This is a genomic window from Hymenobacter terrestris (assembly GCF_013377905.1).
GTDB lineage: Bacteria > Bacteroidota > Bacteroidia > Cytophagales > Hymenobacteraceae > Hymenobacter > Hymenobacter terrestris.
The window spans coordinates 1-50208 of the sequence record NZ_JABKAV010000024.1 but is presented as its reverse complement, the minus strand read 5'-3'; the positions used below and the strand labels follow the sequence as shown (position 1 = coordinate 50208).

General features: G+C 59.8%; 42 protein-coding genes and 1 tRNA gene. 31 read left to right on the top strand and 12 right to left on the bottom strand.

All coding sequences use genetic code 11. The features are described from left to right. Positions 1-178: 178 nt before the first annotated feature. Positions 179-550 (bottom strand): tellurite resistance TerB family protein, encoded by a 372-nt coding sequence (locus HW556_RS10125; RefSeq protein ID WP_246289602.1) that lies wholly within the window; start codon positions 548-550, stop codon positions 179-181. 331 nt (positions 551-881) lie between these two features. Between HW556_RS10125 and pfkA the strand changes: the two genes are divergently transcribed. Both pfkA and HW556_RS10115 read left to right on the top strand, forming a co-directional pair. Next, a complete protein-coding gene (gene pfkA / locus HW556_RS10120) occupies positions 882-1853 on the top strand; it encodes a 6-phosphofructokinase (protein WP_176899908.1) in 972 nt (323 codons plus the stop codon). Positions 1854-2150: 297 nt separating this feature from the next. Then, the gene (locus HW556_RS10115; RefSeq protein ID WP_176899900.1) at positions 2151-3509 is read left to right on the top strand and encodes a vanadium-dependent haloperoxidase; all 1359 of its coding nucleotides are present in this window, start codon (positions 2151-2153) and stop codon (positions 3507-3509) included. 30 nt (positions 3510-3539) lie between these two features. On the opposite strand, the gene miaA is transcribed toward HW556_RS10115, so the two are convergent. Further along, positions 3540-4463 carry a tRNA (adenosine(37)-N6)-dimethylallyltransferase MiaA gene (miaA, locus tag HW556_RS10110; protein WP_176899899.1) on the bottom strand — a complete coding sequence of 308 codons (924 nt, stop codon included), beginning with the start codon at positions 4461-4463 and terminating at the stop codon, positions 3540-3542. A 41-nt stretch (positions 4464-4504) separates the two neighbouring features. Beyond that, entirely contained in the window at positions 4505-5653 is a 1149-nt protein-coding gene (locus tag HW556_RS10105; RefSeq protein WP_176899898.1) for a glycosyltransferase, read from the bottom strand. 120 nt (positions 5654-5773) lie between these two features. Here HW556_RS10105 and HW556_RS10100 point away from each other — a divergent pair, with 120 nt between their 5' ends. From HW556_RS10100 to HW556_RS10085, 4 genes are all read left to right on the top strand, one after another. Beyond that, complete coding sequence (locus tag HW556_RS10100; protein WP_176899897.1) at positions 5774-9949, top strand: PAS domain S-box protein; 4176 nt, start codon at positions 5774-5776, stop codon at positions 9947-9949. A gap of 66 nt (positions 9950-10015) precedes the next feature. Then, positions 10016-10399: a response regulator gene (locus HW556_RS10095; protein WP_176899896.1), complete on the top strand. Its 384-nt coding sequence runs from the start codon at positions 10016-10018 to the stop codon at positions 10397-10399. Between the two features lie 107 nt (positions 10400-10506). Continuing rightward, complete coding sequence (locus HW556_RS10090; RefSeq protein WP_176899895.1) at positions 10507-11277, top strand: MBL fold metallo-hydrolase; 771 nt, start codon at positions 10507-10509, stop codon at positions 11275-11277. An 80-nt stretch (positions 11278-11357) separates the two neighbouring features. Beyond that, positions 11358-11723: a cupin domain-containing protein gene (locus HW556_RS10085; RefSeq protein WP_176899894.1), complete on the top strand. Its 366-nt coding sequence runs from the start codon at positions 11358-11360 to the stop codon at positions 11721-11723. A gap of 26 nt (positions 11724-11749) precedes the next feature. Here HW556_RS10085 and HW556_RS10080 read toward each other — a convergent pair whose 3' ends face one another. Continuing rightward, positions 11750-12220 (bottom strand): hypothetical protein, encoded by a 471-nt coding sequence (locus HW556_RS10080; protein ID WP_176899893.1) that lies wholly within the window; start codon positions 12218-12220, stop codon positions 11750-11752. A gap of 181 nt (positions 12221-12401) precedes the next feature. Between HW556_RS10080 and HW556_RS10075 the strand changes: the two genes are divergently transcribed. Then, positions 12402-13979 (top strand): NFACT RNA binding domain-containing protein, encoded by a 1578-nt coding sequence (locus HW556_RS10075; RefSeq protein ID WP_176899892.1) that lies wholly within the window; start codon positions 12402-12404, stop codon positions 13977-13979. A gap of 79 nt (positions 13980-14058) precedes the next feature. Here HW556_RS10075 and ffh read toward each other — a convergent pair whose 3' ends face one another. Together ffh and HW556_RS10065 are read right to left on the bottom strand one after the other, a co-directional pair. Beyond that, a complete protein-coding gene (gene ffh, locus HW556_RS10070; RefSeq protein WP_176899891.1) occupies positions 14059-15408 on the bottom strand; it encodes a signal recognition particle protein in 1350 nt (449 codons plus the stop codon). 52 nt (positions 15409-15460) lie between these two features. After that, on the bottom strand, positions 15461-15925 hold the full coding sequence (locus tag HW556_RS10065) for a hypothetical protein (RefSeq protein ID WP_176899890.1): 465 nt from the start codon (positions 15923-15925) through the stop codon (positions 15461-15463). A 344-nt stretch (positions 15926-16269) separates the two neighbouring features. On the opposite strand from HW556_RS10065, the gene HW556_RS10060 reads away from it, so the two are divergent. Beyond that, positions 16270-17586 (top strand): glycosyltransferase family 4 protein, encoded by a 1317-nt coding sequence (locus tag HW556_RS10060; RefSeq protein WP_317170509.1) that lies wholly within the window; start codon positions 16270-16272, stop codon positions 17584-17586. A 158-nt stretch (positions 17587-17744) separates the two neighbouring features. Here HW556_RS10060 and HW556_RS10055 read toward each other — a convergent pair whose 3' ends face one another. After that, complete coding sequence (locus HW556_RS10055; RefSeq protein ID WP_176899889.1) at positions 17745-19577, bottom strand: hypothetical protein; 1833 nt, start codon at positions 19575-19577, stop codon at positions 17745-17747. A 247-nt stretch (positions 19578-19824) separates the two neighbouring features. Here HW556_RS10055 and pseB point away from each other — a divergent pair, with 247 nt between their 5' ends. The 8 genes from pseB (at position 19825) to HW556_RS10015 (ending at position 30553) form a co-directional block, all read left to right on the top strand. After that, positions 19825-20844 carry a UDP-N-acetylglucosamine 4,6-dehydratase (inverting) gene (gene pseB / locus HW556_RS10050; RefSeq protein WP_176899906.1) on the top strand — a complete coding sequence of 340 codons (1020 nt, stop codon included), beginning with the start codon at positions 19825-19827 and terminating at the stop codon, positions 20842-20844. Positions 20845-21055: 211 nt separating this feature from the next. After that, positions 21056-22246 (top strand): UDP-4-amino-4,6-dideoxy-N-acetyl-beta-L-altrosamine transaminase, encoded by a 1191-nt coding sequence (pseC, locus tag HW556_RS10045; protein ID WP_176899888.1) that lies wholly within the window; start codon positions 21056-21058, stop codon positions 22244-22246. After that, positions 22243-22968: a glycosyltransferase family protein gene (locus tag HW556_RS10040; protein ID WP_317170508.1), complete on the top strand. Its 726-nt coding sequence runs from the start codon at positions 22243-22245 to the stop codon at positions 22966-22968. The genes pseC and HW556_RS10040 overlap by 4 nt, the downstream gene beginning before the upstream one ends. Positions 22969-23527: 559 nt before the next feature. Continuing rightward, a complete protein-coding gene (gene pseG / locus HW556_RS10035) occupies positions 23528-25006 on the top strand; it encodes a UDP-2,4-diacetamido-2,4,6-trideoxy-beta-L-altropyranose hydrolase (protein WP_176899886.1) in 1479 nt (492 codons plus the stop codon). A gap of 44 nt (positions 25007-25050) precedes the next feature. After that, positions 25051-26091, top strand: coding sequence for a pseudaminic acid synthase (gene pseI / locus HW556_RS10030; protein ID WP_176899885.1), 1041 nt, complete (start codon positions 25051-25053; stop codon positions 26089-26091). Between the two features lie 20 nt (positions 26092-26111). Further along, positions 26112-27476, top strand: a complete 1365-nt coding sequence (locus tag HW556_RS10025; protein ID WP_246289601.1) for a glycosyltransferase family protein — start codon at positions 26112-26114, stop codon at positions 27474-27476. Between the two features lie 66 nt (positions 27477-27542). Continuing rightward, positions 27543-28925: a DUF7033 domain-containing protein gene (locus HW556_RS10020; protein WP_176899884.1), complete on the top strand. Its 1383-nt coding sequence runs from the start codon at positions 27543-27545 to the stop codon at positions 28923-28925. 107 nt (positions 28926-29032) lie between these two features. Then, positions 29033-30553: a lipopolysaccharide biosynthesis protein gene (locus HW556_RS10015; RefSeq protein WP_176899883.1), complete on the top strand. Its 1521-nt coding sequence runs from the start codon at positions 29033-29035 to the stop codon at positions 30551-30553. A 26-nt stretch (positions 30554-30579) separates the two neighbouring features. Here the strand turns inward: HW556_RS10015 and HW556_RS10010 are convergent, their stop codons facing one another. Continuing rightward, entirely contained in the window at positions 30580-31386 is an 807-nt protein-coding gene (locus HW556_RS10010) for an SDR family oxidoreductase (RefSeq protein WP_176899882.1), read from the bottom strand. A 146-nt stretch (positions 31387-31532) separates the two neighbouring features. On the opposite strand from HW556_RS10010, the gene HW556_RS10005 reads away from it, so the two are divergent. The 5 genes from HW556_RS10005 to HW556_RS09985 all read left to right on the top strand — a co-directional run bounded on the left by HW556_RS10005 (position 31533) and on the right by HW556_RS09985 (position 35993). Beyond that, positions 31533-32405, top strand: a complete 873-nt coding sequence (locus tag HW556_RS10005) for an FkbM family methyltransferase (RefSeq protein WP_176899881.1) — start codon at positions 31533-31535, stop codon at positions 32403-32405. Positions 32406-32514: 109 nt separating this feature from the next. After that, a complete protein-coding gene (rlmD, locus tag HW556_RS10000) occupies positions 32515-33924 on the top strand; it encodes a 23S rRNA (uracil(1939)-C(5))-methyltransferase RlmD (protein ID WP_176899880.1) in 1410 nt (469 codons plus the stop codon). A 17-nt stretch (positions 33925-33941) separates the two neighbouring features. Beyond that, on the top strand, positions 33942-34268 hold the full coding sequence (locus HW556_RS09995; RefSeq protein WP_176899879.1) for a DUF2185 domain-containing protein: 327 nt from the start codon (positions 33942-33944) through the stop codon (positions 34266-34268). A gap of 198 nt (positions 34269-34466) precedes the next feature. Next, positions 34467-35588 carry an acyltransferase family protein gene (locus tag HW556_RS09990; RefSeq protein WP_176899878.1) on the top strand — a complete coding sequence of 374 codons (1122 nt, stop codon included), beginning with the start codon at positions 34467-34469 and terminating at the stop codon, positions 35586-35588. Positions 35589-35618: 30 nt separating this feature from the next. Beyond that, entirely contained in the window at positions 35619-35993 is a 375-nt protein-coding gene (locus tag HW556_RS09985) for a hypothetical protein (RefSeq protein WP_176899877.1), read from the top strand. Positions 35994-36151: 158 nt separating this feature from the next. Here the strand turns inward: HW556_RS09985 and thiL are convergent, their stop codons facing one another. After that, on the bottom strand, positions 36152-37174 hold the full coding sequence (gene thiL, locus HW556_RS09980; protein WP_176899876.1) for a thiamine-phosphate kinase: 1023 nt from the start codon (positions 37172-37174) through the stop codon (positions 36152-36154). A gap of 246 nt (positions 37175-37420) precedes the next feature. On the opposite strand from thiL, the gene HW556_RS09975 reads away from it, so the two are divergent. The 6 genes from HW556_RS09975 (at position 37421) to HW556_RS09950 (ending at position 42096) form a co-directional block, all read left to right on the top strand. After that, complete coding sequence (locus HW556_RS09975; RefSeq protein ID WP_176899875.1) at positions 37421-38011, top strand: TetR/AcrR family transcriptional regulator; 591 nt, start codon at positions 37421-37423, stop codon at positions 38009-38011. Positions 38012-38166: 155 nt separating this feature from the next. Continuing rightward, positions 38167-39156, top strand: coding sequence for a 1,2-phenylacetyl-CoA epoxidase subunit PaaA (gene paaA / locus HW556_RS09970; protein ID WP_176899874.1), 990 nt, complete (start codon positions 38167-38169; stop codon positions 39154-39156). A gap of 143 nt (positions 39157-39299) precedes the next feature. Next, positions 39300-39926, top strand: a complete 627-nt coding sequence (locus HW556_RS09965) for a phenylacetic acid degradation b (RefSeq protein WP_176899873.1) — start codon at positions 39300-39302, stop codon at positions 39924-39926. 16 nt (positions 39927-39942) lie between these two features. Then, a complete protein-coding gene (gene paaC / locus HW556_RS09960; RefSeq protein ID WP_218136897.1) occupies positions 39943-40692 on the top strand; it encodes a 1,2-phenylacetyl-CoA epoxidase subunit PaaC in 750 nt (249 codons plus the stop codon). A 144-nt stretch (positions 40693-40836) separates the two neighbouring features. Next, on the top strand, positions 40837-41337 hold the full coding sequence (paaD, locus tag HW556_RS09955) for a 1,2-phenylacetyl-CoA epoxidase subunit PaaD (RefSeq protein ID WP_317170507.1): 501 nt from the start codon (positions 40837-40839) through the stop codon (positions 41335-41337). Between the two features lie 168 nt (positions 41338-41505). Next, positions 41506-42096: a hypothetical protein gene (locus tag HW556_RS09950; RefSeq protein ID WP_176899872.1), complete on the top strand. Its 591-nt coding sequence runs from the start codon at positions 41506-41508 to the stop codon at positions 42094-42096. Positions 42097-42223: 127 nt separating this feature from the next. Here HW556_RS09950 and HW556_RS09945 read toward each other — a convergent pair whose 3' ends face one another. Then, positions 42224-42649 carry a hypothetical protein gene (locus HW556_RS09945; protein ID WP_176899871.1) on the bottom strand — a complete coding sequence of 142 codons (426 nt, stop codon included), beginning with the start codon at positions 42647-42649 and terminating at the stop codon, positions 42224-42226. A 261-nt stretch (positions 42650-42910) separates the two neighbouring features. Continuing rightward, positions 42911-42984: transfer RNA gene (locus HW556_RS09940), tRNA-Ile, on the bottom strand. Positions 42985-43152: 168 nt separating this feature from the next. Between HW556_RS09940 and HW556_RS09935 the strand changes: the two genes are divergently transcribed. The 3 genes from HW556_RS09935 to HW556_RS09925 all read left to right on the top strand — a co-directional run bounded on the left by HW556_RS09935 (position 43153) and on the right by HW556_RS09925 (position 45797). Further along, the gene (locus HW556_RS09935; protein WP_176899870.1) at positions 43153-43791 is read left to right on the top strand and encodes an HAD family hydrolase; all 639 of its coding nucleotides are present in this window, start codon (positions 43153-43155) and stop codon (positions 43789-43791) included. A 25-nt stretch (positions 43792-43816) separates the two neighbouring features. Beyond that, complete coding sequence (locus HW556_RS09930; protein WP_246289600.1) at positions 43817-45055, top strand: site-2 protease family protein; 1239 nt, start codon at positions 43817-43819, stop codon at positions 45053-45055. An 85-nt stretch (positions 45056-45140) separates the two neighbouring features. Beyond that, positions 45141-45797: a hypothetical protein gene (locus tag HW556_RS09925; RefSeq protein WP_176899869.1), complete on the top strand. Its 657-nt coding sequence runs from the start codon at positions 45141-45143 to the stop codon at positions 45795-45797. 165 nt (positions 45798-45962) lie between these two features. On the opposite strand, the gene HW556_RS09920 is transcribed toward HW556_RS09925, so the two are convergent. Further along, the gene (locus HW556_RS09920) at positions 45963-47156 is read right to left on the bottom strand and encodes a phosphoglycerate kinase (RefSeq protein ID WP_176899868.1); all 1194 of its coding nucleotides are present in this window, start codon (positions 47154-47156) and stop codon (positions 45963-45965) included. 257 nt (positions 47157-47413) lie between these two features. Here HW556_RS09920 and HW556_RS09915 point away from each other — a divergent pair, with 257 nt between their 5' ends. Further along, positions 47414-50179 carry a D-alanine--D-alanine ligase family protein gene (locus tag HW556_RS09915; protein WP_176899867.1) on the top strand — a complete coding sequence of 922 codons (2766 nt, stop codon included), beginning with the start codon at positions 47414-47416 and terminating at the stop codon, positions 50177-50179. Positions 50180-50208 lie beyond the last annotated feature (29 nt).

The window sequence follows — 50208 nt, the reverse complement described above, 5'->3', positions numbered from 1 at the left end:
TAACTACGCTAAGCGCCTGAAGAGTATGCGCGGGCTCGCCCCGCACGGATATGCGTGTACTCAGTGACAAACCCACCCAACTAATTTTACCCGGAACCTGACCCTCTCCTCGCCGGGACTACACACCTGGCCCGTAACGAGACGTTCGACAGCACGTTTAATTCTTGGCTCTCGATTTTTAATTGCTCAACAGCGCCATAGCTTCAGATTTGACCCGTTCGCGGGGTAATCCGTCGCGCACGCCCTGTGAGATGCTACGCACGAGGCTGGCGACAACGTTGGGGGCAAAGCCCAGGCGCTGGGCCATATCGATGCAGAAGCGCATTTCGGTGTCGTCTACCACACCGTCGGCCAGCATCATGTCCACGAGGTCAAAAATCTGGTCGAAGCGCTCCGAGTCGTTGTCGGGCAGCAGCATATCATGGGCACTGGTGTTGCCCACCAACGCACGCACTTCGCCGGCGCGCATACCACTTTTGCGGCCCACGGCCACAATGAAGTTCATTTCCCGCTCGTCGATGTGCCCGTCGGCCTTAGCCAGCGCGGCCAAGTTTACTAGATGGCTTTTAACCTTTCTGGTCTGCTCATTTTCAAAAAAACCAAACATGGGGCGGGTAGTTGGCAGGGGAGGACGGAGATGGGCGAAGGTACCCGGGTGCCCCCGGAGCGGGGCCACCCGGCCGCAACGAAAGTTAAGTTAGGGCTTTAACAACCAATAGCAATAAGGTCGATACGCAGGCGCCGGGCAAACGGTTAACTCTACTGGTGGCCGCTTTGCATTTAACTGGGCTAGGAACATACTTTCGGCGCAAATTCCGCATCTTTACCGGTTCCGGTCCGGTGGGCCGGTTTTGCCCATAAGTAAGAGCCAGATGAGTATGATAAAGCGCATTGCAGTTTTCACCAGTGGAGGCGACGCGCCCGGTATGAACGCCTGCATCCGGGCCGTGGTTCGCACGGCCGTTTACCACGGCATCGAGGTGTACGGCATCATGCGCGGTTACAGCGGCATGGTGAAAGGCGAGTTCGTAAAGCTCGATTCTGCCTCGGTTTCCAATACGATTCAAAAAGGCGGTACCATTCTTAAATCAGCCCGCAGCCAGACGTTCCAGACCCGCGAAGGCCGGCAGCTAGCCTTCGATCAGCTTGTAAACCACGGTATCGACGGGCTGGTGGCCATTGGCGGCAACGGCACGTTTACCGGGGCCACGCTTTTCGAGCAGGAATTCGGCATTCCGATAGTGGGCGCGCCCGGTACCATCGACAACGACCTGTATGGCACCGATTATACTATTGGCTACGACACTGCCGTAAACACGGCCCTGGAGGCTATTGACAAAATCAGGGATACGGCCGACTCGCACGACCGGTGCTTTTTTGTGGAGGTAATGGGCCGCGACTCGGGCTATATTGCCATTCCCTGCGCCATTGGGGGTGGGGCCGAAATCGTGATGATTCCTGAAACCCAGCTCTCGACCGAAGCGGTAATTGCAACGCTCAGAAATGGCCGCAACCGCTCCAAAACCTCGTTTCTGGTAGTTATTGCCGAGGGCGACGAGGAAGGCAACGCCCATGAAGTAGCGCGGCAGGTGAAGGCCGCCATACCGCAGCTCGATACCCGCGTTACTATTATCGGCCACATTCAGCGCGGCGGTGCCCCTTCAGCCGCCGACCGAATGCTGGCCTCGCAAATCGGCATTGCAGCCGTGGAAGGCCTGATGAATGGCATGCACAATGTGATGGCCGGCATCGTGGACCGCAAGCTCGTGTACACGCCCTTCGCCGACACCATTCACAAACGCAAGCTTATCAATCAGAGCTTCATGCGGATGGTGGAAATCCTGAACGCCTAGCGTCTGCCTCAGGCATCTTTTTTACCAACAGCACTTTCTGCCAGCGCCTCCGGATGCTGGCAGTTTTTTTTGCCGTTTCTGCTGTTGCCGTGACTACTGTTCCGCGAGCTGCCATTGGAAAACTGCCATTGATTCTGTCAGAAAAGCCAGGACATATTATTTAGCCAGCTGACGGCTAAATGCGCAAGTAAGGAGTGTTTACGATAAATAATTTAATATTTTTTATGAATATATCGCTCTTAAAGCTATATTTATCTAGATGATTTCTCCTGATAATTGTTTTATTGGCCCCTCTATATGCTGAAAATCTACTCTCTGCTGCGGCAGCGGCTACTTACCAGCTTGGCGCTGCTGATACTGGGACTGCTGAGTAGCTGCCAGCCGGAACCGGAGGTTACGCCAGTCGTAGCGCCAACCAGCAGCTATGATGCGGCGGTGGCTACCAAGTGGAGCACCCTCACGCTGCAGCTCGTGCGCCAGAGCCCCGGCTTTACGCCGCCCGTTGCGGCGCGGGCGCTGGGCTACGCCGGTCTCACGCTGTACGAGTCGGTGGTGGCAGGTATACCGGGGCGCCGCTCGCTGGCCGGCCAGCTCCAGCAGCTTGGCAGTCTGCCCCAACCCGAAACCGGACGGGATTACCGCTGGCCGCTATGCGCAAACGCAGCCCAGGCCCACATCCTGAAAAACCTGTTTGCCAACGCCCCTGCTGCCAGCCACGCCCGCATCGACTCGCTGAAGGATGCTCTGGCCCGCGCGTATGCCGGCCCCGACGCGGCCACGGCCGAGCGTTCGGCTGCCTATGGCCGGGCCGTGGCGGAGGCCATATTCGCGTGGTCGAAAACTGATGGCGGCCACGAGGGCTACCTGCGCAACTTCCCGGCCGGCTACGTACCTACCACCAACCCCGGCGACTGGCAGCCCACCGAGAACGGCCTGCGGCCAATGCAACCCTATTGGGGCAATAACCGCACTTTCCTAGCTCTTGATGCGGCCATGCCAATGCCTGCGCCACTCCCCTACTCCCCCTCGCCCACCTCGCAGTACTACGCGCAATACCTCGAGGTGTACGCCAAAAACATTGGCCTGACGCAGCAGGAAAAGGAAATAGCCGTGTGGTGGGCCGACGACCCAAGCGACACCTTTACGCCCCCCGGCCACTCCTACAATCTGGCCCGCATCGTGGTAACTACCACGCAAGCCGACCTGGGGAAGGCGGCCGAAACCTTTGCCCGCACGGGCATTGCCGTGGCCGATGCTTTCATCATCTGCTGGAAGTGCAAATACACCTTCAACAACGAGCGGCCCTACACCTTCGTGCGCCGCTTTATCGACCCCGACTGGGTACCGTTCTGGCCCGCGCCGCCGTTTCCGGGCTACTCTTCGGGGCACGCCACGCAGTCGGCGGCCACGGCCGTGGTGCTGGAGGGTCTCTACGGCAACCTCACCTTCACCGACGATTCGCACGTGGGCCGTGGGCGCGACATAGCCCGGGCCACCGACTTCAAGGCCCGCACCTATCACTCGTTCTGGGAAACGGCCGAAGAATCGGCCCTCTCGCGCTTTCTGGGCGGCATCCACTCCCGCCAAGACAATGAAGTGGGCTTACGCGAGGGCCGCAAAATCGGCCAGCACATCAATAGTCTGCAATGGAAATAAGGCAGAGCCCAGAAGCCGGATAGACTGTTATTACCCCAACTGCTCAGCCAGCCAGCCCGGCACCTCATTTGGGTGTAGCCACTGGTACTGCGGGTCGCGGCGCAGCCAGGCCAGCTGGCGCTTGGCGTAGCGGCGCGAGTTTCGCTTGAGTAGGCGCACGGCCTCAGCGTAATCGTAGTGGCCTTCAAAATAGCTGAATAGCTCCTGGTAGCCCACCGTTTGCAGGGCGTTGTGGTGGCGGTACGGATACAGCGCGCGGGCTTCGGCCTCCAGTCCGGCGGCCAGCATCAGGTCCATCCGTTCATCAATGCGCCGGTATAGTTCTTCCCGCTCACGAGTGAGGGCGATTTTGATGATGCGGAAGGGTCGCTCGGTTGTTTTGCGGCCATGGAACGAGCTGAAAGGCTGCCCGGTAGCTCGACATATTTCCAGCGCCCGCAACACGCGCTGGTGGTTCTGCAGATCGATACGGCCGTGGGCTACCGGGTCGAGGCGGGCCAGCTCCGCTACCAACGGCTCCAGCCCGTGGGCCGCCAGCTCGACGTGCAGACCAGCCCGGATTTCGGGCGGCGCAGCTGGCAAATCGTCGAGCCCCTCGGTAACGGCCTGCAGGTACAAACCCGAGCCCCCAGTCAGGATAACGGTTTTGTGGCGCTCAAACATGTCGGCCAGCCGCGCCAGCGCCTCCTGCTCGAAGCGGCCGGCATTGTACTCGTCGGCAATGCTATGCGAGTCGATGAAATGGTGCCGCACGCCGCCCATTTCGGCCGCGGTGGGCTTAGCCGTACCGATGCTCAGCTCCCGGAAAAACTGCCGCGAATCGGCCGACACAATTTCGGTGCTCAGGCGTTGGGCCAACTCTACGCACAGTGCCGTTTTGCCCACAGCCGTTGGGCCCGTAAGTACGAGCAGCGTTGGTTCGGCGGAAGCAGTCAGGTTGGCGGGCGGGTTCATAGGAGCACGTAAGAAGCCACAAAGCTACGGCCGATTCGGGCTTACGCGCCGGCCGCGCCAGCTATTTGGGCGTTGGGCAGCAGCGCGGCGTAAAGTCGCAGCAGCTCCTGCTCCTCGTGCTGCCAGCTAAGCAGCGGGCGGGCGCGGCGGGCATTTTCAGCCAGTTGCTGGTAGCGGGCCGCGTTGCCGCCGGGCAGCAGGCGGTTGAGGGCGGCGGCCAGCGTGGCCGGTTCCAGGTCGGGCACCAGATCGGCCACGTCGTACTGCTCGTTGAGGGTACGGTACTCCGGAAAATCGATGACTACCTGCGGCACGCCGGCGTGCAGGTAGTCGAAGAACTTGTTGGCCAGCGAGTAGTAGTAGCTCAGGCCTACATTGCGCAGCAGGTTCACGCCCACCGTGGCGTGGCGGGTCAGCTCGCGCAGCTCGTCGGGCCGCACGAAGCCCCGAAACTCCACTTGCCCCGACTCCAGCAACCCCAGCTCCTTGGCCTGCCGGCGCAGACTGTGCGACAGGTCACCCTCGCCACAGAGCACCAGCCGGCCATGTATATGCGGCATAGCAGCCAGCAACTCCTCCAGGCCCCGGCCGGCGTTTAGCGCGCCCTGGTACAGAATAAAGCCGCCGGCCGGCGCAGCGCTGGGGGCCGGCGGCAGCTCCTCATCGGCGAGGCGGCTGATGTTGCGCACCACCGCGAAAGGTCGGCCGTGGCGCTGCTCGAACAGCCGGCCCAGGGCCGGCCCAACGGTATAAGCCAGCGCCGCGCGGGGCACAATAAAGTTTTCAACCCAGCGCCACAGCCGCTGCACCCGGGGCCGGGCCACCACTTCGGGCACCTCGGTAAACAGCTCGTGGGCATCGTATACCAAGGGTTGCCCGCCCAGCCGGGCCCGCAGCCACACGGGCAGGGCCGTATCGAGGTCGATGGCGCACCAGGCCGCCGCCCGCTGGCCCGCCAGAAACAGCAGCAGGCGCAGGTTGTATTCTATATAGAATATTTTTCCGCGCTGAAAAAAGCAGCGCAGCCGGTGCTGGACGTACGGCTGCGGACACAATGGTTGCGAAGCTGGCCCCTGACGGCCTACCAGCAGCACGGTATAACCGGCGCGAGCCAGCGAGGCACAGATGCGCTGCATTCGCTGGTCGTAATTTAGGTCGGTGGTAACAGTGAAAACCAGACGGGGCGGCAAAGCAGGTAGCAGGGTTAGCAGCGCAAAAAGATGGATTATTCGGGAATTGTCCCCAATTTAAGAACTTCGTTCGGGGACCCGCTTGTTGGGGAAGCCATTTTGCCATTCTCTGCCTCCCACATGCCTTCTTCTCCGAGCAACTCGGCCGCCAAAAAATTCGCCGCACTTTCGCCCGATATCTATCGGGCACTGTTCGAGCAATCGGCTGATGGACTGCTGCTTTACGACACGCGTGGTGCCCTGCTCGACTGCAACCAGCGCGCTGTAGACTACCTGAACACCACCCGCGCCGTGCTGCTGGGCACCGGCCTGATGGCTTTCGCGGCATCTGATACGCCCGCAGCAGATGCCGAGCCTGCTACCGAAGCCGAAATGCACGAGTTGCTGGTAGCCTGTGCTCAGTCGGGCGAGGCGCACTCGTGGCGCTGGCACGGGCAGCAGGCCGGCGGGGGCGACCGGCTTGCGGCCCGGGCCCTCGTTAGCCGTCTGGCCGGGCCAACGTCCGAGGACGAACCACTGCTGCTGCTGGCCCTACGCGACTTGCAGCACTACGCTTCTACGACACCAGCTACAGAAACCACCGACGCACCTTCCGAAAGTTTTTCGCGCGGCCAGCTGCGCGACGTGCTCAGTCGGGCCGGCATGTGTTACCTGCTACTTGACCGCAAAGGCTTCATCCAGGATGTAAACACCTACTTCTGTGAAGTAACCGGGCATTTGGTTGACACACTGATTGGGCAGGAGTATTTCGGCCTGTTTGCCCCTCCCAGCGAGCAGGAGCCCCGCCGCTACGCCTTTCAGCGGGCACTTGAAACGCAGGAAGTACAGGATTTCTTTGAGCACTCGCTGCTGACGATTTATGGCCGGGGGCGCACCTTCTTCTGGCACTCCGAGTTTGAGCGCGACATTGATGGGGCCATTACCGGCGTGCTGTTCGTGGGCCGCGACATCACCGACAAGCAGGTAGCCGTGCGGGCGCTGACCGATAACCGCAACCGCCTGCAGGACTTTCTCGACAATGCCCACGACCTGATTCAGAACCTGAGCATCGACAACCGCTTTCTGTTCGTGAACAAGGCCTGGAAGGAAAAGCTCGGCTACGATGACGAGGAGCTACCGTCGCTGACCCTGGCCAGCGTAGTGCATCCGTACTACAAGGCCAAGCTGCTTTACCAACTACGCAACCTCTATAAGGGCGAGAAGGTCAACAAGCTCGAAACCGTTTTCCTGACCAAATCGGGCAAGCCCATCCATTTGATTGGCTCCATTTCCTGCTCCTGGCAGGACAACGAGCCGGTGAGCACCCGCGCCATTCTGCACGATATCACCGACCGGATAAAGGCCGAGCGGCTGCAGAAGGTGTATTACAGCATCGCTAACCTTGCTATCAGCTCCAAAGATCTGCTCTCCCTGTACGGGGCTATCCATCGGGAGCTGAGCAAGATTATTGAAACCAACAACTTCTACATCGCCCTCTGCGACGAGGCCCGCACCCAACTGCAGTTTGCCTATTTCGTCGATCAGAATGCCCCCGGCGAGCAGGCCATGATGACGCGGCCCTTCTCAACGGGGGTTTCGGAGCATATTATCCGCACGGGCCGGCCGCTGTACCTGCTGCGCGAAGACCTGCAGCAGCTGGTGTCCGATGGGTCTGTAACGGCCTACGGCCTGATGCCGGAGGTGATGCTGTGCTCGCCGCTGAGTATTGGCGAGCGAATTATCGGGGTAATTGCGGTGCAGGACTACCAGAAGGCCGATGCCTACGCGCCCTCCGACATCGAGATTCTGCACTTCATCTCCAACCAGGTGGCGCTGGCCATTGAGCGCAAGCGCAACGAGGTCCAGATTCAGAAGCAGAACGCCCGACTGAACGCTATTTTCGAGAGCGGCTCGCACCTGATGTGGTCGTTGGATACCCGCGCCCGGCTGGCTTCCTTCAACCGCAACTACGCCGCTTATTTCCTGCGCCGCAACGGGGTGTACCCCACTCTGGGCATGAATATGTGGCAGGCCGATGTGGCCCTGATGGACCCCCAGGCCCGCGAAGCATTCATCAGCAATTATCGTCGCGCGTTTCAGGGGCACCCGCAACGTTTCGAGGTGCGCCTGCGCGATGCGAAAGGCCAGGACTCGTGGCGCGAAATCTACCTCAACCCTATCTACCTCGAAGACGGTTCGTTTGAGGAAATTTCGGGCATTGCCCACGACATCACCGACAAAAAACGCTCGCAGCTGGAGCTGGTGGCTCAGGAAGAGAAATTCCGCGCCATTTTCGAGTCGTTTCAGGATGTGTACTACCGAACCGATACGCAGGGCCTCATTACGCTGCTCAGCCCCTCGGTGTACGACATGCTGGGCTACCACCCCGAGGAGGCTGTGGGGCGGTTTATTGGCGATTTTTACATCAATCCGCAGGAGCGCGACAACTTGTTGCAGCAGGTGCGAGAGCTAGGCGAAGCGCGCAACTTTGAGGTGGCCATGCGCCATAAGGATGGCCACGCTGTGAGTGTGTTGGTGAACGCGCGCCGGCTGCTGGGCGACGCGGCCGGCAGCCAGCTGAACGGAACGGAAGGCATCGGGCGCGACATTACCGGCCTCAAGCAGATGCAGGACGACCTGCGCCTGGCCAAAGAAGCCGCCGAGCAGGCTTTGGAGGCCAAAACGCTGTTTCTGGCCAACATGAGCCACGAACTGCGCACGCCCATGAACGGCATCATTGGCATGATTGACCTGCTGCACCAAACGGTGGCCAGCGAGGAGCAGGAGGAGTATGTGGACACGCTGCGCAAGTCGTCGGATGCGCTGCTGGCCATTCTGAACGATATTCTGGACCTGTCGAAAATCCAGGCCGGCAAGCTCCAGCTCAACGAGTCGGGCATCGATCTGCACTACACCCTCGAGAAAATATACTCGCTGTTCTCGAACCGCGCCAGCCAGAAACGGCTCAAGTTCACCTATCATCTCACGCCCAACACGCCGCGTTTCATCATCACCGACGAAACGCGCCTGCTCCAGATTCTGAGCAACCTCACCTCCAACGCTATTAAGTTTACTTCGCAGGGCACGGTCAGCATCGTGGTATCGGTGGTGGCCGCCGAAGCGAAGGAAACAGCTGACGCTGATGCCGAAGGAGCATTTGAGGATATGTACGAACTGCGCTTTGCGGTGCAGGACTCGGGCATCGGCATTTCGCCCGACGATGAGAAGCTGCTCTTTACCAACTTCACCCAGCTCGATACCACGCCCACTAAAGCGTTTGGCGGAACTGGCCTGGGGCTGGCCATCAGCAAGCAGCTGGCCGATATGCTGGGTGGCGAAATTGGGGTATACTCCAACGTGGGCGAGGGCTCGACCTTCTGGTTTACCATCCGCTGCCAGATGGCTTACAATGAGGAGGAGATTATGCAGGAGCGCCGGCTGGCGCGCGAGCGGCCGCAGGAAGTGGTGCGCTTCGAAACCAACCCGCGCATTCTGCTCGTCGACGACAACCCCATCAATCAGAAAGTGGCCTCGCGCCTGCTCGATAAGCTGGGCTGCACGGTAACGGTGGCCGCCGACGGCTTCGAGGCCATTAGCCGGGCTATTGCGCCCGACACCCGCTACGACCTGATATTTATGGACATTCAGATGCCCGAAATGGACGGTATCACGGCCATGCGCGAAATCCGCCGCCGCCTCGGTCTCAGTTGCCCGCCGATAGTAGCCATGACGGCCTACTCGATGCGCGAAGACGCCAAGCGCTTTGTGGAGGAAGGCATGGACGACTACATTGCCAAACCCGTAAAAAGCCAGGATTTATATGCCATGCTGCGCCGCTGGAGCAGCCCTGCCGCCCAAGCCGTACTCAGCCAGGTGCCCAGTGCCGCCACTGCCGCGCCGGCGGCCCCAGCCACCAGTGCCCAGACCGCCGAGCCTGCTGCCGCTACACTGCCAGCCGAAGCCACCCCAGGAATTGTGGTGATTGATATGGCCATTGTGGAGCAGCTGCGCCAACTGGGAGGCGGTGAGTTCGCGGCCCAGCTCTACACCGATTTCGAGCAGGAAGCCGACCAAGTACTGAGCGAAGCGGCGGCGCTGGTGGCCGCTGGCGAGTACGCCGCTATACTGCCTCACCTGCACCAACTCAAGGGCACGGGCTTTACGTTAGGGGTTTTGGCGCTAGCCGAAAGTGTTAAGAGTCTGGAACACAAGCTGCGCGCCCAGCATACAGAAAATACCCCGGCTGATTTTCAACTTTTACTTGTTTTATTTGCAGAATTCAGAGTCATTTACCCTACCCTGACGCAAGCGCCCTAACGGGCGGGATTCCTATGCCCCGGTGCACTCTCTTTACCCACTCAACTTCCTCTCTGCCTACTTCCTATGGAAAACCTAAACGCCAAAACCATTCTCATCGCCGAGGACAGCTCCGTTATCCTCAATCTCACAAAAAAGATTCTGGAGCTGCAGCAGTACCGTATTGTATCAGCCAAAAACGGGGGCGAAGTCATTCGGCAAATCGAAAGCCAGCCCATCGACTGTGTGCTGATGGACATTAATATTCCGGTGAAGGACGGGATGGAGTGCACCCGCGAAATCCGCCGTAACGCCGACCCGCGCATTGCCAAAATCCCGGTAATTGCCATTACCGGCAACGCCAACAACTACTCGATGGAGCAGTTCCGCGAGGCCGGCGTAACCGATTACCTGCCCAAGCCGCTCGATTTCGACGCCCTGGTGCGCGTAGTGAAGCAGTACGTAGGCTAAAGGAGAAGTGCGACTATGGAGAGGTGAGAGGTGAGACTTTGTTCTGACGTTTGCACCGTAGCAACGTAGTCGCACTTCTCACCTCTCAATAGTCTCACTTCTCCCCTATGCAAATCACGTTTCTGGGTACGGGTACGTCGCAGGGAGTACCCGTAATCGGGTGCACCTGCAACGTATGCCGCTCAGTTGACTACCGCGACAAGCGCCTGCGCGTATCGGTGCACCTGCAGGTAGCCGGCAAAAGCATCATCATCGACTCGGGCCCCGATTTCCGGCAGCAAGTGTTGCGCGCGCAGGTCGACCACCTCGATGCCGTAGTATTTACCCACGAGCACAAGGACCATACGGGCGGGCTCGACGATATCCGGGCCTACAACTTCCGGCAGCAGCAGGATATGCCTTTGCATGCCGAGCCCCGGGTGCTGGCGCAGTTGCGGCAGGAGTACGCCTATATTTTTGCTGACCACAAATACCCCGGCGTACCACAGGTAGAAACATACCCGATTGAAAACGACACGGACGCTTTTGAGGTGGCCGGTGTGTTGTTTCAGCCCATTCGGGCGCTGCACTACAAATTGCCGGTGCTGGGCTACCGGGTAGGCGGGTTCACCTACATCACCGATGCCAATTACCTCAGCCCCGAGTCGATGGAGCTGATGCGTGGCTCCGAAATCATCGTGCTCAATGCCCTGCGCCACGAGCAGCACATTTCGCACTTCACGCTGCAGCAGGCCGTTGCCATTCTCGAAGACTTAGCGCCGGCCCGCGGCTACCTCACCCACATCAGCCATCAGCTGGGCCGCCACCACGATGTGGAAGCTACCCTTCCGGAAAACATCCGCCTGGCCTACGACGGCTTGGTGGTGGGCTGCCAGTAGGTTTTGGCTGGCGTTTAGTGATATGGAATTTAGCTGAAGCACACATGCAGGCCGTTTCAAGCACTTGCAAAATCTGAACAATGAAGGTTATCCGCCTCGAAGACAAGTTTGCGCAGTTCACCGACCACTGGAATCCGCGGGTGATTGGGGAACTGAATGACCAGCACCTGAAAATTGCGCGGGTGCAGGGCGAGTTCATCTGGCACAACCACGCGGCCGAAGACGAACTGTTTATAGTAGTGAAGGGCCAGCTGCTGATTGACTTCCGCGACGGCACCACCGCCGAGCTCAACCCGGGCGAGCTGCTGGTAGTACCCCGCGGCACCGACCACCGCCCCCACTCTGCCGCCGAAACCTGGATTTTAATGATCGAACCCAAATCGACCGTAAACACGGGCGACCAGGCAGCCAGCGAACGGACCCGTACCGAACTGGAGCGGCTGTAAAACCCCTGCCAGTTGCGTTGCGCAGGTCAGGGTTTCGCTACCCGAAAAGTCAACCGGAAGTCTTCCCGGGCTGGTTTGTCTTGGTCGAAATCACCGCCCCAGTTCTTATAATACACCACGTAGCGCCGGCCATTGGCCCGAATACTCACTGTATCAGCAGCTAGGCTGCTGTTTATCTGCTGCTGGCCGGCAGAAGGCATTTTCAGCAGCTGCGTCTGCCCGTCGACACCTGTAACGGCCAACGTAGGTGAAACCAGATCGGGCAGGGAGCAGCGCGCGTTTTTCGGGCAAATCTGGTAGTCCAACTCTTCGACCAGCACCGTCAATTCAGGTTGCGAAGCCTGGGGTAGTGTGGCCGTCTGGCTGTACTGCAGGGTAAAATCCTGGTAGAAAGCGGCAACAACCGTTCGTGGTACGGCGTCAGAGTACTTGGTCGAGCAGGCAGCAGCCAGCAGCGGCAGCAATAGCGCCAGCAGCAGGTAAAGAAGGTTTTTCATGCGGATAAATAGTTTAGCTGACAGCAGGACATCATAGTATATGGAGCTACTGCTTTGCGAATGATTCCGGGTTAGCGAGAATGGTTGCATGGCCCTTTCCGGCTGATTCCTGCGTTATTTGTGCCCCGGCCGGCCCGGTGCGCTTTCGGGATGCGGGGCTGCTGTTTAACTCGTCGCGCTTATGCCCTCCAATTACTACTTTCTGCGCCAACTTGCCCCAGCTCTCACCCGCCAGTTAATCGGCTACCGGGTGGTTGCCTGCTTTTCGCAGGAGCGCGATGAGCTGGTTATCGGCCTTACCAACGGCGAAGCCGAGTTTTGGCTGAAGCTCACGCTGGCCGCCGCCGGCACGCTGCTGGCTCTGCCCGAAAGCTTCCAACGCACCCGCCAAAACTCCGTGGATTTGTTACCCGGCCTGCTGGGCCAGCAGGTGGCCGCCGTGGCCGCCTGGCCCCACGACCGAGTGCTGGAGCTAAACTTCACGGATGGGGCCCGGCTCATACTCAAGCTATACGGCACCCGGCCCAACGCGGTGTTTCACCCCGCCGACTCAACAAGCCCGGCCGAATTATTCCACCCGCGTTACCTCGCCGATGCCGACCTGCGCGCACCAACTACTCCTACCACCGAAGCCGTTACTGACCCAGTAACGGACCCGGCCAAGGCCTACCCCGCCCTTGGCGACCTGGGCCGGGCCTACCTGCGCACCCTGGGTTACGACCCCGCTCCGCTGGAAACCAAGCGCGGACTGGTAGCGCAGGTAGTAGGCCAGTTGGAGCAGACCGCCGCCTTTTACATCGTGCGGCTCGACAACCGCACCCGCCTCAGCCTGCTGCCCATAGGTGCTATTGAGGCCGAGCTACCGGTCGACGACCCCATCGGGGCACTGCGCCGCTACGTGCCGCGGTTGCTGGGTCGGCAGGCCTACGAAACCGAGCTGCGCCAGGTGCAGCTGCTGCTGGAAAAACGCGCCGATACCGCCACCACGGCCGCCCAGCATGCCCGCAACCGCTTGCACGCCCTCGAAAACACTAGCGGCTACCGCCAGACCGCCGACCTGATTATGGCCCACCTGAGCCAGATTCCGGCTGGCGCCGCCGAGGTGGAAGTCGAGGACTTCTATCAGCCCGGCCAGCGGCGCGTCATTAAGCTTAAGCCTGCCGAAACGCCCCAACGCACGGCCCAGAACCTGTACCGCAAGGCCAAAAACCAGCAACGTGAAACCCGCGAGCTGGCCGAGCGCGCCGAGCGCCGCGAAACCGAAGCTTTCGGGGCGCTGGAGCGGCTGGAGGAGCTGGCTGCCTTGCCCGTCGGCGAGTTGCGGGCGTTGCGGCAGTGGCGCAAGCAGCACGGCCTCGATGCCGCCGCCGCTACCAAAGCCGCCGCCGCTGAGCTGCCGTTCAAGGTGTTCGAAGACTCCGGCTTCACGATTCTGGTGGGCCGCAACGCTGTCAACAACGATCTGCTGACCCAACGCTACGCTCACAAAGACGACCTCTGGCTACATGCCAAGGACGTGACCGGCTCGCACGTCGTTATCCGGCAGCGGGCCGGCCAGCCAGTACCCGCGCCGGTGTTGGAGCGGGCCGCCCAACTGGCCGCCTGGTATTCCAAGCGTCAAAACGATTCGTTGTGCCCCGTTACCTACACGCCAAAAAAATACGTGCGCAAACCCCGCGGCGCCAAGCCGGGGCAGGTAGCAATCGAGCGTGAAAAAGTGTTGCTGGTAGTGCCCGCCAACCCCTTCGAGCGGGAATAAACACCAAACGGCCCCGGTAGCAGTTGCTACCGGGGCCATAAAGAATTGCTACACATAGCAATCAGCGCTAATCCCTGATCTAGCGGAGCGGGCCTTTCATGCCCATCATTTTGGCCATCTGGGCCATACCACCTTTGGTGCTGCTCATCTTGTTCATGGTGCGCATCACCTTGCGCATATCCTCGAACTGCTTCATCAGGGCGTTTACCTGCTGAATATCGGTGCCCGAACCCTGGGCCAGGCGCTTGCGGCGCGAGCCGTTGAGCAGCTCGGGCTGGGCCCGCTCCTTGGGCGTCATGCTCTTGATGATGGCCTCGATCGGCTTGAAGGCATCGTCGTCGATTTCCACATCCTTCATGGCCTTGCCCACGCCCGGAATCATGCCCACCAGATCCTTGATGTTGCCCATCTTCTTGATCTGCTCCAACTGAGAAAGGAAGTCGTCGAAGTTGAACTGGTTTTTGCGGATCTTCTGGTTTATGCGCTTGGCTTCCTCCTCATCGAACTGCTGCTGCGCGCGTTCAACCAGCGAAATCACGTCGCCCATGCCCAGGATGCGCTGGGCCATGCGGTCGGGGTAAAACAGGTCGAGGGCTTCCATCTTCTCGCCCGTCGAGATGAACTTGATGGGCTTTTCAACCACGGCCCGGATGCTGAGGGCCGCACCACCGCGCGAGTCGCCGTCGAGCTTGGTGAGCACCACGCCGTCGAAGTTGAGGCGGTCATTGAAGGTTTTGGCCGTATTCACGGCGTCTTGGCCCGTCATCGAATCCACCACGAACAGCGTTTCGGAGGGGTTTACGGCCCGCTTCACCTGCTCGATTTCGGCCATCATCTGCTCATCGACGGCCAGGCGGCCGGCGGTATCGATGATAACGACCTTCTTGTTGTTTTTGCGCGCAAACTCCACGGCATTGCGCGAAATGTCCACCGGGTTCTTGTTCTCCGGCTCCGAGTATACATCGACACCCACCTGCTCGGCCAGCACTTTCAGCTGGTCGATGGCGGCGGGGCGGTACACGTCGCAGGCCACGAGCAGCACTTGGCGGCCCTGCTTTTTGAGGTGGGCGGCCAGCTTGCCGGCGAAGGTGGTTTTACCCGAGCCCTGCAGACCTGAGAGCAGAATCACGGCCGGGTCGCCCTTCACCTGAATGTCCTGCTTTTCGCCGCCCATGAGCTGGGTGAGCTCATCATAGACGATTTTAGTCATCAACTGGCCCGGCGACACGGCTACCAGTACGTCGCGGCCCATGGCCTCTTCCTTGATTTTATCGGTAACTTCCTTGGCCACCTTGTAGTTCACGTCGGCGTCCACCAAGGCCCGGCGGATTTCCTTTACGGTGGCCGCGACGTTGATTTCGGTGATGCTGCCCTGGCCTTTAAGGGTTTTAAAGGCTTTGTCGAGCTTGGTTGAGAGATTATCGAACATTTGGTGGTACGCTGGATACTAATGAAACTACTGGCATTTTAAATACCTATGGCTACAGTTCAAAAATTTTTAAATACTCTTTTCTCTTTGCTAGCGTTTGATATATAATATTTTTTGTATTTATTTCGCGCGATAAAAACATAAACATCAACGGCAAAAATAACATCACATAGATATATTGATAGCCTGTCCCGTGGTTACGTAGCCAATATAACCTGAGAGCATAAGACGCAAAAAACAAAAAAATGAAAGCAAAATTGCGCCAGGGAAATTCTTTAGAGCCTTCCGGGCCTCTTATCACAAACTTCTTCCTCTCCCCCTCTTCTATCTCAAATGGCAGTTTGAGGCTACCACACCAGCTTACGCTAGAATCTAACGAGTGAGTACCGGGTTCAACTATAAACTCGACTGCTTGCCCATTCGCAACGCTTCCTACTTCGATACCATCGATAATGACCTTGTAGTTTACTAGCATACCAGCATATTCCTTTTCTCGCTTTACTTCTATTACAGCCATATTCTACTGGGATTTTTATTTGCAACAAAGCCTAGTAAGATACAAATATTCATCTATTTCTCAACAGATAAATCACAGACCATTCTTGCTATAGACTAGCTAGACATCTACTCAAATAGGCCGTTGATTTTTTAGGTAGTTTGGCACATTTCGTTGCGCAACGTAGCGGTTTGACAATCAGTGGCGCAGAGCAGGTTACTTAGCAGCGCGAGGATGTCGGAGTTGTCGGCAGATATGGCGCGGGAACATAAGACTGGGGTAAGTCGGCCTCCAAAAGTAACCAGAAAAGCCCGAAAAGCCGCCAGCGCGTTACCTTCGCGAGTTCACCGCCCGCCCGCCGCACTGTGCCCGATTCTATCCGTCCGCTTCGCCTGCTTGTTATTACCTACTACTGGCCGCCTTCGGGCGGGGCAGGCGTGCAGCGCAGCCTTAAGTTCGTTAAGCATCTGCCCGAGTTCGGCATAGAGCCCACGGTTATCACCGTCGATGCGGCGCAGGCAGCTTACCCGGTACTCGATGAGAGCCTGGCCGCCGATGTGCCAGCGAGCGTGCGCGTGATTCGGACGAGTACGTTTGAGCCTTTCGACAGCTACAAGCGCCTGACGGGCCGGCGGCAGGTACCCTACGGGGGCTTTGTGGGCGAGAGCAAGACGAGCCCGAGCCAGCAGCTGTTCAAGTTTGTGCGCGGCAATCTGTTCATTCCGGATGCGCGCCGGGGCTGGAACTACTTCGTGCTTGATGCCGTGGCCCAACTGGTAGCCGCCGGCGAGCAGTTTGATGCAGTGCTCACCTCTTCGCCCCCTCACTCCACCCAACTTGTCGGACTTGAGTTAAAGCGCCGCTATGGCCTGCGCTGGTTGGCTGATTTGCGCGACCCCTGGACCGATATCTACTACTACAAGGAGCTGAACCACCTGCCGCCCGCCCGCTGGCTCGATGCCCGCTACGAGCGCCAGGTGCTGGAGCAGGCCGATGTAGTGCTGGTAACCAGCCCCCACACCAAGCGGATTTTCGAAGCTAAGTCGGCCAAAATCGACCCCGACAAAATCACGGTGCTGCCCAACGGCTACGACGAGGCCGATTTTCGGGAGCCCAGCCAGCCGCCCACCGATGCGCTGCTGATAACGCATACCGGCACCATTGCCGATACTTACCGCCTCGACCATTTGCTGGCCGCAACGGCCGAATGCGCCCGCCGCCACCCCGACGTGCCGCTACGGCTGCGCTTCGTAGGCAAGGTTTCCGACGGCATCCGGCAGCAGGTAGCCGCGGCGGGGCTGGCCGAACGCACCGAGTTTGTGGCCTTCGTGCCGCACCACGAGTCGGTGGGCTATCTGCTGCGGAGCACGGCGCTGCTGCTGGTCATTCCGGACGTGGCCAACAACCGGGGCATTCTGCCGGGCAAAGTGTTCGAGTACCTGGCCGCCAACAAGCCCATTCTGTGCGTGGGGCCACTCGACTCCGATGCCGACCTGCTGCTGCGTGAAACCGGGGCCGGTCACACCCTGCCCCCCCATGCCTACGCCGACCTGGTCGAAGCATTCGAAGGCTTGGTAGCCCGCTGGCGCATCAACCCTAACCTCGACCTACCCGGTCCTCGCCCCGCCCGCTACTCGCGCCGCGTCCTCACGGAAAGGTTGGCCAAGCTGGTTGAGAAATAAGAGAGAAGAACTGTCATTCTGAGCGAAGGCGCAGCCGGAGTCGAAGAATCTCTACTGTAGTGGTAATTTAGTTGACTGCAACGAAGCGGTAGAGATTCTTCGACTACGTTGCGCTGCGCTCAGAATGACGTTTATTCACTCCTACTTTCACCCACTTATTATAGCCCCAACCCGCCGCGCAGCTTAACCGGCAGTAGGCCAATGGCGCGGGCTTTCCAGTCAGCCCAAGTGGAGTGGGCCAGGCCCTGCCCCTGCCACGCGCCGATAGCCTGGGCCAACTGCTGGGCCAGGGTGCGGTAGTGGCGGCGGTGGTAGTGGCGCAGGTTATTGCTAACGTCGGCGGGCGTTTGTACAAACGCCCGCACATCCAGCAGGAAGCAGTTTTCGGCGGAAGCCACGAACTCTGCCAGCGCTTGGTTCATGTGTTCATGGCGCGCCCGGGCCCCGGTTTCGCCCGAGTCGAGCACTTCGATTTCGGATCCGTTGAGCAGGAAGATGGGCACGTGGGCCGGTACCTGGGCTCGTAGCCAGTGCAGGTTCTGCTGAAATTCGGCGGGCGAAATTGGGCCTTCGTGCTCAAACTCGCGGGCGAAGTAGTGCAGAAAATTTTCATCCAGGCCCTGGAAATGACGCTGGGCGTAGCGGCCGGCTAGCGCGGCGGGCGGCTCGGCCGTAATGTCCTGGTAGGCCCCGAAGGGCACGCGGTGGCCGGTGGTTCGCTCGCGGTACAGCGGCTGGGTATAATCCATCAGTGCGCTGTACACCAGCACGTCGTAACCGGGCTCCCAGAGGCGCGTTTCCAAGGCCTCGCGACCCAGAAAGGGCAGAGTGGCAGCCAAGCGCTGTTGCTCGGCGGCGGGCCACTCGCGGGTGGCGCGCAGCAGCAACGTGTGCTCTAGATGCACCGGGATCTGGTGCTCGTTGTTGAAGTTGAACTCCTCGGTTACGTCGAGGTCGAAGGCCTGTAGAAAGGGCGTAAGCTGGCCCAGGTCGCAGCCACCCTTGAGCAGTACCCGCAGTTTCTTATCGATTCTCACTGTTGACGGAGCGCCCGCAATTTCGGTGGCGGACGCAGTTTGTACGGTAATCCAATCGGGCTTTTCGGTTTGGCTGAGCTCCGTAGCTACGTCGCCCTGCACGGCGAGCTTCGGAAAGCCCAGATGAGCGTAGGTGAACTGCTCGATGCCCAGATGTAGAATGCGGCAGGAAAACACGAACTGCTCCAGTCGGTTTTCGGCCTCGTTCAGGCAGTAGATACCTACCAGGCCATAATTGCCAAACCGGTCGTGGACGCGCACGGTGCCCCAGCGGCGGGCCGGGCCGGGCAGGCTGGCTTCCAGCTCTGGCAGCGTAATGCGGCGCTTGGTGAAATTGAGCTGGTTGGAGCGGTTGATAAGCTCTTCGAGCCGGCCCAGATCAGGCAGCACCGCGGCCGGCCCCTCCCGAAATTCCACCTGCACCCGGGCATCGCGCAGGAAAGCAAGGTTGTCGTCGTACTGGGTGCGGGCCTGCTGCTGGCGTTCGAGCAGCTTGTATTGTTCGAGACGGGCAAACGTGGGGTCGGGCTGGCCGCTGGCGCGTAGCAACGGGGCCAGTTGGGGCAGTTCGATGGGGTCGGCTACGCGCAGGTCGGGGTTGTAAAACTGGGCCTCGGCCCGGTTGGCGGGGTTGTCATCCAGAAACAAGGCGTTGGCGGCCCGCAGCTGCATCTGACTCAGCAGTTCCTTGATTATAGGACCTTTGGGCTGCCAGCTGATGCGCGCAAATACGAACAACTCCCAAATATCCAGCTCCCGCAGCCGGGCTTCGGCCGGAGCAAAGTCGTTCTTGCTCACAATAGTGTGCACAATGCCCCGGCCGGCCGTATCGCGCACCAGTTGCAAGTTGGCTTCCAGCGCCGTTACGCTTCCTTCCGAGAGCGTGCCCTGCCAAAACGTGTCGTCGAGGTCCCAGATGACGAGTTTGATGGGGGCATCAGTTGCCAATATCATTCAGTTGCCGGTTAGTTGTTGCCGGTTGGTAATTGCCCGGCAAAGGAACGTCATTCAGAGCGAAGCGAAGAATCTGGCGTGAACTCGTTGAACAATCGTCGCGCAATCGTAGTGAGCGACGATTGTTCGCTGCGCTCTGAATGACGTTCCTGACAACTAAAGACTGGCAACTGATAACTCCCTACTTTTGCCCTCCCCCACCTTAGCCGCCGTGCGGCTCGCTCTTTCTTCGCTCATTACCCTTCTCATGGCCCTCGACCTCAACCATAAATCCATTCTGGTAACCGGCGGTACTGGCTCGTTCGGCAAGCAGTTCGTCGAAACTGTGTTCCGGCTCTATCCGCAGGTGAAACGGCTGGTGGTGTACTCGCGCGACGAGCTCAAGCAGTACGAGATGTCGCAGCAGTTTCCCCACTCCGAGTATCCGGCCATCCGCTACTTCATCGGGGATGTGCGCGACGGCGAGCGGCTCAAGCGGGCCTGCGAGGGCATCGACATCATTGTGCACGCCGCCGCCCTCAAGCAGGTGCCCGCCGCGGAGTACAACCCGATGGAATGCATTAAAACCAATATTTTCGGGGCCGAAAACGTGATTAACGCGGCTCTCGACTGCGGCGTAACCGACGTAGTAGCCCTGAGCACCGACAAGGCCGCCGCGCCCATCAACCTCTACGGCGCTACTAAACTCTGCTCCGACAAGCTGTTTGTGGCCGCGAACAATATGAAAGGCTCGCGCGATTTGCGCTTTTCGGTGGTGCGCTATGGCAACGTAATCGGCTCGCGAGGCTCGGTGGTGCCGTTTTTCCTGCAGCGCCGCGAGTCGGGCGTGCTACCCATCACCCACCCCGACATGACGCGCTTCCACATCTCGCTCGATGAGGGCGTGGACTTGGTGCTGTACGCGCTGGAAAACAGCTGGGGCGGGGAGATTTTCGTGCCCAAAATCCCGAGCTACAAGATTACCGAAGTAGCCGAGGCCATTGGCCCCAACTGCCGGCAGGAAGTCGTGGGTATCCGGCCCGGCGAGAAGCTGCACGAGGAAATGATAACCGAAACCGACGCTCTGAGCACCGTCGAGCTCGACAAGTATTACGTTATTCTACCCTTCACCCCACGCTGGGATGTGGATGCGTTCATTGCCCATTTCGGCGGCCGCCGCACCGAGCCCGGTTTCCACTACAACTCCAGCAACAACACCGACTGGCTCTCGGCCGAGCAGATTCGGGAGGAAATTAAGTTGCACGTCGACGCCGGATTTACGGTATAGGTGAGGGCTAATCCAGGGCACCCAAAACTTATATAGTGGCGGGGCTTGCCCCCGCCCGTCGCGAAAACGATGCGTTGCAGGCTTTTGTCTGCCGGGCGAAGGGCCCGTTTAATGGCGGCTAGGGGCAAGTCCTGCCCCTACAGCGTGCCAGCAGTGCGCTCATCAACCGGGGTTAGCCAAACAACCACCCCGCCGCCATACTTTTGGGTTTATGAACTTCTCCAATTTCCAGCCCACCCGCCCTATCGCCTACGGCCGCCAGCACATCACTGAGGCCGATGAACAGGCCGTGTTAGCCGCCCTACGCTCCGACTACCTCACGCAGGGGCCGCTGGTGGCAGCGTTTGAGGAGAAGTTTGCGGCCTACGTGGGGGCCGAATATGCCGTGGCCGTGAGTAATGGTACGGCGGCACTGCACCTGTGTGCGCTGGCGCTGGGCGTGCAGCCCGGCCAGCGCGTCATCACCACACCCATTACGTTTGCCGCTTCGGCCAACTGCGGGCGCTACTGCGGCGGCGAGGTGTATTTCGTTGACATCGACCCGGATACCGCACTCATCGACCTGGCCGCCGTGCGCCGGCTGCTCGAAAGCCACCCGAAAGGCCATTTTCACGGGCTGATTCCCGTGGATTTTGCGGGCCTGCCGGTGAACCTGGAGCAGGCCCGCCAGCTCTGCGACGAGTTTGAGCTATGGCTGCTCGAAGACAGCTGCCACGCGCCCGGCGGCTCGTTCATCGACAGCCAGGGTCAGGCCCAGAACTGCGGCAACGGGCAGTTTGCCGACCTGGCCATCTTCAGTTTTCACCCCGTAAAGCACATTGCCACCGGCGAGGGCGGCATGATCACCACCAACCGCCGCGACTTGTACGAGCGGCTGCTTACGTTGCGCACCCACGGCATCACCAAAGACCCCGCCCAGCTCAGCCGGCCCGACGAAGGCGGCTGGTACATGGAAATGCAGGAACTAGGATACAACTACCGCCTGCCCGACATGCTCTGCGCCCTGGGCATCAGCCAGCTCCAGCGTGCCGACGCGGGTATGGACCGCCGTCGCGAGTTGGCGGCCCGCTACGACGCGGCCTTCGCCGAGATGCCCACTGTGCGCCCGCTGGCCGGCGCGCCGGGCCACGCATACCATCTGTATGTGATTCAGGTGGAAGACCGCCGGGGGCTGTACGATTTTCTACGCGAGAAGCAGGTTTTCGCGCAGGTCCATTACATTCCGGTGCATCGCATGCCTTACTACCAGGGTTTGGGCTGGTTGGAAGGCGACTTTCCGAAGGCCGAAGCATACTACGCCCACTGCCTCAGTATCCCGCTGTTTCCCAGCCTCACCGATGAGGAGCAGCAGTACGTGATTGCCTGCATCCGGGAATTCGTTTCGCGGCAGGAACCAGCGTGAAGAAAGTCGGCATAATTTCGCAAGCCCGCATGACCAGTACCCGGCTACCGGGCAAAGTGCTACGGCTGGTGGGCGGCCGGCCACTGCTGGCCTACCACATCGAGCGGCTACAAACCAGCGGGCTACCAATTTACTTGGCCATCACCACCAACGCCACCGACGACGCGCTGGCCGATTTTGCGGCGGCGCACAGCCTGCCCGTGACTCGTGGGCCCGAGGATGATGTGCTGGCCCGCTACCAACAATGCGCCGCCGCCCACGACCTAGACGTTATTGTGCGCGTAACTTCCGACTGCCCGCTGCTGGACGGTGCACTGATTGCGGAGGCCGTGCAGCAGTATCTGGCGGCCAATAATCCGCGTCTGTACCTCTCCAACGTACTGGAACGCACCTATCCGCGGGGTTTCGATTTCGAGATTTTTTCGCGGGAACTACTGGATGAAGCCCATCAGCACGCCACTATCGCCTCCGACCGGGAGCATGTAACGCCCTACATCCACCAGAACCGCTCGGGCCGGGTGCAATTCGCCCAGATAATCCGCTCCGGCAACCGCAGCGTCTACCGCCTCACGGTGGATACTACTGAGGATTTCGAGCTAATTAGACGACTGATAGAAGAGCATCAGGCTGATACTTTGACGACTGAGGAACTGATTGCCTTATTGGACGAGCACTCGGAGTTAGTGGCGCTTAATGCGCATGTCGAGCAGAAGAAGCTGTAAGTTACAACAGTTGAAAATCTTGTCATGCATCAGCAGAAGCGTACGGCACGGCCTTTTTTCTACTTCACCAAGCTGAAAAGCTAGGATAAAGTCATAATTATATTATATCTGTTGCTATCATTATTGCTGTGGCATTGTTTCGACAATATCGAAACGGAAGACAACCAGCGAGATGCAATATTAATCTACGGTGTTTTCACGCAACTGCTCCTGTATACTATCAATTATAAATCATTACGCAATGCGTATGTATATCTTTTCTGGTTTCTAATCGGCCTGATACACTTGGTGATATTTTTCCGATTAAGACATGATCCAACGCTACAGATGGCAAATGCGCACTCAGCTACTGTCTTAAGAAACACCATTATTCTTCTCGTTTTATTTCAGGCATTACGCTTTATCAGTCTGAAAACCCAGGCAAAGGAATTGGTAGCTGTTGCCAAAAGTCCAACCGATTTTTTCAATGAAAGTCGAGTCACTTACACAGACTCGGTGTTGACCATCGTGTATTTGAGTGCTACCATAATATTATCACTCATTGATTAGCGAAAGTACTATGCGCCTCCTCCTCCGCGCCGATGGAAACGCCCGCATTGGCCTGGGCCACATGATGCGGCTGCTGGCGCTTGCCGAAATCCTGCGGCCCGATTTCCCGGAGCAGGTTTTTCTAATTCGGGAGCCCGATGTGGCCCTGGTGGCCCAGCTCACGGCCGCTGGCTTGGCGGTGCAGGCGCTGCCCGCGCGCCCACTGCCCGAAGAAGCCGCCGACCTAGCTGCTTGGCTGCTCCGGCCTGATGATGTGCTGGTACTCGATGGCTACGATTTCCGCTACGATTACCAGAACACCGTGCGTGGAGCCGTGCACCGGCTGGTGTACCTTGACGATTTGCACGCCTACCCGCTGGCCGCCGACCTAGTGCTCAACCCCGCCGGCGAATCCACGGCGGCCGATTACGAGCTGCGCCAGCCGGGAGCCCGCCTGCTCAGCGGCCCCGCTTTTGCCCCGCTGCGGGCCGATTTCCAGCATGAGTCCGCTGTAGGTGACGCGACGGAACCCGACCCATCCACGGTATTTGTGTGCTTGGGCGGAGCCGACCCCACGCACCAGACCCGCCGCGTGGTAGCGGAGTTACTGGCCCTGCCGGGCGCACGCCAAGTGCATGCGGTGCTAGGCGGAGCTTACCAGGGTTGGGAAGCGCTGCACGCCTGGGCAACCGACCAGCCAAATCTGACGCTGCACCGCCACTTGGCCGCTCCGGAACTGGCCACGCTCATGCGCCAATGCGGCGCGGCTGTGTGCTCGGCCAGCACCGTGAGCTACGAGTACTGCGCGGCCGGTGGCGGGCTGCTGCTGCTGCTGCCCACCGCCGCCAACCAGTACGACCTCGACCACTACCTGCGCGGAGCCGGTCTGGCCCGACCTTTCATGGCGGCAGCCAACATTCTCACCTCCTCCGAAGCCGGTCGCATAGCCGCCGAAATGCGTGTTGCCCAGCGTCGGGTATTCGACGGGCAGGCCCCGGCCCGTCTGCGCCAGGAGCTGCGGGCATTGCTGCTGCCTCTGCCGCCCTTTGCCCTGCGCCCCGCCACCTCCACCGACTCAGCCCAGCTGCTGGCCTGGACCAACGAGCCGGCCGTGCGGCGCTTTTCATTCAACACCGAGCCCGTGGCTGAGGATGACCATGAGCGGTGGTTTGCTGCCCGGCTGACCGACGAAAATGCACTGCTCCTGCTGGCCCAGGATGCCGCCACGGGCCACTCGGCGGGCCTCATCCGGTTCGCGGTGGAAGGCGAAACGGCCACGCTCAGCTACCTGCTCGACGCCAATTTCCGGGGCCGGGGGCTGGCACCACTGCTGCTGTTGGCCGGCACGCGGCAACTGCTGGCGCAATTTGCGCAAGTGAGGCGAGTGCTGGGCCACGTGCAGGCTGCCAACGCCGCCTCGGTGCACGCCTTCGAACGGGCGGGCTTTCAACTGCGACCAACGGCTAATCCCACAGATTCGCTGACGTTTGCCTGGCTGGGAGTGGGGTGAGACGAGCAGCCACGCATCCGCGTAGCTATCCGTATTTTTGCCCTATGACCATCTCCTTTGGCTCCCGCCTCGTGGGCCCCGACCAGCCGCCTTTCATCATTGCCGAGCTCAGCGGCAACCACAACCAGGACTTGCAGCGCGGCCTGGCCATCGTGGATGCTATGGCTGCGGCCGGTGCCCACGCTATCAAGCTGCAGACCTACACCGCCGATACCATGACTCTGCCCGGGGCCTACCGCATCGACGACCCCAATTCGCTCTGGTTTGGCCGCGAGCTGCACGAGCTGTACCAAGAAGCGCACACGCCCTGGGAGTGGCACCAGCCGCTGTTCGAGAGGGCCCGGCAGCATGGCATGCTGGCGTTCAGCTCGCCGTTTGATGAAACGGCCGTCGATTTCCTGGAAACCCTCGATGTGCCGGCCTATAAAATTGCCTCTTTCGAGAACACCGACTGGCCGCTGCTGCGCCGGGTTGCCGCCACCGGCAAACCTGTGATTATGAGCACCGGGGCCAGCACGCTGGCTGAAGTGGCTGAGGCCGTGCAGGTGCTGCGCGAGGCTGGCTGCCGCGAACTGGTGCTGCTCAAGTGTACTAGCACCTACCCCGCCACGCCGCTCAACACCAACCTGCGCACGCTGCCCCACTTTCAGCAACTCTTTCCCGACACGCTGGTAGGCCTCTCCGACCACACGATGGGCATCGGAGCCTCGGTGGCCGCCGTGGCCCTCGGCGCCTGCGTTATCGAGAAGCACGTAACCCTGCGCCGCGCCGACGGTGGCGTGGACTCAGCCTTTTCGCTGGAACCCGAGGAAGTGGCCCAGCTCGTAACCGAAACTGAGCGGGCCTGGCAGGCGCTTGGCCAGGTACAGTATGGCGTGCAGCGGGCCGAAGAGAAAAGCCGCCTCTACAAACGCTCCCTGTACATAGCCCAGGACATAGCCGCCGGGGAGCTTTTCACCAAAGAGAACCTGCGCGTGGTGCGCCCCGGCGACGGGCTGCCACCCCGCTACTTCGACCAACTGCTGGGCAAGCCCGCCCGCCAAGCGTTAGAGGCCGGCACCCCGCTGACTTGGGAAGCATTGTAGTTCTGCCTCACCCCGCTTCAATGCCTCAATTCCCAGTCCCACCCGAATCGTCAGGCTTCCCGCTCGCCGGTGGCGAACCCAGCAAGGAGGATGAGGCGACCCGCCTGCGCGACATTCTGCAGCTGCGCTTCACCGATCTATTTGCCTCGCTGCCGGCGCACACACTGGAGCCCATTTCGCCGGAAAGCCCCTGGAAACGGCTACTGAAAATGGCTGGCTACGCAGGGTTGCGGCTGGTGGGCAACGTGTTTCGGAAGGTGCGCAACCCTGAAGATCTGCGTGGCAAAGTGTGGCTGTACGTGGTGAGCCAGAACAATTACGACTCGCTGCACTTTCTGCGCGAGGCTCTATCCGACACCGTGCTAGTAGCCGGCCAGAGCAAACAGATTGGGCGCTACAACGGGGCCGTTAACCGCCTTTCGCTGCGGCGTAAGCTGCTGTATTACGGCCAGCTGCCGCGGGTATTCCGGGCATTATGGCGCACTGAGGGCGAGCGGGCCAGTCGGTTTTTCGATTTGATTTTCAACGCCGTTGGCTACTACGAAGTATACCGGCGGGCCCTTCGCCACTACCGCCCCCAAGCCGTGGTATTTGCCAACGACCACAACGACGACGCCCGGGCCCTGCTGCTGGCCTGCCAAGCCGAGGGTGTGCCCACCGCCTACGTGCAGCATGCCACCGTCAGCACCAGCTTCCCGCCGCTGGGTTTTGGGTTGAGCCTGCTTGAAGGGCAGGATGCGCTGGACAAATACCGCCAGTGCGGCCCAATAGCGGGCCAGGTGGCGCTGGTGGGCATGCCCAAGGCCGATGCCTTCCTGGCCCGCCGCAACCTTGCGCCCGCCGTGTGCCGGGTTGCGCTGGCCTGCAACACACTCGACGATACCGCCGCCATTACCACCACCCTCGACTACCTGCTAACCGAATTCCCTAACCTCACCTTCACCATCCGCCCCCACCCCGGCGACACCCGCGACTTCTCGTTTCTGGCCACCCGGCACCCGGCACTGCAATTTTCCGATGCCCGGAAGCAAAACGTATTCGAATTCTTAAGTGCGCACGATGCGCTGATGGCCGCCGACACTAGTACCCACCTCGAAGCCACGCTGCTGAATCTGGCCAGCGTGTATTTCCGCTTCGGAAGCCACGGTATTGCCGACGACTACTACGGCTACGTGGCCCACGGGCTGATAGAGCAGGCTGATACGCTGCCGGAATTGGCTGGCTGGCTACGCCGGATGCAATTAGCCAAGCCGGCCGATTTATATCAGCGTGCCGCCTACTACAACGCCACGCTGGGCACACCCAACGAAGGCCACAGCCAGCAGCGGGCGGCGCAGGTGTTGCAACAGTGGCTTGCGAAAACGGCCCCAATGGCGGAGGCGTAGTTTCCTGCAGAGCCGCGCAGAGGAATGTGCAGAGGTTCGCGTAATTGTTCTGGTTTACTTTGCGCTATGGTTCCTCCGCCGCTGCCTGCTGTTGCTCCCGTTACCGCCGAAGTTCGGCTGGCCTACGTGCTACGGCATTTTAGGGCGGCCTACGCGCAGGTGCCGGCAGTTAGCATCGGGTATGCCGGTATGCAGCCACAGGTTGAAATTGCAGCCGTTGAGCACGACTTTTTCGCCTGTATTGCTCCCTACCCTTCCGAACCGAACTGGCGCGAGTGGCATGGGCAGCTCATGCCCTTTTTCTTCGATGCTTCGCCCGATACGGCGCTGTTGGAGCTGCTGCCGGGAAGCCGGGCGCGCATCAACGCCGATGTGGTTTCGGCCGCGTTCTACCTACTCAGCGGCTGGCAGGAGTTCTTCTCTGAAGAGCGTGACCAGCATGGTCGCTTCCCGTACGCGGCCAGTGTGCAGGCCCGCTACGGCTTCGTGGCGGTGCCAGTCGTTAACTACTACTTCGACATCCTGAAAACGGCTGTGGAGCACGTAACCGGCCAAGTGCTGAAGCCGCGCCGCTGGGCCAACGGAGTCACCTGGGCCGCCTTCATCACCCACGACATCGACAACCTGCGCAGCGCCTGGAAGCAGCCAGCTAAAGCGGCGTTGCAGCGGGGCAACCTGCTCGGTTTCGGGCAACAACTGTGGCGACATCTCACGCAGAAAGATGCCTGGGATAACCTAGAGCTGGTGCAGCAAACCGTGGCCGAGTACGGCGCGAAAAGCACGTTCTTCTTCCTGCCCGAGCACCGCAAATCCGCCAACGGCACTCCGAATGCCGATTATCGGTATCACCAACTCGATAAGTCGATAGATACCTTATTGCAGGCTGGGGCGGAAGTAGCACTTCATGGCAGTATTGGAACCGCAATTGATGAGGAGCAACTTCTACACGAAGCTGTGAAAATTTACCGTAGTGAGCATACTGCCCAAGGGTTACGCTTTCATTACCTGAGTTGGGAGCCGCGCATCACTCCAAACCTGATTGACGAGTTGACTTCGGCCTACGACTCTACCCTAGGATTTGCCGAGCACTATGGCTTCCGCAACTCCTACTGCTTACCATTTCAGCCTTTTAATTTCCGAACTGGCAAGGCATACGATTTCCTCGAAATTCCACTCAATGTGATGGACACCACGCTCCACCACCCCCGCTACCTGCAACTGGCCCCCGACGAAATTCTGCCGGCTCTCACGCCGATGTTCCAGGAAATCGAGCGGTTCGGGGGCGTGTGCACGGTACTCTGGCATAACGAGAACTTCGACCCGGCCAACCAGCACAACGGACCAGAGCAGTTCCGCGCCATCATGGAGTACCTTCGCGGCCGCGACGTGGCCTTCGTCAATGGCCAGGATATTTTATTTAGACAGGAGACAGTGAGAAGTAGGAGGTGAATGTCATTTTGAGAGCAGCGGAGTCGAAGAATCTCTACTGCTTTGTTGCAATCGACCGAGTTAGCACTGCGGTAGAGATTCTTCGACTCCGCTGCGCTGCGGTCAGAATGACAGTTTCTTTTCTACCTTTTTACTTCTCTATTCTCACTTCTTACCATTTGGGTATCGTTCAGCGGCAGGGGCTGCGCAACACCGTAATTTCTTACCTCGGGCTGGCGCTGGGCTTCGTGAGCACCACGCTGGTGCTACCGCGGTTTTTTGAGCCGGGGCAACTGGGCGTTACCGCCACGCTAGCCTCGGTGTCGACGCTGTTGGCGCAGGTGGCGGCGTTTGGGTTTGCCAGCGTAGGAATTCGGTTTTTTCCCTACTTCCGCAACTCCGAAAACGGCCACCACGGTTTTCTGCCTTTTCTGTTGGGCGTACCGCTGCTGAGCTTTATGGCCATGGCGGCCCTATTCTGGCTGGGCAAGCCGGTACTGCTGGGCTTTTACGAAACGGAAGTCGCGGCGCTGGGCCCCTACTATGCCTGGGGAATCGTTTTCGCGCTTTTCACGCTGCTGTATTCCCTGCTCGATGCCTACCTGAAGGCGCTATACCACACGGCATTTTCGTCGTTTTTGCAGGACATCCTGTTACGGCTGCTGATTCTGGGCGGGGCGCTGTTGTTTGCCCAGGGGCTGCTGTCGTTTCATGGCTACGTGCTCTGGTTCATTGGCGTAAACGGGCTATTGGTGCTGTTGCTCACCGGATATCTGTTGCGCATCGGCGAACTGCACTGGCGGCCGCAACGGGCGGTGCTGGCAGTGCGGCCGGTACGCGAATTGTTCAGCATGGGCGCCTTCACGCTGTTCAGCTCGCTGGCCGGCTCCATCATCATGTACATCGACACGCTGATGATTGGCTCGCAGCTGAATCTGGCGGCCGTGGGCATCTACGCCATTGCTTTCAACATCAGCACGGCGCTGGCTATTCCGGCCCGCTCGCTCAACAAAATTGCCTTTCCGCTGCTGGCCAACTATTGGAAGGAGCAAAACCTAGTGGGCATGGCCGATTTCTACCGCCAAACCACCCGCCTCAACGCTCTTATTGGCTGCCTGTTGGCGCTGGGAATCGGCCTCAACCTACCCTTTATCTACTCGCTCATGCGGGCTGAATATGCCCAGGGCACGCTGGTGGTCCTGCTGTTGCTGGGCAGCCGCCTGTTCGACGGTATCACGGGTCTCAACGGCCTTATCTTGGTTACCTCGCCACGCTACCGCTTTGATCTGGTGTTCAATATCTCCCTGGCCGTGCTGATTGTCGTGCTGAACCTGCTGCTGATTCCACGACTGGGTATTGTGGGCGCGGCGGTGGCGGCGGTGGCAGCCCAGGTCAGCATCAACCTGATTCGCACCTGGTTTGTATGGCGCAGCTTCGGCATGCAGCCTTTCACCTGGCAAATTCCGCTCATCCTGCTCATCACGGCTGCGGCCGGCGTGGCCGGCTGGCTGGTACCCGAGCAGGTCTCACCCCTGCTCACGATGCTACTGCGCTCCACGGTAATCACGGCCGTGTACGGCGGCCTCGCGCTGGCCACCGGCGCGGCCCCCGAAGCCGTAGCGCTGCTGCAAAAGCTGCGGCGACGCTAAAAGGGTGCTGTACTGTAACGGCCGTTTTACAACTTGAAATCCGGCTCCTCCTTGCGGAAATGCTTGAGCACAAGCTTGTCGGCCAGACTGGGGAGCAGGCGATTGAGCCACACGGTGAGCTTGCCCTGACTGGTAAGGATGAGGTCGCGGCGGCGCTGGCGCACGGCCTCCAGTAGGTGCCGGGCCACTTCCTCGCTGCTCATCATGGCCCCTTCGTCGCGGGGCGATTCGCCCTGGGCTTTACCATCGGCGGCCAGGGCCACGTTGCGGATGTTGGAAGCCGTAAAGCCCGGGCAGGCCAGCAGCACGTGCACGCCCTGGGGCAGCAGCTCGGTACGCAGCGCCTCCAGGAAGCCGTGCATGGCGAACTTAGAGGCCGAGTAGCCCGTGCGCCCCGGCAGGCCCCGGTAGCCGGCTATGCTGCTAATGCCTACAATCGAGCCCTTAGCCGCCGTGATATGGGGCAGCGCGAATTTGGTAGCGTATAGTGTGCCGAAAAAGTTGGTCTGCATCAACTGTCGTATAACGTCCAAATCAGCATCCCGAAACAGGGCCCGCATGCTGATGCCGGCGTTGTTGATGAGCACATCGAGCCCGCCGAACGCGGCCACTGTTTCGGCCACGGCCCGCTCCGAATCGGCCTCCATGCCCACATCGGCCCGGATGGCCAGGTGGGCAATACCTAGGGCGGCCAGCTCGGCGGCGGTTTCGGCCAGACGGGCCTCGTTGCGGCCGGTGAAGGCCACTTTGGCCCCCGCTTGCCCGAACTCCAGGGCCGTGGCCCGGCCGATACCCGACGTGCCGCCCGTAATCAGGACTACTTTATCTTTCATACTCAGCAGAAATCAACTTAGCGTAAACCGCCCGCAAATTACGCCTCGCAAGCGGAAGCCCCGGCCGGGAGCACAGTACCGCGCTAAGGCCGGGGCGCGAGTCCCGATTCGCTTACTTTTGACCACCGCCTACCGAACCGCTAGCCATGTTTTTGCTGACCCTGCTAAAGCTTCCTTTTCATGTCCTGCGCTGGGCACATGTGGCCTACCGGAGCCGCTACCGGGGGCGCGAGGCCTGGGAGGTATTTCGGGTGCTGGTTGCGCTAGGGCTGAAAACCAGCCTCCGCCGGCAACCCCGCAACGGGGTGTACCGGCAGTGGCTATTTGGCTTCGATGTGGAGGGCAGCAGCTACGAGCTGCTGCTACGGCTGTTCAAGGAGCTATTCCTGACCGAACCGTACGCTTTTGATGCCCCAGCTGCGCCGGCTGCCCCACGCATCCTTGATGGGGGGGCCAACATCGGGATGGCAGTGCTGTACTTTAAACGACAATTTCCGACGGCCTACATTGTGGCTTTCGAGCCGAACCCCGAAGCCTTCCGGCTGCTGGCGCGCAACGTGGCCGCCAACCAGCTGCGCGACGTGGTGCTGCACCACGCCGCACTGGCCGCCACGGCTGGCGAGCTACCCTTCTATTACGGCTCCGACGGGGCCAGCCTTACCGGTTCGCTCCACCCGCACGCCGGCGGCGTCCGCACCGTGCAAGTGCCCGCCCACCGGCTCAGCGAAGTGCTGGCTGACACCCCTGCCTTCGACCTGCTCAAGCTTGATGTGGAGGGTGCCGAGGCCGATATTCTAGCCGATTTGGCCCAATCCGGCCGCTTGGGGCACTTCCGCCAGTACCTCATCGAGTACCATTACCCCATCGGCACCCCCGAAAGTGCGCGACTCACAACCACGCTGCAGGCTTTTGAGCAGCAGGGCTTTGCCTGGTGCGTCCGCCTGGCCCTGCCGGCCCTACCCGATTCGCAGGACCTAATTTTTCACTGCTGGCAGCGGCCGGAAACCGCTCGGGCCTGAACCGCTTCCGACCGCAAACTGCGCCCAACCGCGCTGCGCCGCCGGGGCCATTCACAAAATCCGGGCAATCCGTTAAAATCCGTGCTCATCCGTGGTCTATCTTTGCCGCGTGAGAAAATCAGTGAAGAATATCCCGGCGGAGCTGCTCCGCGAAGTCGAAATTACCGACATGGTGGCCGAGGGCAAGTGCCTGGTGCGCCGCGAGAATCTGGTTATTTTTGTGACCCAGGTAGCGCCCGGCGACGTGGTGGACCTGCGCGTGACCAAGGCCAAGAAGAACTTTCTGGAGGCCGTGCCCACCAAGTTCCACAAGTACTCTGATCTGCGCGTGACGCCGTTCTGCGAGCATTTCGGTACCTGTGGGGGCTGCAAGTGGCAACACCTGGGCTACGAAACCCAGCTCCAGTTCAAGCACCAGCAGGTGGCCGACACCTTGCAGCGCATCGGCAAGGTGGCGCTGCCCGAAATCCTGCCCATCACGCCCTCGCCCGACCAGACCTACTACCGCAACAAGCTGGAGTACACCTTCAGCCACAACGGCTGGCTGACCAACGAGCAGATTGCCAGCGGCCACGACTACGAACGGCGCGTGCTGGGCTTCCATACGCCCGGCCGCTTCGATAAGATTCTCGACGTGAACCACTGCTGGCTGCAGCCCGACCCAAGCAACCAGATTCGGTTGGCGGTGCGCGACTATGCCCTGGAACACGACTTGCCTTTCAACAACCTCGTAACCCAGGAGGGCTTCCTGCGCAACCTCATCATCCGGACGGCCAATACCGGCGACCTGATGGTGATTCTGCAGTGCTACTACGCCCACGACGCGCTGGTGCCGCTGTTGGATTTCCTGGCCGAGCGGTTCCCGCAAATCACCTCGCTCAACTACGTGCTCAACGACAAGGGCAACGAAACCTTCAACGACCTAGAGGTGGTCTGCTACAAGGGCGAGCCGCACATCCACGAGGAAATGGAGGGCCTGCGCTTCCGCGTGGGGCCGAAATCGTTCTACCAGACCAACTCGGAGGGCGCGTACAACCTCTACAAAATCACCCGCGACTTCGCCCAGCTCACCGGCTCGGAGCTGGTGTACGACCTCTACACCGGGGCTGGCACCATTGCCAACTTCGTGGCCCGGCAGGCCCGCCACGTGGTGGGCGTCGAGTACGTCGAGTCGGCCGTAAAGGACGCCTACATCAACTCCGAAATCAACGGCACCACCAACACCGAGTTCTACGCCGGCGACATGAAGGATGTGCTCAACGCCGAGTTCATCGAAAAGCACGGCCCCCCCGACGTCGTCATCACCGACCCGCCCCGCGCCGGCATGCACCCCGACGTGGTGGCCCGCCTACTCGAAATGCGCGCCCCCCGCATCGTCTACGTCAGTTGCAACCCCGGCACCCAGGCCCGGGATTTGGAGCTGCTGGATGAGGCGTACAGCGTGGTAAAAGTGCAGCCCGTAGACATGTTCCCGCATACCCACCACGTGGAGAACGTGGTGCTGCTGGAGTTGCGGTAGCATTTGTGTCTAAAAAGATGGCAGATTTTAAGATTGATTCACGGGGTTTTGAAATGCTCATTTCACATACCTGTACCTGCGCTGCCACCGACAAAATAGTTGTTGACCGTTTATCAGTTGGTTACATGCGCCGTGATGAGCCAGTGGCCGACAATGACAGCGGTTGGCAATTTCTGTGGGGATTTGAAACTGAGGAGTATTTAGACGACCTTGACAATTCTGCCCTGTACAAACTCAATACAATAGCGAACTTGGATAAGGCCATCATTCCGTATCTGGATTATCCAATTGGAACACAGTTGGAGCGTGTTGAGGGCTCTGATGAATTTATTGAGGTTGAGTAACATGGACTACACCAACGACCCCGAACTGAACGGCAAATACCTCGGCACCATCACCAAGGATTTCGCCACCGTGTCCGATACACGCCTGCCTACCATTTGGATAAAGTAGTGCTGCTGGAGCTGCGGTAGGTTACTTTCAACTCACCCTATTCCGCTTCCTCACTCGTCGGCTGGAAAACTCTTACCCTGTTTCACCCAATGCGCAGAATTACTTATCTGGATAGTGTGCGCGGCTTAGCCGCATTTGCCGTACTGATATATCACTTTATTGGCTGGCGCTGGGCCGAAACGATGGAGTTTAAATTAGGCGCTATGGTATTTAACGGCAGCGATGCTGTTTCGCTGTTTTTCGTACTTAGCGGCCTAGTATTATCCTGGAAATATTTCCATCCCGATAATTCGCAGCCTATTACCGGCGAAACTTACCGGGCCTATATCGTTAACCGGGTGGTTCGGTTATATGTGCCGTTTCTGGCGGCTCTGAGCCTTTACTACCTCTACAACCACCGCCACGAGCCGCTGGGTTTAATTGCATCCGACTTAATTAAAAACACCCATCATTGGTTCGAAGAGGCGGTGCTGATTCGGGGTAAGCACGATAGTTATATTCCGGCCTGGACGCTGGAAGTCGAAATGGCAGGGTCGGTTTTTGTGCCCTTCCTGGCCTTGCTCCTGCGATATAACCGCCAGTTGTTCATTGCACTTATGCTGGGGCTACTCGTGTTGGGGTCCGGGTTCGTGTTCTGGGCCATCCAGCACTTTTGCCTGGGTATGCTACTGGCCTATTTTTTCCACCGGATTGAACGCTACGATACCCGCCAAGCATGGTGGCACCGCATTCGCTTCTTGCTGTATGGGCTAGTTCTCGTGATGTTCTCCATCCGGCACATCACCCGCATGTTTCCCATCGGCGAAACCGGCAATTACTGGTTGGGGATGTTCCGCCTCGATCTGTTTCATTTTACTGGAGTTGCTTCGGCCCTCATGCTTGCTTACCTCATCAATAGTCCCCAGCTACAACGCTTTCTGAACGGCCGGGTATTTCTGTTTCTGGGGCGGATTTCTTACAGTCTGTACCTCGTTCACTGGTTCTTTGTGGCCTATGTTATGGACCATTGGGATAAGTTCGCCGGTAAGCTTGGCACTAATTCCAATCAAACCTTCTGGATTTTGCTGGTCGGGACAATAGCAGTGACCCTATTGGCCGCCACAGCATTCAACATCCTAATCGAGCGCCCTTCTATCCGTTGGGGTCGCCGGATTTCCGACCGCTTTACGCCTCCTTCAGTATCGATCCCTCACGCTTCGTTGCAACGATAGGAATTTACTGACCGGTAAAACAACATCATAATGGACTACACCAACGACCCCGAACTGAACGGCAAATACCTCGGTACCATCACCAAGGATTTCGCCACCGTGTCCGATACGCTCAGCGAAGCATCGTCGCAAATCCGTAAGCGTGACATTTCCAAGTACCCCATCTTCGTGTTCGCCCGCCAGGAAGTACCGCTGGGTGGCTTGCTCGTGAATGCGGATGAGTTGAACCTGGAGTGGCACGTATTCGCCAGCTACCTGGAGCTATTCGTGCAGCAGGGCATCATCAGCGAGGAAGGCATTGAGGCCTTTGCGCAAACCTACCGCGAGCCGAACGAGTACTGCTGCCTGTTCGTGCTCGACGAGGAGTTCACCAACTTCGTCTACATTCCTTATCCCGAGGATTGACCGTCATTGCGAGCAGCGCGAAGCAATCCGTGCGAGCAACACGACAAATTAAATAAAGCACAAAGCCCCTGACGCCAGCAAGGACGTCAGGGGCTTTGTGATTGCCAGAATTAAGCGCTCTTGACAAGCAGATTGCTTCGCGCTGCTCGCAATGACGGCTAGCCAAAGTGATTGAACCCTTGGGCCCTTAACGGCACGGGCTGGCCGGCTTTGGTGATGAGGTTGGCGCCTTCACTCTTTTCGACCATGTGGCCGATGATGGTGATATCGGGGTGGTTTTTGAGCTTGGCGTGGTCGGCGAGCGGGACGGTGAAGAGCAGTTCGTAATCTTCGCCACCGTTGAGCATGCACATGATGGGGTCGAGGTTGAACTCGTTGGCCACTTCGAGCGTGGGGTTGGCGATGGGCAGGTTTTCGGTGAAGATGCGCGCCCCGGTGCCACTAGCCTGGCACAGGTGCAGTACCTCGGAAGCCAGCCCGTCCGACACGTCAATCATGCTGGTGGGTACTACGCCCAGCTCGCGTAGCTCGTGGATAACGTCCATGCGGGCCTCGGGGCGCAGCTGGCGCTGGAGCACGTAGGGGTACTTGTCGAGTTCGGGCTGGGATTCGGGGTCGGCCTGCCAGACCTGCTTTTCGCGCTCCAGCACCTGCAGGCCCAGGTAGGCCCCGCCCAGGTCGCCAGTTACGCACAGCAAATCGTTGGGGCCGGCCCCGCTACGGCGCACGGCTTTGCCCGCTTCCGCCTGGCCCAGGGCCGTTACGCTGATGGTGAGGCCGGCGCGGCTGCCGGTGGTGTCGCCACCCACCAAATCAACGTTATAGGCTTCGCAGGCCAGCTTTACGCCTTCGAACAGCTCCTCTACCGCTTCCACTGTGAAGCGGGGTGGGATGCTGACCGCCACCACAATCTGGGTGGGCACCGCGTTCATGGCGGCAATATCCGAGACGTTGACGGCCACGGCCTTGTAGCCCAGGTGCTTGAGCGGGCAGAACGTGAGGTCGAAGTGCACGCCTTCGGTCAGCAGATCGGTGCTGATAACTAATTCCTGCCCGGCGGCCGGGGCCAGAATGGCTGCGTCGTCGCCGATGCCGAGGATGGTGCTGGGCTGGGTGAGTTCCACAGTTTGCTGGATGCGGCCAATGAGGCCGAACTCGCCTACTTCATCGAGAGGGGTCATAAATCGTTGATTTTCGCTGATTTTTCCGGCGCGTATACTGCTACCAACGGCGCGGGGCCGCCGGGTGGCGGGTCTGCAAAGGTACGCGGTAGGGCCAAGTGCGCTGTGAACTGGCAGCTACCGTTGCCCAACGCCCTGACTGTTTGCAAAATAGTCGGCATGACCGGACAAACTTTTCTTTGCTAACGAACGTTAGGATTAGTACATTTGATTCTCGCTCCTCCCCCTCCCTTCCCACCCACCTATATGGAAACCGCCCAGCTTTCACGCAAAGACCAGATTGACCAGACGGCTACCGCTCTGTTCCGCACCCGCGGCTTTGCGGCCACGAGCATGCGCGAACTAGCCGCCGCGCTGGGCATGGAAGCGGGCAGCATTTATTCGCATATCCGGAGCAAAGAGGAGCTGCTGCACCGCATCTGCTTCCGGCTGGCCGAAGAGTTCTTTGCCGGTTTCGACCAAGCCTCCGCCGACGACGCCCTGCCAGCTGCCCCACGTCTGCGCCGGGCCGTGGAAAGCCACGTGCGGGTGCTCACCACCGATGTGGCCGCTTCAGCCGTGTTTCTGCACGAGTGGCGGCACCTTTCCGAGCCCGCCCGCACCGAGTTTCTGGCCTTGCGTGAGCGATACGAAGCCGGTTTCCGGGAGTTGATTGCCGAGGGTGCCGCCGCTGGCGAACTGTACGCCCCCGACCCGGCCTTTGCCGCCCTTACGCTGCTGGCCTCCCTCAACTGGCTGCCCAGCTGGTACCGCCCCGGCGGTTCGTTTACGCCTCCCGACATTGCCCACCGCCTCGCCAACCAGCTTCTTTTCGGGCTGGAAGTACGGGGAAATTAGAAGTGAGAGAACGTCATTCAGAGCGCAGCGAAGAATCTCACTCTCATTCTTTAAATGATGACTGTTCTAATGAATTCATGCGAGATTCTTCGCTGCGCTCTGAATGACGTTCTTTTAAATACCAAACACCCACTACCAACCTAAATCCCACCAACATGTACGGTTCCGCTTCCACCCACGATATTCCAACCCAGGCTACTACCGGCCTCGAAAACGAAGACCCGATTCTGCTGGCCGAATTTGAGGCCCGCATTGCCCGGGGCGAGAAAATCGAGCCCACCGACTGGATGCCCCAGCTCTACCGCAAGCAGCTCACGCGTATGATTGAGCAGCATGCGCACTCCGAAATCATCGGCTCGCTGCCCGAGGGCACCTGGATTACCCGCGCCCCCGGCTTCCGCCGCAAAATGGCCCAGATGGCCAAGGTACAGGATGAGGTGGGCCACGCCCAGTTGCTGTATTCGGCTGCCGAAACGCTAGGCAAAACCCGCGAGCAAATGCTGTCGGACCTGGTGAATGGCAAGAGCAAGTATAGCAACGTCTTCAATTACCCCACCCCTACCTGGGCCGACTCGAACGTGATTTCGTGGTTGATTGACGCCGGCGCCATCGTAAACCAGATGGCCAACGCCAAGGGCAGCTACGGCCCTTACTGCCGCGCCCTCGACCGGATTTGCGCTGAAGAAGCCTTCCACCTCAAGTACGGCCACGACGCCGTGGTACACATGGCCACCGGCACGCCCATTCAACGGAAGATGATGCAGGAGGCCCTCAACCGCTGGTGGCCCGCCATCATGACCTTCTTCGGCCCGTCGGATAAGATGAGCACGCACACCGAAATCCTGATGCGCTGGAAGGTGAAGATGGCCACCAACGACGCCTGCCGCCAGCAGTTCTTGGATATGTACGTGCCCAAGATTTGGGAAATCGGCCTGACCCTGCCCGACGCCAACCTGCGCAAGAATGAGGACGGCGTATGGGAGTTCTCGGAGCCCGATTGGGAAGATTTCAAGCGCGTAATCAACGGAGACGGCCCCTGCAATGCCGAGCGCATTGCCGTGCGCCGCGCCGCCGAGGAAAACGGTGCCTGGGTACGCCGCGCCATGCAGCAGCCCAAGGCCCAGTACGTTCGCCCGCTGGCGTAAGCTGATAGAATGAACGTCATGCTGAGCGCAGCCGAAGCATCTCTATCGCTTCGCTGAACAACTGTAACGAAGCGGTAGAGATGCTTCGGCTGCGCTCAGCATGACAGTTTGTTATTCCTTCAACTTCCTAACTCTCCCTCCCTTTGCTTTTCTCCTTCGACCCGCGCATCAGCCGGCTGGAACTGCCCGAGGCGCCTTCGCTTCCGACCGATAAGGTAGCGCTGGACCAGTTTCCGACCTACGAGGTGTTTCACCAGCGCAAAGAAAACGCGGCCTACGCCTACGTAGGCCCGGTTCATGCGCCCGAAGCCGACGTGGCCTTTCTGTTTGGAAAGGAGCAGTTCAGCCGCCGCTTTCCGTGCACTGGCATGTGGGTGGTACTCACCAGCAACATCCGGGTAACCGAGTACGGCGACGACCAGCAGTCGGTGTACGACCGGCTGCCATTGCTGCCCGCCGACGAGCTGGGCACGGCCGATGCCGCCGACTTAGAAGCCTACGATATTTTCCACCTGAAAAAGCGTGGCAAGGCCCACGCCCACGTGGGGCAGGTGCAGGCCGCCTCGCCCGAAGCGGCGCTGCAGGCCGCCAAAGCCGCTTTCGGCGACCAGCGCCCGGTAGTGAATGTGTGGGTGGTGCGCAGTGCCGACCTGCTGCGCTCCGACGAGGCCGACCGCGACATGTGGACAACCACGCCCGACAAGAAGTACCGCGAAGCCATTGCCTATAAAGTGCAGGACCGTATCGACCGGTTCAAGCAGGAAGGATAATCAGCATACCGACATTATGGACCCGAAGCTCGACCTACTTTACCGCCTCGCCGACGACCAGCTGATCCTGGGCCACCGCAACTCCGAATGGAACGGCCTGGGCCCGATTTTGGAAGAAGACATTGCTTTTTCGAGTATGGCCCAGGACAAGCTGGGCCACTCGCTGCAGTTGTACATGCTGCTGCACGAGTTGGGCGAAGCCGAGCCCGACACGGTGGCCTTCACTCGCAACACGCCCCAGTTCCACTGCTGCCAGCTCACGGAGCTGCCCATCGGCGAGTACGATTTCAGCCTGATCCGGCACTTCCTGTTCGACCACGCCGAGTTGCTACGCTTCGAGGCGCTGGCCGACAGCTCGTACGAACCGCTGGCACTAGTGGCCCGCAAGGTGAAGGGCGAGTTGAAGTACCATGTGCTGCACGCCAACACCTGGGTGAAGCGCTTGGGTACGGCCACCGAGGAGGCCATTACGCGCATGCAGGCGGCCCTGGAATTCACGCTTCCCTATGCGCTGGGCATCTTCGAAACCACCGAAGCCGAGCCGGAAATCATCAGTAGTGGCCTATTCATTGGGGAAATGGAGCTGCAACGCCGCTGGGAGGAGAGCATCAGCAAAGTGCTGGCCCAAACCGCCCTCACGCTGCCCGACCTGCGCTTGCTGACGCCCGTATCCGGCGGCCGCTACGGCCAACACACCGAGCATCTGCAACCACTACTCGACGAAATGGCCGAAGTATTCCGCCTTGACCCTACGGCCGATTGGTAAAATGAGAATAGTTGAGTGAAAGACACGGTCATGCTGAGCGAAGCCGAAGCATCTCTACCGCTTCGTTGCGGTAAAAATTCACCGAAGCGGTAGAGATGCTTCGGCTTCGCTCAGCATGACCGTTCTGAGAATTATCTTCATCCTATGACTCGTTCTATGCCCACCACCGAAGCCCAGATTCTTGACTGGTTGCAAGCCGTAACCGACCCCGAAATTCCAACGATTTCGCTCGTGGACCTCGGCGTTATTCGGGAGGTGCGACTGGAGGAGGACGGCGGCGTGTACGTGCGCCTGACGCCCACCTTCGCCGGCTGCCCGGCCATGGATTACATGCGCCGCGACGTGGAAACGACCCTCAAGGCCCACGGTATTCCGCGCGTCACCACCGAAATTAGTCTGCGCGACCCGTGGACGTCGGATATGGTGACGGACCGGGGCCGCGAGGGCCTGCGCCGCCACGGACTGGCCACGCCACCCAAGCTCAACGGCGGCCTGCTCGACCTCGATATTCTGGAGTACGCCGAGTGCCCGCGCTGCCATACCACCAACACGGAGCTGCGCACGCCCTTTGGGGCCACGCTTTGCCGCGCCGTGCATTATTGCAACGACTGCCGCCAGATCTTCGAGCAGTTCAAGCCGATTTAGTGATTGGTACGGGCTCAGACAGAGAAGAACTTCATGCTGAGCCCAACCGAATCATTACTATCACCGAGTTTTTAAACAGCTTCAGATACTAAAGCGTTTTTTCTCCAGTTGCGGGAAAGATTTTGCCCACCTCTTCGTTGGGGGCTTATTCGCTTTTTCTCTTTTTTTATGATGCGTTTTGTCGCGCTATTGCTGGCCTTGGGTTTGCTGATGGCCAGTTGTAATCGTACGCCGGCTCCCCTCGACCCGGCTTCGGCCCAAGCCGTGAAGGTCCAGCTCAATATTCTGCGCGATACGGTAGCGGCCCGCTGGAGCGAGATGCAGCTGTCCGACGATGGCAAGCAGCGTGCTACCAAACAACTACTGCGGGAGCTAAGCGGCTTGCCGGGCACCGACCGCGCCGCTCTGGCCCGCCTGCAATACGCCAACGACCGGTTGCCAGCCCGCCGCTACACCCAGCAAAGTATGGCTGATTCGGACCTGATTGATGCGTATGATACGGCGCAGGATTCGCTGTTGCGGGCCGTGTACGGCCTCGTACCGGTGCCCACTGCGCCTACTGTGGAGGCAACGCCGGTCCTGATGCTAACCGGGCAGATTCAGGAGGCCGATGCGGAACTGGTAGGTTTCCGCTCGCGCTACGATCAGGCGGCTATGCGCTTCAACAACTACCTGCAGCTGCACCAAGATGATATCCGGCAGCTGGGCGGCAAATACACCAGCTTGCAGCCTCTGCCGCTGTTCACGCTGCAGAACTAACCAGCAGTTGAGCTGGCTGAAGAGAACAGCAACCGATTGAACATAATAAGCACTGACCTTAGTAAGCAGTTGCCATAGCAGTACGTAGCCAATGCTGCGGAGGGAGCTGCATGGGCTAGCAAGCTGTTCAAGACATCGAAACGGCTTCAATGCGTAGCCATTCAATAGCCGCACTTTCTTCCGTGAACCGCTCGCCAACGAACGGTTTGCCCTCGAAGTAAGACTGGGGAGGAAAAGCCGAGTCGGCGGCCGCATCACGCAGGTATATGGGGGCCAGCAGGTAGGCCAGCTTGGTCCGGCCGCCTAGTGCAGGTCCGAGGCGAGGCAGCAGGTCGCTTATCATCCAGTGCGCCCCCACCTGGTGAGTGTTGTATCGGCGACGTACATCAATCAGCCAATGGCGGCAGGTTTTGGCCTGACTGGCAGTCAGTATCTGTTCGTAGCCAGCCTGTAACTCGGGCAGATTGACTGGCCGGAACCAACGGGCGACCAGAACCCCCAAATCGGCCCGGTAGCTGATATCCAGGAAATCGTTGACCTCAAGCTGACTCATGTGTAGGGCTCGGAAATGAATTTATAAAGCCTTTGCAAAGCAAGCCAGACTCGATCTTAAAAACTATTGACAAAGCCGGCAACTACCATCAGCCCGCTATGCTCGGCATAACAGCTACTCGACTTTACAGATAAGTTTTTGTTAAAAAAGGCAAGCAGCAGAAGTAGCCAGGAGGAAAGCATCTTCTTGCGTCCGTTGCTCTTTATTAAAAGATATACCCCTGTAAAAAACTGATAGTCAGTTAATTACAGGGGTATAAGGTGGGCCCAACTGGAATCGAACCAGTGACCTATTGATTATGAGTCAATTGCTCTAACCAATTGAGCTATAGGCCCGTTGCCTACTCAACTGCCGGGGCGGTTGGTTTCAGCCCTGCAAACTTCGACTTTTGCGGTTGGATTTGCAATTTTTTATCCGGCAAAGCTGCCGATTAGCCGTGTTATGCGGATGGCAGCCAGCCTTACCGCCCGGCCCTGCGGCCGCCCCTGCTTCGCTTTAACTGTATGGCCCAGAAACTTCCCCACCTGCTGTTCGATTTCGGCGGCGTCATCATTAATATCGACTACAACCGCACCCTGGAGGCCATGCGGGCCCTCGGCAGCGGCATTGAGTTCACGCAGGCAGCCCAGGCCGAGCTGTTCGACCAGCTGGAAACCGGCCAGATTTCGGCAGCTGAATTTCGGGACGGGCTGCGCGAACATTACGGTTTGCAGGCCACCGATGCGCAACTCGACAATGCCTGGCACGCCATGCTGCTCGACGTACCAGCCGAGCGGCTGGCGCTGATAGCCGATTTGCGCCGCCAAGGCTACCAAACGGCCTTGCTCTCCAACACCAACCACCTGCACATCACGGAAATCAACCGGCGGCTACAGGCGCAGTACGGCCTGCAGAACGGTATTGCTGACTGCCTCGACCGGGTATTTTACTCGCAGGAAGTGGGTTTGCGCAAGCCAGGCGAGGAAATCTTCCGGCACGCGCTGCGCGAAATGAACTGGGAGGCCGCCGATACGTTGTTTATCGAAGACAGCCCCCAGCACATAGCAACGGCCCACCGGCTGGGGCTTCACACGCTTTTCCTGACTCCGCCCCTTACCTTGCAGGACGCCCTGCCCGCCGCCATCCGTGCCTTTTCCGCCTGAGCCAACTCCGCCATCTGAACCCCTGTTGCCCCTGCCGTTTCCCGACGCGGCCGGGCCACCCGCCTTCACAGCTGCCGAGGCTGCAGCCGATGCCCGGCTGGTATTCCGGCGCTACGAGCGGCCGCCCTGGCCCCGGCCAGCCCGCTACGGCCTGCACCTACTGCTGTTTCTGGTTACCCTGCTCACTACCACGCTGGCGGGTGTAACGCTGGCGAACAACCGGTTTCTATCCGACTATTTTCTGCCGTTCGAACTGCTGGCGCAGCCATTGGCACAGGTGTGGGTGGCGCTGAAGCCGGGGCTGTGGTACGCGGTGCCGTTTCTGGCGGTACTAACGGTACACGAGTTCGGGCATTACTTTACGGCCCGCTACAACCGCATCGGGGCCACGCTGCCCTACTTTATTCCGTTGCCGCTGGGCTTCGGCACGTTTGGGGCGGTTATCCGCATCAAGGACCAGATTCATTCGCGGCGCGAGTTTTTCGATGTGGGCTTGGCCGGGCCGCTGGCCGGCTTCGTGGTGGCCGTGGGCGTGCTCTGGTACGGCCTCACCCACCTGCCGCCGTTGGAGTACCTGTTCCAGATTCATCCCGAATTGCGGCAGTACGGGGCTGAATACGGCCGCTACGCCTACCAGAACATGTCGGCCGGCAGTATCGTCACGCTCGGGCAGCCGCTGCTGTTTCGGGCCATGGCCGCGTTGCTGGCCAACCCGGCGCTGTTGCCGCACCCGTACGAGCTGCTGCACTACCCGGTGCTGGTGGCGGGCGTGTTCTCGCTGTTCTTCACGGCCCTCAACCTGCTGCCCATTGGCCAGCTCGATGGCGGCCACATTGTGTACGGGCTGCTGGGGCCGCGCCGGGCGGCGCGGGTGTCCATTATGCTGTTTGTAGCCTTCATTTTCTACGCCGGGCTTGGCCTGTTCACCCTGAACACCAGCACCGACGACTGGCTGACCTGGGGCCTGCCCTACGCGCTGTACCTGTGGGTGGTACTGCGCCGGGCGGTGCCCACGGCCCGGCGGGCGCTGCTGTTGGGGGCCTCGGTGTGGCTGGGGCAAATAGCACTGGCCTCCGGCTTTGCCGACCTCCAGGGAAACCCCGGCTGGCTGCTGTTCGGGTTGCTGCTGGCCCGCGCCACCGGTATTTTCCACCCGCCCGCCCCCGACGAGCGGCCCCTTTCGGCGGGCCGTAAGGTGCTGGGCTGGCTGATGCTGCTTATTTTTGTGCTTTGCTTCGCGCCGTCGCCCATTATCATTCAGTAAACCTCCTTCACACATTCGGCTTGGAAGGCTTAACCCGGATTCCTGGCGCTGCCCGGAACATCAGGTTTATCGGTTTTTTAGTTAAATGAGTATCCCCCAATTCTCCCAAACGCATATTTTCCGGGGCTCTTCGCTGCTGCTGCTGCGCCAGCACGGCCTGTACGTGAGCCAGCGCCGCCGCAACGGCACAGCCTGGCTCGAAACGGAGATTCCGTATGAGGAACTGCTGCCCGTAGATCTGGAATACGCCGCGCCACAGCCGGTGCGGCTGCCGCCTTCGTGGCTGTGGCTGCTGGTCTGGTTCGCGTTTCAGGGCATAAGCCAGCTCGTTACCGACAAGGCCGGAGAGCCTGTGCCACCCAAAATGTGGGCCGCCGGCCTGGGCTTTTTGCTGGGCCTGGGCGGGCTGTGGCTGGCGCGCCGCTACTTCGGGCGCACCGCTACGCTGGCCACCAACCGCATCCGCCTGAGCCTGCACGACCGACCCGGGCAGCGCGCCGCCCTCGAAACCTTTACCGAGGCGCTACGCCTGCGCGCCCATGCCTACCTGCGCGAGGAGTACGCCCAGGTTAATCCGCTCGGCCCCATCGAGCTGCAGCTGCACCGCCTGCACTGGCTCCACAACCTTGAGGTGCTGAGCGAGCCTGAACTACGCATTCTCAGCACCCGCCTCACCGGCCGCCCCTCCCTAGAGCCCCTCAACCTCATGGGCATGGACTTGGAAACGCCTTATTTGAACTAAAGAGTCTATCGGCACGACGTAGGGGCGGGGCTTTCCCCCCCCCCTACGGTGCCCCCCCTAATCTGATTTAAGCAAAAGTGAGAGGGGGGACTTTCGTGCTGACACCACAATTTGTGACATCAGCACGAAAATCTCCCCTCTCACTTTTTGGTACTCACTGCTAACTTATTTTGCTTCCAGCGCCGCTACGCCAGGCAGCTCCTTGCCTTCCATGTACTCCAGCAGCGCGCCGCCGCCGGTGCTGATGTAGCTCACCTGATCGGCAAAACCGAGCTGGTTGACGGCCGCGGCCGAGTCGCCGCCGCCGATGAGGCTGAAGGCGCCCGACTCGCGGGTAGCATCGGCAATGGTTTGGGCTACGGCCGTGGTGCCTTTGGCGAAGGTGGGCAACTCGAACACGCCCATCGGGCCGTTCCAGAGGATGGTTTTCGACTTACTGATTACCTCGGTGAAGGCCTTGATGGAATCGGGGCCGAGGTCGAGGCCGAGCCAGCCGTCCGGAATCTGGTCGTTGGCGGCTACTTTGGTTTCGGCGTCGTTGGCGAATTTGTTGGCAATGAGGCTGTCGGTGGGCAGCAGGAGGTTCACGCCTTTGGCCTTGGCTTTCTCGATGAGCTCCAGCGCCAGGGGCATCTTGTCTTCTTCGAGCAGTGAGCTGCCGATGCTGCCGCCCTGGGCTTTGGCAAACGTGTAGGCCATACCGCCGCCGATGAGCAGGTTGTCCACCTTGTCGAGTAGCTTCTCGATAATGAGAATTTTGTCGGAGATTTTGGCACCGCCCATGATGGCCGTGAAGGGGCGCTCGGCTTGCTCCAGCACCTTTTTGGCGTTGTCCAGCTCACTCAACAGCAGATAGCCGCCCACGCGGTCGGCGGCCGCGAAGCTTTCGGCCATAACGGCCGTGGAGGCGTGGCGGCGGTGCGCCGTGCCGAAGGCATCGTTCACGTACACGTCGCCCAGTTTGGCCAGTTTGGCCGCGAAATCGGCGTCGCCCTCCTCTTCTTCCTTGTAAAAACGCACGTTCTCGACCAGCAGCACCTGGCCGGGCTGCAGGTTTTCAGCCTGCTCCTCGGCCTTCAGCGCATCATCGGCAAACTGCACTTCCTGGCCGTACTCCTGGCTGAGGCGGCTTACAATGTGGCGGAGCGAAAACTTGTCTTCGGGGCCACTTTTAGGCCGGCCCAGGTGCGAGAACAACACCACGGAACCGCCGTCGGCCAGAATCTTCTTGATGGTGGGCGTGGCGGCCCGGATACGGGTGTCGTCGGTGATGGTGAAGTCTTTGGCTAGCGGCACGTTGAAATCAACGCGCACCACGGCGCGCTTGCCGGCGAAGTTATACTGATCGAGGGTTTTCATGGAATGGGAATAAGGTTGGCTTGGGGCGAAGGTAAGGCTTTGGGGGATGAAGGAAAATACGCAGAACGTCATTCTGAGCGCAGCGAAGAATCTCGCGTGCCACAGTAATTCCCGATATCAGAGTTGGTATAGCAATGTCAGCACGCGAGATTCTTCAACTCCGCTCCGCTTCGCTCAGAATGACCTGTTCTTTTTGTTTCGATCTTCCCCTCTTCACCTTTCCCCCCATCCTCCCAAACCCGTACCTTTGCCCTTGTATGAAAATAGGCATCTTCTTTGGCGGCCCGTCGCGGGAGCGGGAAATCAGTTTTGCGGGTGGCCGCACGGTGTACGACAACCTCGACAAGGCCCTGTTTGAGGCCGTGCCGGTATTTGTTGACAGCAGCGGCAACTTCATCCTGCTGAATTGGGAGTTCATTTACAAGGGCACCATTCGCGACTTCTACCCACCTGTTTCGGCGCTGCCGGCCAGCACTGTGCCGGTGCAACTCTACTTTGAGAGCCTGGGCGAGCTGAGCTTGGAGGAGCAGGACAGCATTATAAGTGAAGTGGGCCGCCGCTTGGAACCCCGCGAGCTAAGCCAGCTCATCGACTTCGCTTTCCTGGCCCTGCACGGGCCAAGCGGCGAAGATGGGGCCATTCAGGGCCTGCTGGAGTGGTACGGCATCCCGTATTCGGGCTCCGGCATTTTGCCCTCGGCTTTCGGTATCGATAAGGTTGCCCAGAAGAAGCTGCTCAAGGCCCTGGGGCAACCCACGCCCGATTTCCGGCTGATTACGGCCGAAGACTGGGACGCGGCCGCCCCGCAGGCCACGCTGGATTACCTGGTGCGCGAATTGGGTTTGCCGCTGGTTTTCAAGGCCCCACGCCAGGGTAGCAGCATCGGTATCAGCATTCTGCGCGAAGCCGATGTAGTGCAGTTCGCCACTGCCATTGAGCGCAGCCTGTTCCGCAAAACCGTTACGCAAGCCGAGTGGCAGGGCTTGAGCGATGCTCAGAAAATCAGCTGGCTCCAGCGCCTCGTGGATATCCGCGACGGTATTGGCCTACCCGTTGTTTTGTCTTCAACTGATAGCTTGGAGCTGTTGGCTGTTAGCTCGCCGTTGAACGAAGCCAACAGCTCTGCCGAAAGCAACCCAAAAATCATTTATCGGCCCGAAGAGCTGTTGCATGCGCTGAATGAGCGGCTGGCGGCGGCCGAAAGCGTACTGCTGACGAGTGTGGAAGGCGAAACGCAGGTGCTGGTGGAGAGCTTCGTGCAGGGGCGCGAGTTCTCGTGCATCGTGGTGGAAGATGCCAACGGCCAGCCGCTGGCGTTGCCGCCCACCGAGATTGTGAAGGGCGACGAAATGTTCGATTACCGCTCGAAATACCTGCCGGGTCTGGCTCGCAAAATCACGCCCATCGACCTGCCCGAGACGTGCATTCAGGCCATCCGCGACGCCTGCGAAACCATATTTCGCACCTTCGGCTTCCAGGTGTATGCCCGCCTCGATGGCTTCATTCAGGCCGATGGCACCCTTTTCCTCAACGACCCGAACACGACCTCGGGAATGCTGCCGGCTTCGTTCTTCTTCCACCAAGCGGCCGAAATCGGACTCAATCCGAGCCAGTTTCTCACTTACCTGATTCGCACCTCGCTGTCGGCGCGACGGCGTGGCGGGTTGCGGCCGGTTAAGCTGGCGGCCCTGCTGGCCCGCCTCGATGCAGCCGTAGCGGCGCGGGCAGCGGGCGAGCAGGCCCGTATCCGGGTGGCCGTAATTATGGGCGGCTATTCTTCCGAGCGGCACATTTCGGTGGAGAGCGGGCGCAACATTTACGAGAAGCTCAGCTCCAGCGTCAAGTACGAGCCAGTGCCAGTGTTCCTGACCGGCAGCAGCGCCGATTTCCGGCTGTATGTGCTGCCCATCAACGTGATGCTCAAGGACAACGCCGACGACATCCGCGAGAAAATCGAGCACCACGAGGCCGGCCACGAAATGCACCCGATTCTGGAGCGCATCCGCCGCGAGGCCCAGGGCATCACGAGCACCTACGCCGGGCCGGCAGCTACCCAGCCGCAGCGGGTAACATTCGATGAGCTGGCCGGCATGGTCGATGAGGTGTTCATTGCTCTGCACGGCCGCCCCGGCGAAGATGGGGCGCTGCAGCAGCAGCTGGAGCAGTTCGGGCTGCCCTACAATGGCTCGGGCGTGGCCAGTAGCCAAGTCACCATCAACAAGTTCGACACCAACCGCCGCTTGCGCGAAGCTGGCCTGCGGGTGGCCGAGCACCGCATGGCCGCCCGCCTGGAGTGGGCCGCCGACTCCGAAAGCTTCTTCCGCGGCCTCGAAATGCAGTTCCCCTACCCCTTCATCGCCAAGCCCGCCGACGACGGCTGTTCCTCAGCGGTAAAGAAAATCAAGACTCGCGCGGAGCTGGAGGCCTTCACCCGCCTCATTTTCCGCGACCAGGAGGAGTTGATGCCCGCCGAAGCTACCACGCTCAGCCTAGGCTTCAAGGAGGAATTCCCGCGCAAGGAGGCCTTTTTGGTGGAAACGCTGATTGACCGCGACGGAGCGGCGCACTTCCTGGAAGTAACCGGCGGCCTGCTAACACATTGGGGGCCGAATGGCGAGCTGGAAATTGAGATTTTCGAGGCCTCCGAGGCGCTGGCCACGGGCGAGGTGCTGAGTCTGGAGGAGAAGTTTCTGGCCGGCGAAGGCCAAAACATCACCCCCGCCCGCTACGCGACTGAGGCTACCGAGCGGCAGCGCATTTCGGAGGAAGTGAAGCGGGAGCTGCGCCAGGTGGCCGAAATTCTGCATATCCAGGGCTACGCCCGCATCGACGCCTTTGTACGAGTGCGCGATAATGGGGCTGTAGAGGTGCTGATTATCGAGGTGAACTCGCTGCCCGGCATGACGCCCGCCACCTGCATCTTCCACCAAACGGCCCTGGCCGGCTATACGCCCTATCAGTTCATCGACCGGATTCTGGAGTTCGGCAAGCAGCGCACAGCGCAGATGACGTTGGCTGACTGACCGATGTAGGGGCGGCGGGTGGCTCCTCC

Bases quoted from the DNA above. Each gene is read 5' to 3' on its own strand.
- HW556_RS10115 (WP_176899900.1), top strand. From the start codon at position 2,151: ATGCTGAAAATCTACTCTCTGCTGCGGCAGCGGCTACTTACCAGCTTG.
- miaA (WP_176899899.1), bottom strand. From the start codon at position 4,463: ATGAACCCGCCCGCCAACCTGACTGCTTCCGCCGAACCAACGCTGCTC.
- HW556_RS10100 (WP_176899897.1), top strand. From the start codon at position 5,774: ATGCCTTCTTCTCCGAGCAACTCGGCCGCCAAAAAATTCGCCGCACTT.
- HW556_RS10095 (WP_176899896.1), top strand. From the start codon at position 10,016: ATGGAAAACCTAAACGCCAAAACCATTCTCATCGCCGAGGACAGCTCC.
- HW556_RS10090 (WP_176899895.1), top strand. From the start codon at position 10,507: ATGCAAATCACGTTTCTGGGTACGGGTACGTCGCAGGGAGTACCCGTA.
- HW556_RS10085 (WP_176899894.1), top strand. From the start codon at position 11,358: ATGAAGGTTATCCGCCTCGAAGACAAGTTTGCGCAGTTCACCGACCAC.
- HW556_RS10080 (WP_176899893.1), bottom strand. From the start codon at position 12,220: ATGAAAAACCTTCTTTACCTGCTGCTGGCGCTATTGCTGCCGCTGCTG.
- HW556_RS10075 (WP_176899892.1), top strand. From the start codon at position 12,402: ATGCCCTCCAATTACTACTTTCTGCGCCAACTTGCCCCAGCTCTCACC.
- ffh (WP_176899891.1), bottom strand. From the start codon at position 15,408: ATGTTCGATAATCTCTCAACCAAGCTCGACAAAGCCTTTAAAACCCTT.
- HW556_RS10065 (WP_176899890.1), bottom strand. From the start codon at position 15,925: ATGGCTGTAATAGAAGTAAAGCGAGAAAAGGAATATGCTGGTATGCTA.
- HW556_RS10055 (WP_176899889.1), bottom strand. From the start codon at position 19,577: ATGATATTGGCAACTGATGCCCCCATCAAACTCGTCATCTGGGACCTC.
- pseB (WP_176899906.1), top strand. From the start codon at position 19,825: ATGGCCCTCGACCTCAACCATAAATCCATTCTGGTAACCGGCGGTACT.
- pseC (WP_176899888.1), top strand. From the start codon at position 21,056: ATGAACTTCTCCAATTTCCAGCCCACCCGCCCTATCGCCTACGGCCGC.
- pseG (WP_176899886.1), top strand. From the start codon at position 23,528: ATGCGCCTCCTCCTCCGCGCCGATGGAAACGCCCGCATTGGCCTGGGC.
- pseI (WP_176899885.1), top strand. From the start codon at position 25,051: ATGACCATCTCCTTTGGCTCCCGCCTCGTGGGCCCCGACCAGCCGCCT.
- HW556_RS10025 (WP_246289601.1), top strand. From the start codon at position 26,112: ATGCCTCAATTCCCAGTCCCACCCGAATCGTCAGGCTTCCCGCTCGCC.
- HW556_RS10020 (WP_176899884.1), top strand. From the start codon at position 27,543: ATGGTTCCTCCGCCGCTGCCTGCTGTTGCTCCCGTTACCGCCGAAGTT.
- HW556_RS10015 (WP_176899883.1), top strand. From the start codon at position 29,033: ATGACAGTTTCTTTTCTACCTTTTTACTTCTCTATTCTCACTTCTTAC.
- HW556_RS10010 (WP_176899882.1), bottom strand. From the start codon at position 31,386: ATGAAAGATAAAGTAGTCCTGATTACGGGCGGCACGTCGGGTATCGGC.
- HW556_RS10005 (WP_176899881.1), top strand. From the start codon at position 31,533: ATGTTTTTGCTGACCCTGCTAAAGCTTCCTTTTCATGTCCTGCGCTGG.
- HW556_RS09995 (WP_176899879.1), top strand. From the start codon at position 33,942: ATGGCAGATTTTAAGATTGATTCACGGGGTTTTGAAATGCTCATTTCA.
- HW556_RS09990 (WP_176899878.1), top strand. From the start codon at position 34,467: ATGCGCAGAATTACTTATCTGGATAGTGTGCGCGGCTTAGCCGCATTT.
- HW556_RS09985 (WP_176899877.1), top strand. From the start codon at position 35,619: ATGGACTACACCAACGACCCCGAACTGAACGGCAAATACCTCGGTACC.
- thiL (WP_176899876.1), bottom strand. From the start codon at position 37,174: ATGACCCCTCTCGATGAAGTAGGCGAGTTCGGCCTCATTGGCCGCATC.
- HW556_RS09975 (WP_176899875.1), top strand. From the start codon at position 37,421: ATGGAAACCGCCCAGCTTTCACGCAAAGACCAGATTGACCAGACGGCT.
- paaA (WP_176899874.1), top strand. From the start codon at position 38,167: ATGTACGGTTCCGCTTCCACCCACGATATTCCAACCCAGGCTACTACC.
- paaC (WP_218136897.1), top strand. From the start codon at position 39,943: ATGGACCCGAAGCTCGACCTACTTTACCGCCTCGCCGACGACCAGCTG.
- paaD (WP_317170507.1), top strand. From the start codon at position 40,837: ATGACTCGTTCTATGCCCACCACCGAAGCCCAGATTCTTGACTGGTTG.
- HW556_RS09950 (WP_176899872.1), top strand. From the start codon at position 41,506: ATGATGCGTTTTGTCGCGCTATTGCTGGCCTTGGGTTTGCTGATGGCC.
- HW556_RS09945 (WP_176899871.1), bottom strand. From the start codon at position 42,649: ATGAGTCAGCTTGAGGTCAACGATTTCCTGGATATCAGCTACCGGGCC.
- HW556_RS09935 (WP_176899870.1), top strand. From the start codon at position 43,153: ATGGCCCAGAAACTTCCCCACCTGCTGTTCGATTTCGGCGGCGTCATC.
- HW556_RS09925 (WP_176899869.1), top strand. From the start codon at position 45,141: ATGAGTATCCCCCAATTCTCCCAAACGCATATTTTCCGGGGCTCTTCG.
- HW556_RS09920 (WP_176899868.1), bottom strand. From the start codon at position 47,156: ATGAAAACCCTCGATCAGTATAACTTCGCCGGCAAGCGCGCCGTGGTG.
- HW556_RS09915 (WP_176899867.1), top strand. From the start codon at position 47,414: ATGAAAATAGGCATCTTCTTTGGCGGCCCGTCGCGGGAGCGGGAAATC.